Genomic DNA, 57,671 nt, shown 5'->3' on the forward strand with positions numbered 1-57,671 from the left:
GAAAAACGGATCGAACACCAGCTCCTGCGGCACCACACCCAGGTTGCGGCGCGCATTGCGGAAGTCCGTGACCACGTCGTGGCCGTGGATCTTGACGGTGCCCGCGTCGGGGCGGATCAAGCCGGCGATGATGGAAATGAGGGTCGTCTTGCCGGCGCCATTTGGGCCGAGCAGACCGAAAAATTCGCCTTCCTCGATGGCCAGCGACACGCCGCCCAGCGCCTTGAGCGATTTATAGCTCTTTTCTACATTCGTGATTTGAATTGCGGTCATGTGCTTGTTTCAAGTGTAATGCGTCTGGTGTGATGCGCCAGTTGCCGGAGACATCCAGGCCGGCAGGCCGGTGCAGGGCGCCGCCTTCAGGCGAGGACGGCGCAACAGTCAATTATAGTTGGAAAATTCGTGGAACACTTGGAGATCAATCCGGCGGCGCTGCTGGCCTGCCGGCTTGAAAGCTACTGCTGATGCGGGGAGTGGGACAGGATCAATGATGATGCAGGTCGGACGGGCTGCGTTCGGCGTGACCGCCGGCGCTGGCGCAGTCGTCGGCGCTCAAAGTGCTCGACACGAGCGAGCAGACGCCATACAGCTTGGTGAGGTTTTTCAGGTTGTTCGGCAGGTTTTTCAGCTCCAGCACGGCGCCGGCATCCTGCGCGGCGCGCTGCCACGTCAGCATGACGGAGACGGCCGCCGAATCGACGGCCTTGACGTTGCGCAAGTCAAACTTCGTCTGACCCGAGCGGATGGCGTCCAGACCCTGCTCCAATGCCGAAGTGGCATTGTGCACGGTCAGGGAAGTCAGGGACTGCAAGGTGTCGAGAGAGTCGGGCATGGCGTCGGGCTGCGCTGGTCTGGAGCTGGGTCAGGAGCTATATGATAGCCGATTATTTGGCTTTGGTAGCGGGACGGCTGGCCAGGGCCTTGTTTTTCGCGGCCAGGGTCTTGATCAGGCCATCGATGCCGCCTTTGCTGATCTCGCTGGTAAAGCTGCTTTTGTAGGTTTCCACCAGCCACGCGCCGAGCACGTTGATGTCATAGATCTTCCAGCCGGACGGGGTTTTCGCCACGCGGTAGTTCAGGGGCACGGGTTCGCCGCGCGCCACGTTCACCTGCGAGCGCACTTCCACGTCCGTATCGCCAGGGTCGGCGCGCAGCGGCTTGAATTCCACGGTTTCGTTCTTGATCTGCGACAGGGCGCCCGAATACGTGTAGATCAGCAAGGTGCGAAATTCCGCAGACAGCTGCTTTTGCTGGTCCGGCGTGGCATCGCGCCAGTGGCGCCCGGCGGCCAGGGCCGTCATGCGCTGGAAATCCACGTACGGCAGGATCTTGCTTTCCACCAGTTCGGTGACGCGCTTGATATCGCCCGCCTGGATGGCCTTGTCGGCCTTGGCCGTGTCGATCACGTCCTGGCTGATGCGTTTGACCAATACGTCCGGCGCTTCCACGGGGGGGGCGGCCTGCGCGGCGGTGGCAAAGGCGAGGGTGGCCATCGCCAGCAGTTGCTTCATCAATTTCATGGTTCTACCTTTCATGGTGTTGCTATGCACCGGCTGGCGTTGATCGCAGCCGTGGTGTTTCTGTACCGGAGTTTACTCCTGCGACCTGGTCTCGGAAGCAACGGTATTGCTACCAGATGTTACGAGGCCAGCCGGCGCCACATCGGCCGCAGCCGTCGCAGGCGGCGTTTCCGCTGGGACAGGCTGCGGTTGCGCCTCGTAGGCCGGGTCATAATCACTGGTGTCGTTTTTTGGCACTTTGCGGTCGCGGCGGTCCGTATCGCCATCGAACACCTTGCTTTCGCGCGCCTGCAGGAAGCCGTCGCGGATGAATTCATAACGGTCCAGCGCGGCCGCTTCCATCAGGTTGGTCGCGTCGAGCAGCGCGGCGCGCTTGTCGACCACGCGCGTCACCGTGCCGATATTGCGCACATAGGCCGGATCCTTGTAGCGCCATGGGTCGCCCGCGATATCGAGCGGCAGGGCCGCCGTGTCGCGCACGGTCGATGGGCCCAGCAGCGGCAGCATCACGTACGGACCAGACTGGACGCCATACCAGCCCAGGGTCTGGCCAAAGTCTTCGCTATGCTTGGGAATGCCCGCCTGCGAGGCGATATCGATCAGGCCGAAGATACCGAAAGTCGAGTTCATGCTGACACGCACGACGTCTTGCAAGCCCGCTTCGCCTTTGCCTTGCAGCAAGTTGTTCATGGCGCTCCACACATCGGACAAGTTGCCGAAGAAGTTGCCCACGCCCGTTTGCACGAACGATGGCGCGACCTTCTTGTAGGCCGTGGCGACCGGCTTCAGGGCCACCTGGTCGACGGTGTCGTTGAACTTGAACATGGCGCGGTTATACCCTTCCAGCGGGTCGCGCGGGTTGGTGCCGGTGGCGCACGCGCTCACGCTGGCGGCGATGGCCAGGGCCAGGCCGATACGCGCCAGGCTGCCTTGGGATTGTTTGGTCGACTCGCTCATTTGCTGTCCTTTCCTTCCGCTGCCTTGCTGTAGATGAACTGATTGATCAGGTCTTCCAGCACTGTGGCCGATTGAGTACGGGCGATCTTGTCGCCCTCTGCCAGGTTCGCCAGATCGCCGCCTGCTTCCAGGCCGATATATTGCTCACCCAGCAAACCGGCCGTCAAAATCTTGGCCGAGCTGTCTTTCGGAAATTTGTAGCCATCTTCGATGTCGAGTTTCACCAATGCCTGGTAAGTCTTGTCGTCAAACCGGATCTCCGCCACGCGCCCCACCACCACGCCAGCCCCCTTGACGGGGGCCTGCGGCTTGAGGCCGCCAATATTGTCGAACTTGGCACTAATGGTATACGTCTTGCTGAAAGACAGTGAACTCATATTGCCGGCCTTGAGCGCCAGAAACATCAATCCCGCCACACCCAGCAAGACGAACAAGCCGACCCAGACATCCAAAGATTTACGTTGCATAAACAATCCTAAATAATTTTTACTTGCTGCCGCCTGCGCAACCTCTTGCCCAGGCCTGCTGTTGTTCGCTGATCGGCAATTACTTGCTAAACATCAACGCCGTCATCATGAAATCGAGCCACCACACCATCAACGACGAAATGACCACCGTGCGCGTGGTGGCGCCGGACACGTCTTCCGGCGTCGGCTGTGCCTGGTACCCCTGGAACAGCGCGATGAACGTCACCGCAATGCCGAAGACCATGCTTTTGACATAAGTACCATTGCCGATATCTTTCCAGACATCCACACCGCCCTGCATCTGCGACCAGAACGAGCCTTCATCGACGCCGATCAGCACCACGCCGACCAGGTAACTGCCGATGACGCCGACGGCCGTGAAGATGCCACCCAGGATAGGCATGGCGATCACGCCAGCCCAGAAACGGGGCGCCAGCACGCGCTGGATCGGGTTCACGGCCATCATTTCCATGGCCGACAATTGCTCGCCAGCCTTCATCAGGCCGATTTCCGCCGTCAGCGAGGTGCCGGCGCGGCCGGCAAACAGCAGCGCCGTGACGACCGGACCCAATTCACGCATCAAGGACAGCGCCACCAACTGCCCCAGCGACTGCGTCGCGCCAAAGGTACTCAGTGTGTAATAGCCTTGCAGCCCCAGCACCATGCCAACAAACAGGCCGGAGACGGCGATGATCACCACCGAACGGCTGCCGAGATAAAACAGTTGCTCGATTACCAGGCCCGGACGGCGCCACAGGCCGCCCGACGAGGCGACGATGATGAAAAACGAACGCACGGCAAAGCCGAGGTCTTGGACTGAATTGCGCAACCATGCTCCGATCGCCGCCAGGAACCGCGCGATCATCGGCCCGCTCCCGTATGCAGGCCCAGGTCGTCGGCCAGCGACTTGCCCGGATAATGGAACGGCACGGGGCCATCGGCCTCGGCATTGACGAACTGCTTGACGTACGGATGCGTCGACACGGCCATCTCGGCCGGCGTGCCGTGCGCCACAATCTTGCCCGATGACAGAAAATAGACATAATCAGCGATGGCGAAACACTCCTTCACGTCGTGCGATACCAGGATAGACGTGGAACCGAGCGCATCGTTCAGATTGCGGATCAAATTGGCCGTCACGCCCATGGAAATCGGGTCCAGGCCGGCGAACGGTTCGTCGTACATGATCAGTTCAGGGTCGAGCGCAATGGCGCGCGCCAGCGCGACGCGGCGGCCCATGCCGCCCGAGATCTCGGCCGGCTTCAATTGCGCCGCATTGCGCAGCCCCACCGCGTTCAGCTTCATCAGCACCAGGGTGCGGATCAGCTCTTCATTCAAGTCCGTGTGCTCGCGCAGAGGGAACGCCACATTCTCGAATGCCGTCAAGTCCGTAAACAGCGCGCCGTGCTGGAACAGCATGCCCATCTTGCGGCGCAACTGATATAACTCGTCGGTCCCCAGCGTATGCACGATCTGGCCGTCGATATTCACGGAACCGGAATTGGGGCGCAACTGCCCGCCGATCAAGCGCAATACGGTCGTCTTGCCACTGCCGGAGCCACCCATGACGGCCACAACTTTTCCACGTGGGAAATCCATTTGAAGGCCCGATAAAATCGAACGTTCTCCATAGGCAAAGTGTAAATCACGGATCTCAACAAGATTTGGCACGACGAAGCTCACTATTTTAATGGCGTATTGTAGTGCAGAAACGCCAACCTCTGCTGAGACACCCCTCGGGACAGCCCCGTAAAGGGGAAGAATACAACACTAATGAATCTAAAGTCAGATATTGTAGTAGAAATTTGACCTGCGCATCGCGTCCTCATCCGATGGCCTTCACTGCTGTCGACTTGACAAGTAAAAATAACAAAGGCCACGTCGCGCTCCGCGCCGTGGCCCTGGCAAAAAACGAACAATTGCTCGTTTTTAGCGCGGCAGCAGGGATGCCCCCATCAGGAACTCATCGACGGCGCGCGCGCACTGGCGCCCCTCGCGGATGGCCCATACCACCAGCGACTGGCCACGGCGCATGTCGCCGGCCGCAAACACCTTGGCCACCGACGTCTGGTAGCAGCCGGCGCCATCCGTTGTTGCCTTGACATTGCCGCGCGCATCCGTATCGACGCCGAACGCTTCCAGAACTTGTTGCACTGGCGAAACAAAGCCCATGGCCAGGAAGACCAGGTCGGCCTTCATCTCGAATTCCGAGTTCGGCACTTCGCTCATCTTGCCGTCTTTCCATTCGACGCGGCAGGCGATCAGCTTTTCCACCTTGCCGCCCTTGCCTTCGAAACGCTTGGTGGCCACGGCCCAGTCGCGCTCGCAACCTTCCTCGTGCGAGGACGAAGTGCGCAGCTTGGTCGGCCAGTACGGCCAGACCAGCGGCTTGTTTTCCTGTTCCGGCGGCTGCGGCATCAGTTCGAACTGGGCCACCGAGGCGGCGCCATGACGGTTCGAGGTGCCGACGCAGTCGGAGCCCGTATCGCCGCCGCCGATCACCACCACGTGCTTGCCCGTGGCCTTGATCTGGTCCTTGAGCTTGTCGCCCGCGTTGACCTTGTTTTGCAGCGGCAGGAAATCCATGGCGAAATGCACGCCTTTCAGCTCGCGGCCCGGCACGGGCAAGTCGCGCGGCTGCTCGGCGCCGCCGGCCATGATGACGGCGTCAAATTCCTTTTCCAGGTCTTCCGGGAAGATGGTTTCCTTGGCCCAGTTGTTCACGTGGGCAGGGAAATCCTTGCCCACCAGTACGCTGGTGCGGAACACCACGCCTTCGGCTTCCATCTGTTTCACACGCAAGTCGATGTGCGATTTTTCCATCTTGAAGTCAGGGATGCCATAACGCAGCAAACCACCGACCCGGTCGCTCTTTTCAAACACGGTGACGGCATGGCCGGCGCGCGCCAGCTGCTGCGCCGCCGCCAGGCCGGCAGGGCCGGAACCGACGATGGCCACTTTCTTGCCCGTGCTGAAAGGGGCCGGCTGCGGCGTGACCCAGCCGTGTTCCCAGCCCATGTCGATGATTTTATGTTCGATCGACTTGATGCCGACCGGATCTTCGTGAATCCCCAGGGTACAGGCCGATTCGCACGGCGCCGGGCAGATGCGGCCCGTAAATTCCGGGAAGTTATTCGTCGAATGCAAGATATCGAGCGCTTCGCGGTAGGCGCCGCGGTACACCAGGTCATTCCAGTCGGGAATGATGTTGTTCACGGGACAACCCGTGGTGCAGAAGGGGATGCCGCAATCCATGCAGCGCGCGCCCTGCACGGTCGCCTGCGCATCCGACAGGTGCAGCACGAATTCCTTGTAGTTCTTCAGGCGCGCGGCAGGCTCCAGATAGTGTTCGTCCTGGCGCTTGAATTCCATGAAGCCGGTAATTTTACCCACGATAGTTCCTTTGTATTTGCTGGCTGGGAGCGGCCGGGCCGCTCCCTGTCATTCATCTATGCGATTGATCTTGGCTGGCTCAGGCGGCGACGGCTTGCACTTCCATGGCGGCGTCAGCTGCCATCTCGATCAGCGCACGCTTGTATTCGTTCGGGAAGACCTTCACGAACTTGCCGCGCGCCGCAGCCCAGTCGTCCAGCAAGACGCGGGCGCGCGTGCTGCCCGTGTGCTTGAAGTGACGCTCGATCAGGCGCTTGAGGATGACCTCGTCCGCTTCCGGCACGCCGTCGCGGTGCTGCGTATGCCAGGCGTCGCGGTCGACATGCTGTTCCGCTGCGGACACGACCTTGTCCAGGCTGACCATGGCCGTGTTGCACTTGCTGGCAAAGTCGCCGGCCGGGTCATACACGTAGGCGATGCCGCCCGACATGCCGGCCGCGAAGTTGCGTCCCGTGTTACCCAGGACCACCACCGTACCGCCCGTCATGTATTCGCAGCCATGGTCGCCCAGGCCCTCGACCACCGTGGTGGCACCGGAGTTGCGCACGGCAAAGCGTTCGCCCGCCACGCCATTGAAGAAGGCTTCGCCGGCGATGGCGCCGTACAGCACGGTGTTGCCGATGATGATGTTGTCCACGGCCCAGCCGCGGAATTCCGTATTCGGCCGCACGATGATGCGCCCGCCCGACAAGCCTTTGCCGACGTAATCGTTGCCTTCACCCACCAGGTCGATCGTGATGCCGTGCGCCAGGAAGGCGCAGGCCGACTGCCCCGCCGTGCCTTGCAACTGGATGTGGATGGTGTCGTCCGGCAAGCCGGCATGGCCATATTTCTTCGCCACTTCGCCGGACAGCATGGTGCCGACCGTGCGGTTCAGGTTGCGCACGGGCGAAATGAAGGAGACGCGCTCGCCCTTTTCCAGCGCCGCGCGCGCTTGCGCGATCAGCTTGTGGTCGAGCGCCTTTTCCAGCGCATGGTCCTGGAACTCCACGTGGCGGCAGGCCTGGCCATCCGGCGTTTCCGGCTTGTAGAAGATGGCCGAGAAGTCCAGTCCCTGCGCCTTCCAGTGCGAAATCGCCTTCGATTTATCCAGCAAGTCGACGCGGCCGATGAGTTCGTCATATGTGCGGATGCCCAGCTGCGCCATCAATTGACGGGCTTCCTCGGCGACGAAGAAGAAGTAATTGACGACATACTCGGGTTTGCCCGAGAACTTGGCGCGCAGCACCGGATCTTGCGTGGCCACGCCCACCGGGCAGGTATTCAAGTGGCATTTGCGCATCATGATGCAGCCTTCGACCACCAGCGGCGCCGTGGCGAAACCGATCTCGTCGGCGCCCAGCAGGGCGGCGATGACCACGTCGCGGCCCGTCTTCATCTGGCCGTCGGCCTGCACGCGGATACGGCTGCGCAAGCCGTTCAAGACCAGGGTTTGTTGCGTTTCGGCCAGACCCAACTCCCACGGCGTGCCCGCATGCTTCACGGACGACAATGGCGAGGCGCCCGTGCCGCCGTCGTGGCCGGCGACGACCACGTGGTCGGCTTTCGCCTTGGTGACGCCGGCGGCGACCGTGCCGATGCCCACTTCCGACACCAGTTTCACGGAAATCGAGGCGCGCGGATTGGCGTTCTTCAAGTCATGGATCAGCTGCGCCAGATCCTCGATCGAATAGATATCGTGGTGCGGCGGCGGCGAAATCAGGCCCACGCCCGGCACGGAGAAGCGCAGGCTGGCGATGTATTCCGACACTTTATGGCCCGGCAACTGGCCGCCTTCGCCCGGTTTCGCGCCCTGCGCCATCTTGATCTGGATCTGGTCGGCCGAGTTCAGGTAGGCGGCCGTGACGCCGAAACGTCCCGACGCCACCTGCTTGATGCGCGAGCGCATGGAATCGCCTTCCTGCAGCGGAATGTCGACGACGATCTGCTCGGCGCCCACGATGGAAGCCATGGTGTCGCCCTGGCGGATCGGGATGCCCTTCAATTCCTGCGTGTAGCGGTTCGGATCTTCGCCGCCCTCGCCCGTGTTCGACTTGCCGCCGATGCGGTTCATGGCGACGGCCAGCGTTGCGTGCGCTTCCGTGCTGATGGAGCCGAGCGACATGGCGCCCGTGGCGAAACGCTTGACGATTTCCTTGGCCGGTTCCACTTCGTCGAGCGGGATCGCCTTGGTCGGGTCGAGCTTGAATTCGAACAGGCCGCGCAGGGTCAGGTGGCGACGGCTCTGGTCGTTGATGATTTGCGCGTACTCCTTATAGCTGGAGAAATTGTTGCTGCGCGTGGAATGCTGCAGTTTCGCAATCGCGTCCGGCGTCCACATGTGGTCTTCGCCGCGCACGCGGAACGCATATTCGCCGCCCGCGTCGAGCTTGTCCGCCAGCACGGGATCGTTGCCGAAGGCCAGCGCGTGCAGGCGCAGCGCTTCTTCCGCCACTTCAAACACGCCGATGCCTTCCACGTTCGAGGCCGTGCCCTTGAAGTATTTGTCGACCAGCGATTTGTTCAGGCCGATGGCTTCGAAGATTTGCGCGCCGCAGTACGACATATACGTCGAAATGCCCATCTTCGACATGACCTTCATCAAGCCCTTGCCCACGGCCTTGGTGTAGTTGTAGATGGCTTTCTCGCCCGACAGGTCGCCCGGCAAGCCGTGCGCCATCTCGGCCAGGGTTTCCATGGCCAGATACGGGTGGACGGCTTCCGCGCCATAGCCAGCGAGCAGGGCGAAGTGGTGCGTTTCGCGGGCCGAGCCCGTTTCCACGACGAGGCCGGTGGAGGCGCGCAAGCCCTTGCTCACCAGGTGCTGGTGCACGGTGGAGGTGGCCAGCAGCGCGGGGATCGCCACCTGGTCGGCGCAGATGGCGCGGTCCGAGACGATCAGGATGTTGTGGCCGGATTTCACGGCGTCGACGGCTTCCGCGCACAGCGAGGCCAGGCACGCTTCCACGCCTTCCTTGCCCCAGGCCAGCGGGTAGCAGATGTCCAGTTCATACGACTTGAACTTGCCGCCCGTGTGGGCGCTGATGTTGCGCAGGCGCGCCATGTCGTCAAAGCCCAGCACGGGCTGCGCCACTTCCAGGCGCATCGGCGGATTGACGTTGTTGGTATCGAGCAAGTTCGGTTTCGGGCCGATGAACGAGACCAGCGACATCACCATCGCTTCGCGGATCGGATCGATCGGCGGGTTCGTCACTTGCGCGAACAGCTGCTTGAAGTAGTTATACAGCGGTTTCAATTTGTTCGACATGACGGCCAGCGGCGAGTCATTGCCCATCGAGCCCGTCGCCTCTTCGCCGGCCACGGCCATCGGCGCCATGAGGAATTTCAAGTCTTCCTGCGTGTAGCCGAACGCCTGCTGGCGATCGAGCAACGATGGCTGCTCTTTTTCGCCCTGGGCACGGTCCTGTTTCGCCTGGCCTTCGGCCAGCTTGATCTCGTTGAGCTTGATGCGCACCGAGTTGATCCACGCTTTATATGGCTTGGCGTTGGCGTAGGTGTTTTTCAATTCCTGGTCGTCGATGATGCGGCCCGCTTCCAGGTCGATCAGGAACATTTTGCCAGGCTGCAAGCGCCATTTCTGGATGATTTTCGACTCGGGAATCGGCAGCACGCCCGATTCCGACGCCATCACCACCAGGTCGTCGTCCGTGACGATGTAGCGGGCCGGACGCAAGCCGTTGCGGTCCAGGGTGCCGCCGATGTGGCGGCCGTCCGTAAATGCCATGGCGGCGGGGCCGTCCCACGGTTCCATCATGGCCGCGTGGTATTCATAGAAGGCGCGGCGGTTGTCATCCATCGTCGTGTGGTTTTCCCACGCTTCCGGAATCATCATCATCATCGCCTGGGCGATCGGGTAGCCGGCCATCAACAGCAGTTCCAGCGCATTGTCGAAGCACGCCGTGTCGGACTGGCCTTCATAGATCAGGGGGAACAGCTTTTGCAGGTCGTCGCCCAGCACGGCCGACTTCATCACGCCTTCGCGCGCGCGCATCCAGTTGAAGTTGCCTTTCACCGTGTTGATCTCGCCGTTATGGGCGATCAGGCGGTACGGGTGGGCCAGCGGCCATTCGGGGAAGGTATTCGTCGAGAAACGCTGGTGCACCAGGGCCAGGGCCGAGATGCAGCGCGCATCCTGCAAGTCCTTGTAATACACGCCCACCTGGTCGGCCAGCAGCAAGCCTTTATAGACGATGGTACGCGCCGACATCGACGGTACGAAGAATTCCTTGCCGTGCAGCAGTTTCAATGCCTGGATGGCGTGGCCCGACGATTTGCGGATCACATACAATTTGCGCTCGAGCGCGTCGGTGACCATGATGTCCGGGCCGCGGCCGATGAAAATCTGGCGGATGACCGGTTCCTTGGCGCGCACGGTGGGCGACATCGGCATGTCCGTATCGATGGGCACGTTGCGCCAGCCCAGCACGACCTGGCCTTCGATACGCACGGCGCGTTCGATTTCCTGTTCGCAAGCGATGCGCGACGCGTGCTCCTTCGGCAGGAAGACCATGCCCACGCCGTATTCGCCAGGCGGCGGTAATTCCACGCCCTGCTTGGCCATTTCTTCGCGGTAGTACTGGTCGGGAATCTGGATCAGGATGCCGGCGCCATCGCCCATCAGCGCATCGGCGCCCACGGCGCCCCGGTGATCGAGGTTTTTCAGAATCAGCAAACCCTGTTCGACGATCGAATGGGTCTTGTTGCCCTTGATATGGGCGACGAAACCGACGCCGCAGGCATCGTGTTCATTGGCTGGGTCGTACAGGCCTTGCGCTTTCATGGGCTTCTCCGCTGCATATGACTATCGAAAAACTAGAGTAGTGCAACGCAACAAAAAACTCAACTACAACAATTAGGGTCGGAGTCGAATTAAATTTGATTCTGTCGCCCTAAAAATTTAATAGGGACATAGTCATAGCAATTTCAATAAAACGTCAGAAAGAAACCATTTTTTGTTTTAAATGCGAATATGTTTCAACTGGCGTCCGCGTCGGCCACGATTTTGCGGGGACGGCCCCGCTTGGCCGGCAGCACTTGCCGCTGCATTTTCTGCTCCAGCGCCTGCTTGAAAGCGTCGGAGCCCAGCGGCCAGCCCTTCAATACAGCCTGTTCCACCACCTTGACCTGGCTGCTGCCCAGGCCTTGCTCGAACAGGCGCAGATACGCCGCCTCGCGGTCGAACGGCGTATTGCCCAGCGCCCAGTACAGCGCATGGTCGGTGATGACGGGATCGGGCCGCACGCCCGCATGGTGGGCATAGCTGGACCAGCTGTAGTCGAGCGCCTGGCCCGCCAGTCCCGTTTGCACGGGCACGCATTCCAGATAGCGGCAGCAAGTGAGGAAGAAATTGTCGGGATCGATGACGGCCGTTTTGTAGCGTCCTTGCCACAACGGCCCTTCACGGCCGTATTTCTGGTTGAAATACGGTACGTAATAGCGCCCCAGCCACTGCATCAGCTGCCCCAGCCCCGTCGCATCGCTGGGCGTGGCCAGTAAATGTAGCTGATCAGGCAATAAAACGTAGGCGTGAATGGCCACCTTGAACATTTTCGCCCCCGTTTTCAGCCAGGAAAGAAATTGCGCGTAGTCAAGCGCGTCCTGGAACACGGGCTGGCGGTTGCTGCCGCGCTGGATCACGTAATGGGGCACTGCAGGGATGATGAGACGGGGCAAACGGGCCATGGCAGAATCGTAAAATATAGGCTAAGGCCTTGATTTTACACACTTACCATACAAGAAGCGACTCTGACCCTGTTTTATTGAAAATGCCGAAGAAAACGGTTGACTCTGTCCCTTTTATGCTGACGCCCGCTTGCGGGTGGCGCAATCGCTACTATCAGGACAGATTAAAACTGGCCGACAGGCTGTAGCCCTCGCCATACGCGCTGCGCAGCGGCAAGTCCTGGCCCAGGCCCGTCTTGGCCTTCTTGCGCAAGCGGTACACGAGCATGTCGACCCTGCGGCCCGCATCGGGATCTTCGCCGCCCATGCCGGCCACGATGACGTCGCGCGGCACGGGGCGGGTATTGATGGTGAGCAGGTGCAGGAAGTTGAATTCCTTTTCCGTCAGGGCGATAACGGCGCCCATCAGTTCAGGTTGGCGAGCGCTTACTTTCAAGGTCCACTTGCCAGGCTCGGGCACGGGATCTTGCGGGCCGACGCGGCGGTCGAGCGCCTCGATGTGGGCGGCCAGTTCAGGGAATTTGATCGGCTTGGTCAGATAGTGGTCGGCGCCCAGGCGCAAGCCCAGGATGCGGCTGTCGAAGGCGACGCGCCCCGTCAGCACCAGCACGCCGATTTGCGGATACAACTGGCGCATGCGGGGGATGACGTTGAAGCCATCCTCATCGGGCAAGCCCAGGTCCAGTACGACCACGCCGACATTGCCATGACTTAACGCCGTCCACATGCCGCCAGCGGAGCTGGTGATATGCACTTCGTGTTCGAGCTCAACGAGGAACTCCGCCATGTCTTCGGCGTAGTCGAGATTGTCTTCGACGATCAGTATTTTCGTCATTGCTACGCCATTCTTCCGTTAGTGAGCACACCGAGGGCAAAACCATGCCATGCACTTCTGCACCATGATGGACGGCACAATAGGTTTACGTCAAGGAATTATCACGGTTGCCTTCAGCGGAAGCAAGGCTTTTCCTTGTCTAGACAGGAAGCGGCAGCCAAATGCGGAAAACTGCCCCGCCTTCGGGCAGATTGTGCCCCTGCAAACTCCCGCCATGCACGTCCACCACGGCGCGCGCCATGTACAGCCCCAGGCCCGCACCGGGATGCGTGGCATGGCTTCCACGGCTTCCTTTCTCGAACAACCGCGCCAGTTCGTCTTCCCGCAAGCCAGGTCCCGCATCGCGTACGCACAGGGCCACGCCGCCCTCGGGCACCAGCCTGGCCGACACGGTGATGGGGCTGCCCGGCGGGCTGAACTTGACGGCGTTGTCGAGCAGAATTTTCAGGCACAGTGCCATGCCAGGCACGTCGCAGCGCAGCCTGGCCGGCAAGTCTTCGTCGAGTTCCAGCTGCACCGGGTGGCTGGCGGGCACGGTGGCGGCCGCCTGCTGCAGCAAGGCCAGCGGTGCGATGCCGTCGGCGGCCCGCTCGCGGCCGATGGCCGCCATGCGCTCGGGTGACAAATAATCGTCGATCATGGACAACAAACGGTCGACGGCCGTCTGGATCTTGACGTAGCGCTTGCGCGTGGCGTCGTCGGCGTCTTGCGATGTCGAGACGAGGCGCTGGATGGCGCCGTCGATGGTGGCCAGCGGCGTGCGGAATTCATGCGACAGCATCGAGGCGAAGCGCTTCTGCTCCTTTTCCCGTTCGGCTTCCTGCGCCTGGATCTCGCTGACATCGCGCAGCGTGCCCGCCACGGTGACGCCGCGCCCTGACGCCGCAGACACGATGGTGGAATGGATTTCCAGCGCCAGCAAGTGGCCGTCGGCATGCGCCAGCTCCACTTCGCGCAACAGGGTCAAACGGCTGGCGTCGCCGTCGCGCCAGCGCTGCAGCCTGGCCGGCACGTCTTGCGCCAGGCGCGCCGCGTGTTCGCGCAAGGCGGCCAGGTCATGGCCCGTCAGGCGCTGCGCGGCGGGACTGATGTAGAGCAATTCGAGGGTCGTGGCGTCGAGCAGGAAGGCCGCGTCGCGGCCGTGTTCGGCCAGCAGGCGGAACTGCGTTTCGCCCGCCCGCGCGCGCAGCAGGGCGCGGCGCAACTGGACGAAGCGCAGCGCCATGAGGATGACGCCGGCAAGCAGCAAGAGGAGAAAGGGCAGCATGCTTTACACCTGGCGAGAAAGAATCGCCAAGTATAAGCGCGCGGCGGCGTTAATCTTCCAGCGGGGCGAAAATCTGCTGCAAGTCTTCCTGCGTGAGGGCCATCTTCTGCGACTCGCCTTCGGCCAGGATCGATTGCGCCAGCTCCGATTTCTTTTGCTGCAGCAGCTGGATTTTCTCTTCCAGCGTGCCCTTCGCAATCAATTTGTAGACGAACACGGGCTTGTCCTGGCCGATACGCCAGGCGCGGTCCGTGGCCTGGTTTTCCGCCGCCGGATTCCACCACGGATCGTAGTGGATGACCGTATCGGCCGCCGTCAGGTTCAGGCCCACGCCGCCCGCTTTCAGACTGATCAGGAAGATCGGCACGGCGCCCTGCTGGAAGGCCGCCACTTGCGCCCCCCGGTCCTTCGTTTCGCCCGTCAGCAAGGCGTACGGGATGTCGCGCGATTCCAGCTCTTCCTCGATCAACTCCAGCATGCTGGTAAATTGCGAGAAGACGAGAATCTTGCGCCCTTCGTCGAGCAAGTCTTCCACCATCTGCATCAGGTCGAGCAGCTTGGCCGAACCGGCCGACTGCTTCTTCGCCGGCAAGGATTTCACGAGGCGGGGATCGCAACACACCTGACGCAGTTTCAGCAGCGCTTCGAGGATGACGATCTGGCTGCGCGCCACGCCCTTCTTGTCGATTTCTTCGCGCACCTTTTGATCCATCGCCAGGCGCACGGTTTCATACAGGTCGCGCTGCGGCCCCGTCAATTCCACCTTGCGCACCATTTCCGTTTTCGGCGGCAGCTCCTTGGCCACATTGTCCTTCGTGCGGCGCAGCAGGAACGGCTTGATGCGGCGGTTCAGCAGCATGCGGCGCAGCGGGTCGTCCTGGCGCTCGATCGGGTGGCGGAACTGGGTGTTGAACGTCTTCTCGTCGCCCAGCAAGCCCGGCAGCAGGAAGTGGAATTGCGACCACAATTCGCCCAGATGGTTTTCCAGCGGCGTGCCGGACAGGCACAGGCGGTGGCGCGCGCGCAGCAGGCCCGCACTTTGCGCCGCCTTGCTGCGCGTATTCTTGATGTAGTGCGATTCGTCGAGGATGACCAGGTGGAAATCGTGCTCGCGTAGGGTTTCCTCGTCGCGTGGCAACAGGGCGTACGTCGTCAGCACCAGGTCGCATTGGTCGATCTGGTCGAATTGCTGGGCGCGGTCCTTGCCTTGCAGCAGCAGCACTTTCAGGCCGGGCGCAAATTTTGCCGCCTCGTCCTGCCAGTTGCCCATCAAACTCGTCGGTGCAATGACGAGGGCCGGATGCGTGAGGCGTCCCGCTTCCTTTTCCACGAGGATATGCGCCAGGGTTTGCACGGTCTTGCCGAGCCCCATGTCATCGGCCAGAATCCCCGCCAGGTCATGGTCGCGCAGGAACTGCATCCACGCCAGGCCATCGGCCTGGTAATCGCGCAGGGTCGCCTGCAGGCCGGCTGGCGCCGCCACTTTTTGCACGGAACCGAACTGGCTCAGCTTGCGGCCCATGGTGCGCAGCTGCTCGCCGCCCGTCCACTGCATCTCCAGGCCGCGCGCCAGCTCTTCCAGGCGTGCCGCATCCAGGGTCGACATGCGCACGGCATGTTTGATCTTGTCGCTGAAATACAGTTCGCCCAGGGTGTTGAGGATGGGGCGCACTCTGCCCCACGGCAGCGCGACGCGCGTGCCGTCCGGCAAGGTCGCCAGCATCTGGTCATCGTCCGCATGCGCTTCGATGACTTTCGGGTTGAAATCGTTGGGCGCGTTGCGGATCAGCTGCACCAGCACGGGCAGCAGCGGCACGCGCTCGTGGTTGACGACGATGCCCAGTTCCAGCTCGAACCAGGCGTTGCCGCTGTCCGGGTCCTGGTCGTCGATTTCCGCGTACCAGTCGCCCACGTCGCTCACGTCGTAGCGGTACTTGGCCGTCTTTTCCACGATCCAGCCCTGCTTCCGCAAGGCGTCGATGCCGGACTCGGCAAAACGCAGCCATTCCGCCTGGGACGGCAGTTGCAAGGCACCCTTCAAGCCGTTCAAGGGGGCGGAGCCCGGCTTCTTGAATTGCAGCTCGGCCAGCGTGGCCAGCGCGCGCGCCTCATCGACCGTATTTCTCTGGATAATTTCCGTCACCTCGCCCACTTGCCGCACCACGCGCTGCGACGGGTCGAACGAGACGCGTTCGCCATCGTAGTCGTAGGACAGCACGGCGAAGTCGCTCCAGCGCTGCGCGCTGCCATCGGCCAGCATGGCGCTATCTAACAGCAAGACCGGTTGCGCCGGCACGTCCTTGCGCAAGCGCTGCGGCAACGGTTGCGGCAGCGGCATCAAATGCTGCAAACCCTGCGCCAGCAGCAGTTGCGACACGCGCACCTTGTCGTTCGCGTTCAGCGGCGGCGCCTGCGCCACCAGCGCCTGCAAGTCGGCGAGGGAAATGTCGGAGCCACCCTGGTTCAGTTCCAGCACGCCGCACGACAGGTTGTCGATGTACCACGGCGGATCGGTGGGCAGCATGTAGTCGATCTGGTCGGCGCCATGGTGCTTCGCGCCTTCCGGCGGATCGACTTGCCAGCCCAGGCGCATGGTCTTGCCTTCGTCGCGCCAAAACAGGCGCGCGGGACGCACGGGACCTTCCTTCAACGGATACACGAGGCCATTGCCGACATCGGCCCAGGAATTGGCCCACAACAATTTATCCTGCTCGGCCAGCATTTTCAGCAGGGCCGCACCGACCTTGCCCTTCGGCTCCGTGGCGCTGCCCGTCTGCGAATTCTGCCCGCTGCGCATGGCCACGAAGAAACGCACGAGGTCTTCGTCGGCCGGCGTCAAGAACGTGGGGGGCGCCGACAGCAGGGAAAAGATTTCGCTGATGGGCGACGCGGCCGCCACGTCGCCATTCGGCCGCAGCCGCGCCTTGTACAGGCACAGGGCCACATGGCGGCCGCCGCTGGTAGGCGCCAGCACGTAGATCAATCGATGCTGGTTGAGTTTGGGATCCGGCTCGGCTATCGTCAGCACGGCCTTCGGATGGGCGGCAGCCTCCACCCGCTGCAGCCAGGTGGCGACGGCATACGGCAAAGGCGCTCCCGGCGCGCTGGCCGGGGCAACTGGGGTTTCACTGGTTTCGTCGCGGGTAAAATCCATGGGGCGCATTTTTGTGTAAAGGTCGTATCCAAATCGGCAACAGGCAATATTATCCGCCATACAGCCGTTGCTGGCTTGATTCACACACGCTCTTTGAGCAGTTTTAATGCGCGATGCCTAAAAAATAAGTATTTAATACGACACTTGGAACCCGCAGACGGCAAAAATGGCCCGTCACGGGCCATTTTTGCCGCCTTTGCGCCGCTTGTCAGGCCGGCACAGTTTCTTCTTCTGCCACGCTGGCAGCCTCGACTACCGGCGCAGTGCTCGTATCGGCCGGCGTAAAGTTGCGCAGAAACAAGAAGAACTGGCCCATCATCTGCGTCCACAGTTGCAGATTGATATTCAGGTACTCGCGGCTGACGCCACCGGCGACCAGCACATCCATCTCCAGCACGACGAAATCGCCATGCTGGGCCACGCGGGCGAAACGCTTGCTGCGGTGCCATTCGGCCAGCAAGCCGGCCGGCAAGTCGCCGCCCTGCACGCGCAGCGGGCAGCTCAGGGTCAGATCCGCGTACTGGCCAGGCGATGCTTCGTTGCCCCACAGCACTTGAAAGCCGATGCCGTGGCTGGCGCTGTGCAGACGCACGACGCCGTCGTGTTCGATGCTCGTCACGGCGCAGCCGGCCGCCTTGATGGCCTCGGCCGTTTGTTCCGCATTCAGGGTAGTCAGCAAGCTATTCGTGTGTTCCATCGTCATTCCATTCATCTCAAAGAAAATTATTGGGGGGCAGGTGTTTCTGTTTGACGCGCATCGAAGCGGCCCTGGTACAACTGATCGCCGTACTGCTGCGCGATTTGCTCGAGTTTCACTCTGCTTTGCGCGGCGAACGGCTGGCGCGCTTGCATCACGCCCAGCACGTCAAGCCCTTCATACGCTTGCAGGATTTCCTGCCCGGCCGCATACAGCTGGGCATTCTTGCTTTCGCAGCGCGCCAGGGCGCCCCGCTGGGCCGTCACTTCGCCGTCGAGGCGCGCACGCTGCGCTTCGATCTGCTTGCCCGTGGCGGCCAGCTGTTCGCTGGCCTGGCGGTACTGCGCCAGGTTGGCGGCCGCCTCTTGCGCGGCGGCGGCGGCGCGCTGCTGCTCGGCTGCCAGTTTTTCCCGCTGCGCGCGCTCCTGCGCCAGTTGCGACTGGCTGCGCGCCAGCTCCTTTTTCAAGCCGTCGTTGGCGGGTGCAGCGGCGGCGGGCGTGGCCTTGGCGGCAGGCACGCCCTTGGCTTTGAGCAATTCCAGCTCGCCGCGCGTCTGCTGCAATTGCGCCGTGACATTGCGCAACTCGGCGCGCAAGCGCTCTTCCATGCTCTGCCCCTTCTGTCCCTGCGCCTGGGCCGTGCTGGCGGCCAGCAAGCTCAGCAGCAGAAGCGGCAAGCGCATTTTGTTGGATATCAACATTGTGGCTCCTTAAAAACGCGCGTTCAATTCGATTTGCAGGGTGTCGATCGACAGCGCCGAACCGAACACTTCGCGGCTCGACGTCCAGCGGCCATTGAGCCAGGTATTCTTGTCGAGCGCATATGCGCCGCCCAGGTAGTAGCCGCGCGCATTCGTGCCGCCCAGGTGGAAGGTGGAATCGTTGTAAGCGTCAGGCAAGGCATCCGGTTCGATGCGCTTGTAGCCCAGTAACACGTTCCAGTCGCCGCGCGCCGCCGGGCTGGCCTTGCCCAGGGTCGCCTGCAGCATGTAGGCGTTGCCGCCGCTCTTGAAATCGGCTTGCGAGACGCCGCCCGTGCCACCGAAATTGTTCATGATGCCGCCCTTGGCGCGCGCCCACATTGCGTTCTTGTCGTAGGCCATGTTGCGCACATAATCGCCTTCGATGCGCAAGTCCGTGCCACCGGCGACCTTGCTATCCCAGCGCGCATTCAGATTGGCCAGGCGGAATTTCGACGCCAGGCCCACGAATTGCGGCTGCGGCGTATTCGCCGGGTCCAGCGGGTTCAGGGCGATATTGCGCAGCAACATCAAGCTATTGCCCTTTTGCATGCTCGACGGACGCGACCAGTCCGTGCTGCAGCCATCGGCGCCCGCGTACAGCGCGCACGGCTGCGAATACTCGCCGCTGATGTTGCGGAAGTTGTAGTAGGCCAGCGCGCCGCGCAGTTGATGGTCGCTATTGATCTTCCACGAGGCGCCCACCTGTGCGCCCAGCAGCCATTTGTTTTCGCTGGACATTTTTGCCTGGCTGCGGCTCGGCGCATTGTCGGACGAATACTCGAGCGGAATCAGGCCCAGGGTACCGAACACGGTGACATCCTTGGCCGCGCCGACGGGCTGCTGCACCTTGGCGGCGATGCCGTCGAAATTGAGTTCGCTGGAAAACAGTTCGTCGCCGGACACGAACGGGTTATCGAAGCGGCCCGCCGTCAGTTTCAGCCAGGAAGCGGGCTGGTACGACAGCCAGGCCTGGTCCAGCCAGATGTTCTTCTTGCCCAGGCCGCCGCCGAGGGTTTGCGTGGTCGATACCGGGCTGTCGTCATTACCGCTGGCCAGGCGGATGCCTGCTTGCGTGCTGTCGGAAATGTCGGCCAGGATGCCCAGGCGGGCACGGGCGCGCAGCAAGTGCTTGCGGTCTTCGCGCGTGTTCAGCAGCGCCGGCAGGGCCAGGTTGGTGTTGGAATTGACGTCATAGCCGCTGCCGCTGTTGAGCGAGCGCCAGTCGATCTCGATATTGCTGTTGGCCATATCGTAATAGCGCGATTCGTAGCGCGCGCGCACATCGCCTTCGACGCGGATGCGCTTGCTCCAGGCCGGCGTTTCATTCGGCGCCGCCCAGCCGCCCGCCTTGGCCTCGGCCATGACCTGGCCTTTGATCTCGTCGCGGATCTGCTCGCGCACGGTGTGCGAAATGTACGGCACGCGCACGTCGCCCGGCTGTACCTGCGCCAGGGCAGCCGGCGCGGCGGCCGGACGGGCTTGCGCTTGCGCCAGCGCTTCGCTCTGCGCCTGCGCCAGCAAGGCTTCGCCGGCATCCTTGTTCAGGGCGCCGCTCTGGATCAGGCCGCGGATCAGCTTGACCATGGTGCTGTCGGCCGGTGCAGCGGTTTGGGCTTGGGCTTGTACCGCGCCCGCCGCCACGCTCAGGGCCAGGGCAGCGAGCGCCAGCGGAAGGCGGCGCAGGCGCTGTGGGGAAGAAAATATGAGGTTCATCGCTTCTTTCGGTAAAAATGAATATGAATTAAGGACGCTATGGGCGGCGGCCTTTAATGGATACGCGGGCCGGGAAACGCAGCGATGCCGGTGGCCGCTCATCGGCGCGGAAGTCGCGCACCATGGCCAGCACTTGCTCATCCGTCTGCGCATTGCCCGTGCCTTGCACAAGGTGGACCTTCGACGTCCGGCCTTCCGTATCGAGCCATAGGTCGACGCGGATGTCGGCGAACGCCAGCTGGCGCGTGCGCGGGTCGCGGGCAAAGGCCAGCTGCAGCGCGTTGGCCACATAGCGGCCATACGATCCCGCGCCGAGGCCGCCGCCACCGCCGCCGCCCGTCATGCCGCCGCCACGCCCGGCCTGGATGCCGAAGGCATCGCTGCCGGCCTGCGCCGCGCCATCGATGGTGACGGGGTCGCCCTTGTCCGGCGACGGGCTTTCCGGCGCGTTATCCATGGGCTTGTCGACCGGCGTCGGTTCCGGCTCCGACACTTCCGGCACCACCTTGTCGGGCACCGGTTCCGGCAGTTTTTCCGGTTCCGGCGGCGGTGGCGGCGGGGGCGGCAGCATCAGCATCGGCGGGGCCGCCACTTCGCGCTTGGTGGCCGCCGTGTCCGACAGCAAATACCAGACCAGCGCGGCCAGCGCACCGGCCAGCAGCGCGCCGCCGGCCACGCCGCCCCAGCGGCGCCACCACTGCGCCGCGCCCGACGGTTCCGAGGCGGCCATCTTCATCATGTCGTCACGCTTCACCTTGCGCTCCTCATGCCGGCTTGCCGGTCACCAGGCCCACCTGGTTCAGGTCTATGCGGCGCAGCAAGTCCAGCACTTCGACCACTTTCGCGTATTGCACGGCAGCATCGCCACGCACGATCACGGGGAAGTCGGGCGTCAGGGCCTTTTCCGTGCGCAAGCGCTCTTCCAGCTCGGGCAGGGTGACGGGATAGGCATCGAGGAAGACCTGGCCCGCGTTGTCGATGGTGATGGCCTTGGTCTTCGGTTTTTCCAGCGCCATGGCCGAACTGGCCTTGGGCAGGTCGACCTTGATGCCGGGAATGCTGGCGTTGCTGGTCAAGATGAAGATCACCAGCACCACCAGCAGCACGTCGACGAAGGGCGTGATGTTGATGCCGCCGCTACGCTTGCGGGGGGTAAACTTGGCGGAGGTGGCCATGGTTATGCGCCCCTCACGCCTGTTGCAGCACGGGACGCATCTGGCGTCCGTCGCCCTGCTCTTCAGCCAGGCGCGTGGCGAATTCATCGACGAAGACGGCCATGTCGGCAACGATGGCGTCCGAACGCGAGGACAGCCAGTTGTAGCCGAACAGGGCGGGAATCGCCACGCCCAGGCCAGCCGCCGTACACAGCAGCGCTGCCGCCATGCCCGGCGCCACCGAGTTGATGTCCACGGCGCCGGCCATGGCCGCCACGACGAACACCAGCATGATGCCGATCACGGTGCCGAACAGGCCGACATACGGCGCGCCTTCGATGGTGGTCGAGAGCCAGATCATGCGTTTCGACATGCGCTCGCTTTCGCGCACCATCACGCCATCCATGGCGGCGCGGATGGCGCCGATCGTCGCGTTCGACACGGCGTTCAGGTCGTAGCCGCGGTCGTGGCGGCGGCGCATCTCGTCGATGGCCACGTCATACAGGCGCCACAGCGAGGAATCCGTCTTCACGGAAGCGCTCAGCTTGCCGTTGCGCGCCAGGTGGTCCAGCGGCGCGCCGGCCGCTTCGTGGAACGACTGCATGAATTGCGCATTGGCGCGCGCGATGGCGCCATAGCTGCGGCCCTTGCCGATCATGATGATCCACGACAGGACCATCATCAGGCCCAGCACGCCGACGACGATCCAGGCGTCGAGCGGCATGGCGGCGATGATGAAGCCGAAATGGCTTTTGCCGGCCTGCTGTTCATCGGCGCCAAACACGGCCAGGCGCGATTCGGCACCTTGCGAAACGGCATCGGCCAGCAACAGGGCATCGGGACGGGCCGTGCGCGACAGGCGCAGCTCGTCGATGGCGCCCGTGAAGTTGTTCAGGGTGGCGGTACCGGAGGCGACCGGCGGCGCATCGGCGCCCACCGAGGCCGCCGTCGTAAAGGCCGGCAGCGCGGTGGCCAGCGACACGGCTGGACGGCCGCCCACGTACAGGGCCACGTTGGCTTTGTCGGCTTTCACCGCCAGGTGCGACCATTGCGCGGCCTGGATCGGTTGGCCGGGCTTGCTGCGCTGGCCATTCACCTGCACGAACGGCACGCCCTGGTCGACACCGATCAGCAATTCATTGGCGCCATCGCGGCGGGCATACAGCACTTGCTGCGGGCCCAGGTTGTCGGGACGCACCCAGGCGGAAAAGGTGAATGGCGCGCCGGCGGCCAGCGCCAGCGAAGGCGAGGCAGGCAGCATCAAAGGGGCCGTGCCCAGGCGGGCGCCGGCGCCGATGACGGAACCGTCGAGCGCCGGCACGGCCGTCTGGGCATGGTTGCCGTAGGCGGTGCTGTCGCGCGAGGGCACGCCAGGCTCGGTGAAGTGGTACACCAGGCTGTAATCGGGGTCGAAGGTGCGCTGGCCATTGCCGGACGCGGGCGCCTTCGGATTGCCGTAGTACATCCACAACTGCTGCGGCGTACCCGCCGTCAGGGCCGGCACGTCGACCCAGATCAGGGCGATGCCCAGGAGCGGGTTGAACTGTTCGATCTGGTGGTTCAGCACCGTTTTATCGTCGCCCGCCACGAATCGCAGGTCGGCGCCGTTGTCGCTGACGCCTTCGAAATTGAAGTTACCCGAATGCAAGCGCAGCAGCACGGGAATGCGGCCGGGATCGCCGCCTACGGCACCTGCCTTCGGGCCGGCGTCGACGGTGACGGGTTTGCGGTAAGCCCAGTCGGGCTGCCACCAGGCATGCGCCAGGCCGGGAACGAGCGTGCCCAGGATCGTGAGCAGAAAAAGAAAACGTTGCATGACAGTGATTCTCCGAAGAAAAGTCTAAAAAAGTGCAGTGCTGGTGAGCTGGCCCGTCAGTAGCTGGCCGACAGGTTGAAATTGATGCGGCGCACGTGTTTGTGCGTGCGCGGGCCATCGCGCAGCGGGTAAGCGAAATCGATGCGGCCATTCAGGTAGCGCAGGAACTGGAAGCTGCTGCCCACGCCCACGGACGCCAGGCCGAACAGGTCTTTCTGCTCGATCATCGGATCGCGCAGGCGCAGGCGCGCGCCATCGGCAAAGGCAAACAGGCGCCAGTTTTCCAGGCGGCTGAAATACGTCAGCTGGGGCGTGCGCCATTCGACGGTGCCGGACACGCCGTAGTCGCCCGTCGCTTCGGCCGACAGGTAGCCGCGCACGGAATTGGCGCCGCCGGCGGCCATCTGTTCGCCCGACACGAGCGCCGCGTCGGCCAGCTGGCCCGACATGCGCCCGTGCAGCTGCGCGCCGCTGCCCAGGGTGTAGGTGGCGTTGGCGTCGCCCTTCAACACGAGGAAGCTGGGCGATGCCTTGTAGCGCTTGTTGTCGTAGGCGGCGCTGTCGCTGCCGTAGCCGAACGCGGCGCGCGTGCCGGCCACCAGCGACAGGCCCAGGCCATACGTCGCCGCGTCCGTCTGCGCAAAGCCGTTATACGACACGCTCAGGGGCACGTACTTGAGCGGAATATTGCTGCCCGTGCCATTGAGTTTCAAGGCTTCCTGGTTATCCTTGAAATCGATGCCGGCAGAAAAGCTGTGCCACCAGATGCCGCTGTTGGGCACGGTGTAGTTGACTTTCATGCCCAGCGCGTGGCCCTTGCCCAGCACGCTGGTGCCGCCCGTGCTGGCCACGTTGCTGTTCGACTGGTAGCCCGTCGCTTCCACGCTCCAGCCCTGCGTGCCGATCGGCGCCACGTACGAGGCGGACCACACCTTGGTCTGGTTCAGGTCGCCCGGCGTGCCGAAAAAGCTGATGGTGGCGCTATGCCCCATCTGCCACAGGTTGTCGTGACCGACCGACATACTGGTGCGCAATTTTTTGGTATCGGCGCTGTAATCGTTGTTCAAGCCGACGCTGGCGCGCCACGGGCTACTGTCCTCGACTTTCAAGTCCACGTCCATGGTGCCGGGCAGGCTGCCCTGCTTGACCAGCGGCATCACCTGGCGCTTGGGTCCGCGGTTCAGGGCCGTCAGTTCCACTTGCGCCTGCGTAAAGTCGGGCACCTTGCCTTCCGTCAGGGCCGGCACTTGCTGGCGCACGTCGAGCGGCGAGTTGTATTGCGCACCGACGACGCGCAAGCGTCCCACCTTCGTTTCGCTCACCTGCAGCACCACCACGCCCTGCTCCACCTGCTGCTCCGGCAAGTCCACATAGACGGACTGGTAGCCGCGCGCCTGATAGGCGGCAACGAGGGCGTCGCGCGCCCCTTCCACGTCCTTCAGGGTGCGGCCCGGCCCCAGGAAGGGCGTGACCGCCTCTTCGATGGCACGCGCATCGAGCACGGTATTGCCGCGCACCAGGTATTCCTCGATCGTCACTTGCCGCTCCGGCGCGGCCACGGGAGCGGCCGCCGGGACCGCGTCCTGCGCGCGCGCCATGCCGGGCAGCGCCAGCATGGCCAGGCACAGCATCGTCAAGGCGGTCGCGGGTGCCGCGGGTGCCGCCCCCTTGCCCTGTTTTGTCATTTCACGCATCTTCCATTCACCTTAAAATCAAACGGTTGCCCTGTGTTGCGGCGCTGGGCCGGCGTTTTTTTGCTGCTAATGCTGATCTACTGATGCCTAGACAGCCGCCGCGCGCGGCGACTGCCGAATGTCATCAAATGTTCATAAAACTCACGGTTGCAGTCCGCGCCGCTCGTTCGGCGTGAGCGCCTGCAGCTGCGGCGCCGTCAACGGTCCCGCACCCAGCACCTGCACCACGCCGGCCGGCTGGTAGTTCGATGCCTGCGGTTCGCCGCCCTGGTGCTTGCCAACACCGGCTTCATCCGCCTGCTCATTGCCAAAGCCCAGCACCTTCACCGTGAACAGCGACGGCTGCGCCTGGCGCGTGGCGGCCCGTTCGCGCTGCAGCACGTCCTGCGCCGCCGTGACGGCTTGCGCGGCGGCCGCGCTCGCATTGCTGAGCGCGCCCACGTTCACCGCGGCGATGGCCGGCATGCCCGTCGACTTGCCCTGCACCTGGATGTTCTCCGCATTGACCACCTGCAAGGCCGCCAGGTTGACGTTGCCCGAGACGCGGATGCCCGCCTCGCCCGCGTCGATGGCGCCCAGCGGGGCGATCAGGTCGATATCGCCAGGCGGCACCTCCGGGATCGGGTTCAGGGTGGCGATGCCGGCGCCCGTGTTCGGCGTGGTCGGCGACAGGCTGACCATGCCGATGTCGTCGTAAACCCGGCGCTGCGGCGTAAACACCACGGTGGACTTGGAACCGCGGCCGGCATTGATGTCGCCCTGCGCCGACCAGGCCAGGATATTGCCGCCGAAGGTGGTGAAGATGCGGCTCTGGCCCAGCAGGATGCTGTCCCTGGCATAGATCTGGATTTCGCCGGCGCCCTGCGTCAGCACGCCCGAGCCTTCGCCCGGCACGAAGCCGCCGTCGACGCCCACCAGAGTGCGCCCGCCCGGCGTCAGGATGTCGATGTTGCCGCCGAAGTCGGTGTGGATGCCGGCATCGGCCAGGTCGAACACCGGCAAGTGGTTGTTGCCCGACAGTGCATATTGCTGGCGCGTCAGGTAGTTGACGCCCTTGCGCGGCCGCTTGGTACTGGTGCTCTCGGCGCCGTCCGCATAGTAGGTGGCACCACTGAACATGGTCAGGTCGCCCGCATAGGTCACGGGCTTGCCCTGCGCGTCCTTGGTCGGGAACAGCGTGGCGATGGCCTCGCGTCCGCGCAGGTAGCTGCCTTCGCGCACGCCGCCGGCAGCCGTGTACTCGCGTCCGCCTGCCTTGAGTTCGGCGAAATACACGTTGCGCAGGAAGACACGCTGCTGCTCGGCCGGCAAGGCCGCGAAAAACTTGCGCGCGTCCATGCTGCCGGCATCGAAGGTGAGCCCGGCGCCATTGCGCTGGCCGGCGCCGTAGCGGGTTTCCAGCCAGTTGACCAGGTGCAATTGGCCCGACAGGCCGTATTCGCGCTGCAGATCGCGCCTGGCGCCGCCGCTGCTGGCCTGGAGAGTGTTGTCGAGCTCGCTTTGGCGCGCGGCCAGGAAGGCAGGCGCGCCCGCCGCGTCGCCGCTGTAGCCGAACTGCGTGCGCAACCAGTCGGCCAGGCCCAGGCGGCCGCCATATACGGCCACCGCCTTGCCAGGCTGGTCGGCCAGCGATTTGCCTGGGTCGATCAGGTTGGCCGCGTCGAGATAGCGCGCGGCGAAGGCGTCGTAGTTGGGGCCATGCGCCCCGACCCCGGCCGCCGCCGCGATGCTGGCGCCGCTGCTGCGGTCGCCAGACGTGAGATTCGCCACCGCGCCGATGCTCTTCAACTCGGCCTTGTCGGCCATGTCAATATCGCGCCCAGCCGTCACTTCCAGCGTGCCCGGACCGCCCACGTAGAAGGTGCCGTAGCGGATGTCGCGGCCGGCACGCACGACCGACACCTCGTCCGGATTGTTGTGCAGTATCAGATTGCCACGCGCCGAACCAACCAAGTTTTCCGTCGGCCGCAGCGGCAGCGACGGGTTGGCGTACGCGATCTCCGACGTCCAGCCCAGCAGTCCCTGTGGCGTCGCTTCGCCCAGCCCCAGCGCCGTGCCGGCGTTGACGATGTCGCGTCCGGCACGGATATCGACCGGACCGGCGCCCTCGTACCAAGTGCTGTGGCTGGCCGCGTTGCCGCCGCCGCGCGTGATGATGGAACCGGTGCGCAGCCCGACGATGTCGCCCGCCAGCGCGTAATAGCGCGCCGGCAACTGGTCCTGCACCGCGTAGCCCGATGCGGTGGGCGGCGTCAGCGTGAACAGCGGATAGCGCTGCGGTGACGCGCCCGCTTCGCGCGAGGCGAACAGCAGGCTGGGCGCCTGTGCCTCCTGGTTGACGTTATGCGTGTACATGTCGCCATAGGCGGTAGTGCCGGAAACGCCCGCGAAACCCGGATTGAACGGGCTCGGCAGCGCGCTCGGATCGGCGCCCGACGCCGTCACCGAATAGCCACCCGCGTAGATCGACTCGGCGGCCAGCAGTTCCAGCTGCCCCGGCGTGCGGCGGGTGAAATGCGCATCGACCGGCGACGGCGCCAGCAGCATGCCGGTGGCCGGCCGCGCCAGCGCATTGGTGCCGGTGTCCTCCGCACCCTGGGCGGAGTTGCCCATATACAGGTTGCCGCTGGCGGCCACCGCGCGCAACTGCGACGGCATCACGAAACGCCCGCCGCTGGAAGCCTGGTTGCCGCTGGCGCGGTCGTCGCTCCAGGCCGTGGACGGCGTCAGATTGCCGCCTGCGCTGAACAGGTCGATAGCGGTCGATGGGGTCCACAGCGAGAACCAGCTGTAGCCCTCGCCGTCTTGCGCCACGCCCTGCGCGGTGAACGGCGTGCCGTTGTTGAGCTGGGTCACGCGGCCGGCGTCGCCCACGCCGCCCAGCACCAGGTCGCCGCGCGCATCGATGCGCACGCCGGAGTCGCCCGGCACCACCACCGGGCCGCCACCCGCGATGGACGAGGTGGCAGTGTAGACCTGATAGGCGCGCGACTCCTGGGTGTCGCCCTTGTCGAAGCGCAGCTCGATGCCGCCCACCGCTCCCGCCGCCATGCGCAAGGCGCCGCGCAGGTTGACGAAGGTGCTATTGAGGTCGCCACGGTTGCCGGCGAATCGGGTATCCGGCGTGATCTCGCCGGTCGTGTCGGCAAACGAGCGCACTTCGGCCACCGGATTGAGGCCGCCGCCAATGCGCACGTCGAGGTCGCCGCCTCCGGTCAGCGTGAGCGCGGAACCGTCGGCCGATACCCGGCCGGTGCTGGCCACCGCCAGGTTCAAGCCCTGGCTGCGCATGACGAATTTGCCGCCTTGGTCGGTACGCGGCGACAGCATGCCGGCGGCCTTGCCCGCCTCGAGCACGAGGTTACCGCCGCCCAGGGTGCCGATGCCGGTAAAGCCGGTCATCACGGGCTGGGTCTCGTACAGGTAGTTCGTGCCGAGACCGCCGGCCACATAACTGCCAAAGTTGATCCACCAGGCGGTGGGCACGCCCTCGCCCAGGGCAACGGCGCTGCCGGTGCCCTGGCGCCACAGCCAGGTGCCGACGGCGCTGCTGTCCTGCTGCGGACGCAAATAGCCCAGGTCGTCGGGGCGACGCTCGGTGCCGTAGCCGGCACCCACGAGGTCGCCGGTGACGTCGCCCTGCGCGCGCACCAGCACGTTGCCACCATGCTCGGGATACCAGGCCTGGTACAGGCTTTGCGCGCCACCGTCGACATAGGGCTTGAAGGCGTCGCCATCGGGGCCGAGGATGGACCCCTTGCGATCCGCCGCGCGCGGCAGCCGGTAAGCCGCCGCCACATTCGCGGCCTGGGTACCGGCCGTATATACGCCATACGGTGAACTCTGGCTGAAGTTGCCACCGGCCAGCAGGTCGAGGTCGCCCGTGCCCGTGCGCAGCACGCTGAACAGCTGTTGCCGCGCAGGCATGGACACCATCGGGAAGCTGCCGCCTTCGGGCAGCCAGGTCACCAGGTCGCCCACGCCCCACTGGTTGTACGCCAGCAGCTCCTCCACGCTGGGAAAATCGGCGAGATTGATCAGCGTGCCGGCGGGATAGCCGGCATACAGTTCCGAGTCGCCCATCCAGTAGAAATTGCCCGCCACGCCCTCGATCGGCGGCGCCGCCACCGTCGGCAGGCTCGGCGCCAGAACCGCGCCGTAGTGGTGGTCGGTCAGCAGCAGACTGCGGTTGTCGCCCATGGGGCGCAGCGCGCGGCTATCGGCCGCCTGCATATCGGCACCGGCCACCAGGCGCATCGACCACGACTGCGAACCGCTGGCCAGCATCGGCGCCAGCGCCCAGTTGCGGCCCTGGTTGCCGTCGGCAGCGGCAGGACGCAATGCCACCGAGTCGGCGCCGCCAGGCAGCCGCACCCAGGTTTCGCTCGGCACCAGCGCGCCCTTGCGCAGCTGCAGTTCGCCGGCCAGCACCACGCCATTGGCGGGCGTATCGGGGAAGCCGTCGCCATCGTAGTCGGGGCTCGGCGTATCCCTGACGGCGCCCACCGGGTACGGCAGCGGCACGCCGCCGGGCCAGGTCATGGCCGCCACGGACATCCCCACGGGCAAGCGGGTGCCGGCGTCGAGCCGCGTGCCGCTGCCCAGCGTGACGGCCTTCGCCAGCACGGTGCCGGCCGCATACACGATATCGCCAGCGGCATTGCGCACGGCGCCGCCCAGCACCGTGCCAGCCGGCAATTCCACCTCGGCCGTCAAGGTGGCTTGCGACGGCAACGCCGTGCCGGCCCGCAAGCGCATGGCTTTCATCGGCAAGTCGTAGTTCAAGCTGCGGCCGGACTGGAAGAAGGTGTCGTCGGCCAGCGTGACGAGCTGGCCATGCGGCACGATGACGTCGGCGCCAAACGGCACCCGGCCCTTGGCCAGCATCCAGCCCTTGTCGTCCGGCGTGACCGGCAAGGCCTTGCCGTCGAAGCCGTCATTGATGCTGCCGAAGACGTTCAGGTTGCCGCCGGCGCGCAGCACCAGCGCGCCCGCTTCGCCGGAGCCGGCCACGCCCGTCTTCTGCGTGTGCGGGTTGACACTGGCGTAGCGGTGGCCCGACAGGTCGATGTCGCCATCGACGTGCAGGTCGCCGTCCGGCGTGGCGCTGAGGATGGCCACGCCCGGACGCAGGTGGAAGGCGTCCTTGTTCCTGCGCAAGCCGGACAGGCGGCCATTCATCAGCCCGTCGTTGGCCAGGGCGCCCGTCATGAAAGCCACGCTGTCGTCGTGCTTGCGGTCCAGATAGGCCTGGTCGATGACCTGGTAAGGGCGGCCGTCGGCCGTCGTTTCCGTGCCCGGGCGGGCGTCCGTGTACGACCAGAAGCCATTGACCATGATGGCGCGGGCGCCGTCGATGGCCAGCGGACCGGCCGCATCGATGGCGACGTCGTTGCCGGTGGCGCCGCCGAGGCGCCGGGCGCTCAGCTCCAGCGTGCCCAGCGAGGCGATGCGGTCAGCCTTGCCGGCGGTGCCGGCGCGCAAGTCCATGCGCGCGCCGGTATCGAGCACCAGGCGGCCGCTGCCGGCATCGATGTCGATCACGGCGCGGTTGGGCGCCTCGATCACCTGGCCGTAGCTGTCGACCCGCAGCACGCTGCCGTGGGCGTCAAGCAGCGCGCTGCCGGCCACGCTGACGCCGTCGCGCGCGGCCAGGCGGATGCTGCCCACCTGCTCGCCGCTGGCGTCGACCGTGCCGTTGACGGCCAGATGGCCGCCGTCCACCGAGACCGTGATTTCGCGCGCTTTCAATTCACTGTCCAGCACCAGGTCGCCCTGCTTGAGCTGGAAGCTGCGGCTGCCGAACACGCCGCCCTTGCTCAGGCGCTGGTTCAGTCCCTTGAAATCGGCGATATGCTGGCCGCGCACGTCGAGGCCGCCCGCCGCGAACGGCACGTCGGTGCCGCCCGCGTCGTAGTGGCCGCTGCTGCCGCCGGCGATGCTGCCCAGCAGCGCCACGCGGCCCGCCTGCGCGTCCAGCGCGCTGGCGGTGAGCTTGCCGGCGCGGTTGTTGACGGCCGAGAAATCGATGCTGGAAGCGGCCGCCTGGCGCACGTCGCCGTGGCGGCTGTCGAGCACCACGTCGCCGCCCCAGCTGTACTTGGCCACGCCGTTGAAATCGATCTTGCGGCCGGCCAGGTCGAGCCGGGCACCGTCGCCCAGCACCACGTCTTGCTCGGCGGACACGCTGAGCTTGCCGCTTGGCAGCAGCACGGCCGTGTCGAGCGTCACGCTGCGCCCTTCCAGCGCCACTTCGGCGCCCAGTGCGCCGGCCAAGGCGGCCGCGCCCGGGGCCGTTGCGGCCACGCCCGATGGCTTGGCGACATGGATGTCGCCGCCCGCCTTGATCTTGTTGACGGAGCCGGCAGCGCCGGTGAGCAGCGCCGTGTTCAGCGCCAGATTGCCGCCGCTGCGCAGATAGCCCTTGCTGGCCGTATCCCAGCCGCTTTGCGACTGGTACACCGACAACGATCCCGTGTGGTTGGCCGTGATGCGCTCGCTGGCGTTGAAAACAACGTCGCCAAAGCCGAGGATCAATCGGTCCATGCCGTGGATGGTGTCTGGCCGGCTGTTCGGGCCATAGCCGAACTCGACCTGGCGGGCGTCGACCTGCAGGCGCCCGCTGCCGCTGCCGGCGCCGCCGGCGGCGACCAGGCCCGGCGCGGTCGTGGCGCCGTTCCACACCAGCACATCGGTCTTGATGCGCGCCACGGCGTCGCTGCCCCCGGCGCCGTAGATCGCCGGGGTGCCGATCACCAGCCGCTCCAGCGACGATTTTCCCGTGCTCGCGTTGATGGTCGACAATTCGACGTTGTCGTAGAAACGGATGGCGTCGCGCGCCGTCAGCGCCAGGTTTTCCAGCGCAGGCGCGCCCACGCCGGCGTCGCCGCGCAGCAAACGGTCGAGGATGCCCTGGTTCAGGGTCAGTCCGGCCGGCAGCGCGTCGCGCGCGTCCATGGCGGCCAGCGACGCTGCGCTGCCCACATTGATGCCGCCCACGGCCAGCACCAGGTTGCGGGTGCCGTAGGTGGTGGCGTCGCGCAGGTTGAAGCTCTGGTCGGTGGCGGCGGCGATGCTGCCTTCCGAATACAGCGGCGTGCTGCCGCTGCACACGGCGCCCGCCGCGCAGGTGCCGATGTCGATGCGGCCCGGGCCCGACACCGGATCGGTACTCACGCCAGGGGCCAGCATGTCCAGCCGGCCATTCGATACGGCCAGCACGCTGGACGTACCCGGCGCATACACGTAGCCGTCGCCCGAATCCCAGGCAGCCTTGCCACGGCCCAGGGTATTGATGCCGCCACCCTGCTCGATGACGATGCCGCCAGCCTTCTTATTCGTCACCAGGAACACTTCGCCAGCCTTGAGCACGGCACCATCGCGCACCACGATGTTATCGACACCGCCCTGGAACTGCGCGATGTTCGCTTGCTGGTTGCCGTTGCTGCTGCTGTAGTTGACGGTGGGCAAGCCGCCGATGCCCAGGCGCGGGGCGCCGATGGCGTTCAGGGCGTCGACGCGCACGGCGATACCCTCGAAGCCGACGGTGGGCGCGGCGCCGCTGCCGATGATTTCGTAATTTTTGCCGGAGCCGCCCAGCAGCAGCGCGCTGCCGCCGAAACCATCCTTGCCGGGCGCGTAGTTGGCCGTGCCGGCAAAGCGCAGCGCGTCGTCCGTGCTGGCCTTGGGCAGCACCAGTTCGATGTGCAGCGCCTTGGCGTCGCGTTCGAGCAGCGGCCGCGGCACGCCGTCGCGCACCGCCTGCGCCAACGCGAAGGCGGCGTAGCTCGTTTCATTGTATTGCGAATAGCTGCGCAGCACGTCGGCCGGCGTCAGCACCGCCTGCGATGGCAGCGCCGCGCGGCGGTCGGTATGGCTGGTGCCCAGCTGGACTGCGGCGGCAAACGAACCGTTGCGCATGGCCGTGGCCGACCCGACAGGCAAGCCGCCGGCGGCCAGGCCGTTCAATTCCACCCGGAACGCGCCGGGCAGCAGCGCAAAGCTCGACGGCAGCAAGGTATACGTGCCGGCAGCCAGGCCGGGCACGCCGGCGCCGATGGTGATCTGGCGCCCCAGCGCCGGATCGCCGGCGCCATTTTCGGCCACGATGGGCGCATAGCCCGCCTGCGCGCCCGGCACGATGGCGTAGACGGGATTGGTGGCCAGGCCCGGCAGCACGAAGCCGCCTTTGCCGGACGTCTGCACCAGCGGGTTGAGCCGGGCGTCGGTCGAGCCGCCGCGGCCGGCCAGGAAGGCCGCGCCGGTCAGGGTGCCGCCGCCTGACAGGTCGAGCACGGCGCCGGCGCGCACATCGACGTGCTCGCCGGTGAGCACGACGGCCGGGTCATTGCCCACGCCCTTGTACGCGACATCGACGCCGTCCATCATGTAGCTCAGGCCATCGAGCGAGCCGCCGTACGGCATCATCAGGCCGTTGGCGCTGACCGACGTCACGCTGCCAGGCAGCAGATTGGTGTGGCCCGTCACGGCGCCATTCGTATTCTGGCCCAGCGTGATTTTGCCCAGCGGCGCGCGCAGCACGCCACCCTGGTTCACCGTGCCGGCACTCAGCTCCAGCGAGCCGAACACCGAGTAGGGCAGGGCCGGCAACGGCGCGCCAGGGTCGCCGCTGCGCTCGATGGTCAGCTTGCGGGCCGGGTCGAACTCGGTCGCCATTTGCCCGAATTCGTTGATCACGTTGCGTTTGCCCACCTCCACCTTGCCCGTGGCGCCGCTCACCGGATAGATTTGCGCGCCCGCCAGTGTCAGATTGCCGGGCGTGTACAGCGCGGCCGCCGTGCGCATGCGGATATCGCCGCTCGAGCGCAGCGCCAGCTCGCCAAAGGCGTCGCGCTTGACCACCAGGTCGTCGGCCACGTTTTGCGCGATCACGCCATTGCTGCCGACATTGACGGCGTTGGCGAGGTCGATCAGCGCGGCATGCAGCGTCAGACTGGCGTGGTCGTCCACGTTGGGTACGCCCAGTTTGCCGGCACCGACGCCGCCGTTGCCGGAGCCGCGCACCGGGTTCGGCATCAGATGGTCGTCGCTCTGGGTACGGCTGGTGCCGGCCAGACGGATGTAGGGCGCCGCCAGTTTGACTTGCGCCGTGGTGGCGGCATCGGCATGCTCGGCCAGGGCCAATGCGCTGGCCGTCAGGCGCAGGCTCTGCCCCAGCGACAGGTCGAGGTTGCCATCAAAACTGATCAAGCCGTTCGACAGCAACGCCAGGTGGTCGAAGCCGCCGGCGGCCACGCGGTCCGCACCCAGCCGGGCCACGCCGTAGCGCAGCGCTGGATCGCTGTCGCCCGCCTGCAGGTCGGTGGCCAGGCCACTCTCGCCCTGCAGGCGCGACAGCACCAGCTCGCGCGGCACGCGCACCGCGTCTTCCACGCCCAGGCCCTTCAAGTCGAGCTTGCCGACGATGCCGTAGTTCGGCGCCTCGAGGCTGAGCGCCAGCGTGCCGCCGGCCGCGCCAGTACCACCGGCTGCCGCATGCAGGCTGCCGTCGAGCAACAAGCCGCGGAAGGAGCTCAAAGCAATGGTGCCGCCGTCACCGGCCACCTGCACGCTGCCCTGGCCGGGCAGGTCGAGCCGGGCGGTGGCGCCGGACGCTTCCAGGCGCGCGCCGGGGCGCACGATGACGAAGGCGTCGGCCGCCTCGACCTGGGTGGCGTCGAGATGGTGCTTTGCACCGATCTCGATGGTGCCGCCAGCGCCCACATGGCCATACACGCCGCCCTGGGCGTCGGTGGCGGTGGCCGCGCGTCCGGCCACGTCGAGCACCGCGCGCTCGCCGATCCAGATGGACTGGGCATTGGCGCTGCCGTCCGGACGGTTGATCTCGCCACCGGTGACGAGCATGCCCGGCAACACGGAAATGCGGCCGCCGGCCGCGCTCAGCGTGCCTTCCACGGTGATCTGGCCGTTGCCGGTCAGGCTGATGCTCTTGCCGTCGTCCACGCGCAGCGTGGCGCCCTGGCCCACCACCAGCGGCGCCTTGGCGTTGCGGGTGCCGGCCGACAGCGCGATATCGGCGCCGGCACGTTGCTTGAGCACGCCTTTCACGGCATTTTCCTGCCACAGCGGCGCCAGCCACGGTTGCAGGACGGCGGCTGGATCGACGCCGGTGGGCAATTGGCCCGCCAGCGCCAGGTCGGCGCGCAGCAAGGGCATGCTGACGTCGATGGTGGCGCCCTGCGCCACCTGCACACCTTGCTGGCCGTTGATGTTGTAGTGCGCAAAGCCGCGCTGGAACAGGTCATTGTCCAGCACCAGCAGCGGCTTGACCACCAGGTCCTTCGGCGCACGGTTGCCAGCCAGCAAGCGATCACCCGCCTGCAAGGTCACATCAAACGCGAACGCAGTACCGGCCGCGACCCTGGCGTTGAAAGCGGGCACCGGCATGCCGTTCGGGAAAGCATCGGCCGGCACCAGGTAGCCCGAGCCGAGCTTGCCGCGCACGCCCGTGAGCGTGACGCCGGACGGCACGGTCATGCCGCTGCTGTAGACGATGCCTTTGCTGTCGGTGACGAAGATGAATTCATAGCTGATCGAGGCGGGCGGCACCACCCAGGCGGCCGGCAGGGTGTAGGCGCGCGCCGCGCTGAAGTCCGGCAAGTCCAGCAGCGGCTGGCCGGGCTGGACCTTCGTGCTGATATAGCTGAAGTCGGCATCGAGCACGGTGCCGGCCTGGATGGTGAAGGCTTCGGCCAAGGTCAGGTGCACGGGCACGGACTGGCCTGCTGGCAACACGCCATTGCCGGCCAGCACGCCGCCGCCCAGCGCCACGCCGGTACCGCTGTCGATGGTCAAGGTGCCGCCGCCGTTGACGCCGTAGCCACGCAGTTCGCCATCGAGCACCAGCGTCTCCGACTTGACGCCGTTGGGATCGTTCTGATTCGCGCGCAAGCTGATGTCGCCGCCGCGCCCGCCCTTCAGCTTGCCGTCGGCCAGCACGGCCGCGCCCGAGGACGTGTCGATCGCGCTGCCGGCCGCCAGGTTGACGCTACCGCTGCTGACCAGCGCCACCGCGCCGCCGTTGACATACGGCAGGCCGGACGTGTTGCCCGGATCCAGCTTGAGCTGGCTCCACAGGCCGCGCGTGTCGAGCGTCACGCCGGCCGTCACATCGATGCCCACCTTGGTTCCAGCCGCTGGCGTGGCGACCGTTGTATCGAGCCACCCGCTGGCGCCGGTGGACAGCTTGCTGACGATGTCGCCCAGCGCAATGCGGCCGCCACGCGCCGTCAGCCCGGCATTGACCTTGACCTGGGGCGCATGCAGCGCAATGTCGCCGCCAGGCATGACCTGCACCGCGGCGTCGACCTCGATGGCGCTGCCGGCGTAGGCCTTGATGCCGCCCAGGTGTTGCGCGTTGAGCCAGCCGGCGTCCAGATAGGTCTTGCCGACCAGGTTTTCGGGCAGCGCGTCTTCGCGCAGCAGATTGCCGGCACTGGCGCCGCCGGTGCCGATATGGATGGCCTGCAGCAGCGCCGCCGGATTGTCGCGCAGCTGCGCGCTGGCGGCGTCGTACACGGGCGCCAGCTGGCCCAGCACCAGCTGGCCGTTGCGGGCGGCAGCCAGTTGCGACTGGCGATAACTGTCGAGGGTGGCGTCGCGCGCGTCCTGCTGGCGCTCGCCCTGAAACACGCTCGATGCGATCGCGCCTTCGAGCACGGCGGATGTGGTTCCCACCAGCACGCGGCCCGCATCGCGGCCCACGGTATAGCCGTTTTCCAGCCGTTGCTGGGCGCCGACCAGGGGACTGGCGAAATTTTCCGTCGTTTCTGCGCCCCAGCGCTGGTGGTGCGCGGCGTAGCCTTGGTAGACGCCCGTATACAGCATGTCGCCCGGCGCCGTCGACAGCCTGTAGAGCTGACCATCCTTGCCGCTGAGCCAGCTCTGCCGAATCATGCCCGTCTGGACGTCAAAAGTACCGCCGGACACGTTGAGCAGAGAGCCGGCCTGGGTCACCAGTTCACCGCCCTGGAAGGCTACCGTGCCGCCCTGCGCCGCCCATTCGCCGATGCCATGGCCACTGGTGTTCAGATAGCCGCTCACTTCGAGCAAGCCGCCGCCCGTGTACCAGCGGTCGGTCGGATAGCCATTCGTGCCGGCCACCACCCGCACCAGATCGCGCCGGTCGACCCACAGGTCGGTGCTGTTGAGGGCCTTGCTGTCGCGGTTGCCGGGCGCGTCGCGCTGCTCGTTGCCCTGGGCATTGATCAGCACATTGTTCGAAGCCATCGCCACGTTCACGCCGACGGCGCCGGAGACGTCGATGCTGGCGCCGCGTGCCACTTGCGTGCGGCGCGTGGCTAGCGCATTGACCTGGCCGCCGGTGGCCAGGGTCAGCGAGCCGCTGTCGAAGACGATATCACGGCCGGAGGCAATCTGGATCAGCGACAGATCGCGCCGGTTGTAGGCGCCGTCGCTGGGCAGCGCCGAATCCTTGATGAGCGCGTCGCGCAGCACGTCCAGCGCGGTGGCGCCGCTGTCGTCGAGCAGCACCGTGGTGAGGCTGTCCGGCGCCAGGGTGACCAGGCCTTCGCTGCCGTCCGCCTTCAGGTGCACGGTGCCGCGCGTCGTCACGCTGGTGCTGCTCAGCAGCACGCCGGCCTGCTTCACGTCGCGGCCCGTCAGGGTGACGTCGCCGGTCAGCGCCTGCACCAGGCCGGCATTCGTCACCTTGCCGGCGCCGCTTTGCGCGTTGAACTTGGCGTCGACCTCGTTGCCGCGCGTGCTCGATGTCTGGTTGGCGTCCGTGCCCAATCCCTTGCGGATGACGAAGCTGTCGCCAGCGGCCAGCGTCACTTGACCGTCCGGCGCCGACAGGCTGCCGCCGTTATGTACTTCGCGCCCGGCCAGCAGCACGTAGCCGCCGCCTTCCGTCACCGTCTGCGGCTTGCGCGTGCTGATCTGCGCACCGGCCTGCACCACCACGTCGGCCGTGGCGCTGGCGTGCGTGGCCACGCCGCCGTTGAGCACCAGGTCGTTGGCCAGCGTGGGCTTGAAGCCCGAGCCCAGGGTTTCGCTGTAGATGCCCTTCTTGAATTGACTGTCGCTCATGCCCACGGCGGCGGCCACCAGGCTGCGCGTGTCGACCTGGCTGCTGCCGGAGAACACGATGCCGTTGCGGTTGACCAGCATCACCGTGCCGTCGGCCTTGATCTGGCCACGCACCTGGCTGGGACGGGCCAGCGGATCGTTGACGCGGTTGAGTACGGACCAGTTCGCCAACTGGTCAAATTGCAGGGTGGTATTCTGGCCGATATTCAACGTTTCCCAGTTCAGGATCGCCTTGTCGGCCGTCTGCTTGACGGTCACCACGGTCTTGCCGTCGGCCTGCGCCTGCGTGGGGCCGTTCGCGTTGATCCAGCCGGCCGTCAGGCTGTTGCTGTCGACTTTCAAGCCGCCTTCGGCCAGGCCTTCCGGCACCTTCGAGCCGGCGGCAATGGCCGCCTGGCGTGCCGCCTGCTGGGCCGCCTGCTGCACGGCGATGGCGCGCGCCGCCAGTTGCAGATTGTTCAGCGAACTTTGCAGCTGTGCATTGGCTTTTTGCTGCTGCGCCTGCTTATTGTCCGTCCCGATGATGGCCTGGCCATTCGGCAAGCGTCCCGTGGCGGCGGCCGTGCCCTGCTGCGCGCCCTTGCCGGCAAACCAGGCGACGCTGAACGGCTGCTGCGCCTGCGCGCCGCCTGCCTGCAGCAGCACGGCGATGGCCAGCGCCAGCGGTTTCAATCGCACCGGGCGACCGGTCCGGTTGCCCGCCATGGCGGAGGAGGATGCGTGTTTCGTGACCGACTTGCTTCGCTGCATGGCGACATTCCCTTTTCATGTTCCGTTGCTGACCGATATCGCGAGGCGGCGCGCGGCACGCACGGGGCGGGCGGCAGGCACTGATTCGCGGCTTCCAGCAGCATTGACAGGGAACAAGGTCCGGGACTGCAAAAGGTCATGAAAATGTCATAATTGGCGAGATGCCATCGACGTGCATCGCTAGCCAAACAGCACGATGCCGCCCGGCAGCCGCGTCACGCGCGCGCCATACGCATCCTGGATCAGGGCGATCACGTCATCGAGGCGGTCGAGCGAAAAACTGGCTTGCACGCGCGTCTGTTTCAAGGCCTCGCCATTGAGGATCAGCTTGCCGGGACGGTAGCGGTTCACCTCGTCCACCACCTCGGCCAGGGTGCTTTGTTTAAATACCAGCAGGCGCTGGCGCCACGCGCTGACCTCGCCCCTGGCCACCGCATGCGCGATGCCAAAATGCTCGGGCCGGTAGCGCAACTGCTGGCCGGCCGCCAGCTCCGCATCGTTGCCGGCCTGCACCACGCGCAGGCGGCCCGCCAGACACGTCACGCACACTTCCTGGCCGAGTAGCCGGATATTGAAGCGCGCGCTGCCAGCCGACACCATGCCGTCGCCCGCCTGCACGCGCACGCGCGCCGCGCCGCGCAGGCCGGCCTGGAATTCCGCTTCGCCCGCCAGCAGCACCAGCGCCGTGGTGCCGTCCTGCGGGGGCGCCGCGTCGAGGCGCGTCTGCGTATTCATCTGCACCAGCACGCCGCCGTCGAGCGCCACTGCACGCTGCTCGCCCGTGCCCGTGGCGTAGTCGGCGCCCAGGCCCGCCACGGCCGGCCACAGGTCCGTGGGCGGGCGCAGCACCAGCAAGCCCAGCGAGGCCGCCACGGCGCCACCGAGCCAGGCGCGCCGCGCCATGCTGGCAGGCGCCTGCGCCCGCTTGATGGCGCGCGCGGCCGGCGCCATGGCGCCCCACACGGCGCGCGCCTCGGCAAACGCGTTGGCATGCTTGCGGCTGCGCGCGCACCAGTGGCGAAACACTTGCGCGTCGCGCTCGCTGACCTGGCCTGAGGCCAGCCGCACGACCCACGCCTGCGCTTCCTGTTGGATGACACCCATGTCGTCTTCCGCTTGTTCAGTCATGATGTTTAGACGTTTTTCCCGCGCCGGGACCGAAGCGCTGAATAAAATCGCGTCCCATGCGCTCGCAGCAATGTTCGAGGCCGGCGCGCAATTCCTTCTCCACCGTGCGGGCGGAAATGCCGAAGCGTTCGGCGATGTCGCGGTGCGGCAATTGATCGACGCGGGCGGCGATGACGATGGCGCGCCGGCGTTTCGGCAACTCCTGCAAGGCCCGTTCCAGTTCCTCCAGCTCGGCGCGCGCGCTGAAGGTGCGGGCCGGGTCGGCCAATTCATCGGCCATCTCGTACAGGTCATCGATGTCCGGCAGGCTGAGCAGGCGCGCATTGTCGCGGCGTTGATCTTCCGCAATGTTGATGGCGATGCGCATCAGGTAGGCGGACGGGTAGCTGATCGCCTCGGGCGCGTTCATCCGTTCGACCCGCAAATACGTTTCATGCAGCGCATCATTGGCCAGGTCTTCCGAGCCCAGGCGGCGCTGCAGATGGCGGCGAAACTGTCCGTAGCGTTCCAGGAACAGCTTGCGCAAGGTGGCTTTCAGCAAATCCGACATGCTCAAGGCGCCCCGGCAAGCAGATACGGCGCGCAATCGGCGTCCGGGTCGGGCCGCGGCGTCAACAGGATCGTCAGCGGCTGCGGCAAGCCCGCCGGCGGCGCGCCATCGATCAGCAGGTTGCGCAGACGGTGCAGCACGGCGCGGTCGCGCGGTTCCACGCCGCTCGGTTCGAGCACATGCACATCTCGCACCTTGCCCCGCTCGTCGAGCCACAGCTGAAAAGCCAGGCGGTAGCGGCCGAACGCGTCCGGATGCAAGCGGCACAGGGCGCGCGTGAGCGAGCGCTGCAGGATGGCCGCATAGCCTTGCAACGGTGCTGTAGCAGGGGCAGCCTCGGCCGGCAGGGGCGCAGGCGCCACCGGGGTGTCGGCCAGCGCCAGCAAGGTGAACGCATTGCTGCCGCTGAAGCGCGCGCCCAGCTGCGTGCCTGCCAGCAAGCGCTGCAACGCCTCGGCCGGCGTATAGTCGCCGCGCACGGGCGAGGCCACTCTTCCGGCCGCCAGCTGGCTGCTGACCAGCACGGAATACCCGGTCACTTCGCCAAACGCCACCAGGGCCGCATCGAGCGGCTGGGCGGGCAAGTCGAAGCGCAGGGTCGTGTGCGCGGCGGTATCAGCACCGTCCGCACTGGCAGCCGGCCGCACGAATGTCATGAATGTCATCAATGTCATCAGCAAGCAGGCGGACAGGGCATTACCCCTTGCGGCGCGGTGGTGGATTCGTGTCATTTTTCAGGGAAATCAACGAGAGCCTGCTCATGAGGAAGTGTCTTGACTGCGCTAGTGCAAGCAGAATGGCAGGATGGTAGCTTCATAAAATGACAACTGTATGACATTGCTCATTAGCGACCGGGCTTGCGTGTCATCAGCGCGACATATGACTTTGCTATGCTGAGCGCTTCCCCACCGCTCCGGGAGCCGCCATGGCGCGCCTGTTATCACTGTTGCTGCTGGCCTGCGCCGCCCTGCCCGCGCAGGCGGACGAGCACACCGTCGTCGTGAAAGCCGCCGCGCCGCAGAAAGCCTGCGTGGAAGTGGAGGTGCATGGCCAGCGCGCCCCATCGATGTCTTGCTTGAGTGAAAAATTATTACCTAGCAGCAACACATTGACCCGCCAGCCGCCAGCCCTGTCCGGCGCGGAAGCGATCGTGCAGCGCCCGTCGAACCAGCTGGGCCTGTACAACCGCGCCGCCCTCGAACACCGCATGGGCAATGCCTTTGGCAAATCCGTCACGCCGCAGCGGCCGCCGCCACCGCCACCCGCCAGTCCGCTGCTGCCGTCCCGTTGAAGCCGTTGTCAACGCACAGTCCATTTGCGCTGTCAAGATTGCGCAATCGCGCCGATTGCGTATCATTCCAGGCTTGATCGCTCTGGAAACAACCATGCTGCCCACTATCGAACAACGCCTTGCCCTTGAACTTGCCGCCAAACCGGTGCAGGTTGCCGCCGCCATCGAACTGCTCGACGAAGGCGCCACCGTGCCCTTCATCGCCCGTTACCGCAAGGAAGCGACCGGCGGCCTCGACGATATCCAGTTGCGCCTGCTCGAAGAGCGTTTGCGCTACCTGCGCGAACTGGAAGAGCGGCGCGCCGCCATCGTGGCGTCGATCACGGAACAGAACAAGATGACGCCCGAGCTGCTCGACGCCGTCATGCACGCGGAAGACAAGACGCGCCTGGAAGATTTGTATCTGCCGTACAAGCAAAAGCGCCGCACGAAGGCGCAGATCGCCATCGAAGCGGGCCTGATGCCGCTGGCCGACGGTTTGCTGGACAATCCCGAACTGACGCCGGAAATGGAAGCGGGCAAGTTCCTGCGCGACGCGTTTACGAGTGCCGACGGCAACAACCCGGGCGTGCTTGACACCAAGGCGGCCCTCGACGGCGCGCGCCAGATTCTGATGGAACGTTTCGCCGAAGACGCAACGTTGCTGCAAACCTTGCGCGAGTACGTGCAGGAACACGGCATTGTCGAATCGAAAGTGGTGGAAGGCAAGCAGGACGAAGGCGAAAAATTCGCCGATTATTTCGACTACTCGGAAACCATTTCCACCGTCCCCTCGCACCGCGCGCTGGCCCTGCTGCGCGGCCGCCGCGAAGGCATCCTCGACGTCACCCTGCGCCTGGACACGGAAGCGGAAAAACCGAAATGGGATGCGCCGCACAATCCGTGCGAAGGCCGCATCGCCGCCCGCTTCGGCATCAAGGGCCTCGGCCGTCCAGCCGACAAATGGTTGCTTGATACGGCGCGCTGGACCTGGCGCGTAAAAAGCTTCATGCACCTGGAAACGGAACTGATGGGTGCGCTGCGCGAACGCTCGGAACTCGACGCCATCAATGTCTTCGCCACCAATCTGAAAGCGCTGCTGCTGGCCGCGCCGGCCGGCCAGCGCGCCACCATGGGTCTCGATCCTGGCTTGCGCACGGGCGTGAAAGTGGCCGTCGTCGATGCCACCGGTAAAGTGGTCGACACGGCCGTGATCTACCCGCACCAGCCGAAGAACGACTGGGATGGCTCGCTGCACACCCTGGGCCGCCTGGCCGCCAAGCACAATGTGTCGCTCATTTCCATCGGCAACGGCACGGCGTCGCGCGAGACCGATAAACTGGCGCAGGATTTGATCAAGCAGCATCCGGAAGCGAAGATGACGAAGATCGTCGTCTCGGAAGCGGGCGCATCGGTGTATTCGGCGTCCGAATTCGCCTCGAAAGAGTTGCCGGACATGGATGTATCCCTGCGCGGCGCCGTGTCGATCGCGCGCCGCCTGCAAGACCCGCTGGCCGAACTGGTCAAGATCGATCCGAAATCGATCGGCGTGGGCCAGTACCAGCATGACGTGAGCCAAAGCCAGCTGGCCCGCTCGCTCGATGCCGTGGTGGAGGATTGCGTGAACGCCGTCGGCGTGGACGTGAACACGGCCTCGGCGCCGCTGCTGGCGCGCGTGTCCGGCCTGTCGGCCAGCGTGGCGCAAAGCATCGTCACCTACCGCGACATGAAGGGCGCGTTCACCTCGCGCGCAGCCTTGAAAGCCGTGCCGCGCCTGGGCGATAAAACGTTCGAACAGGCGGCCGGCTTCTTGCGCGTGATGGGCGGCGAGAACCCGCTGGACGCCTCGGCCGTCCACCCGGAATCGTACCCGCTGGTGGAAAAGATCCTGGCCGACATCAAGAAGGACATCAAGGCCGTCATCGGCGAAACGGCCCTGCTGAAAACCTTGAGCCCGGCAAAGTACGCGGATGAGACGTTTGGCGTGCCGACCATTTCCGACATCCTGAAGGAACTGGAAAAGCCGGGCCGCGACCCGCGTCCTGAATTTACCACCGCCACCTTCAAGGAAGGCGTGGAAGAAATCCGCGACTTGCGCCCGGACATGATCCTTGAGGGCGTGGTCACCAACGTGGCCGCCTTTGGCGCTTTTGTCGACATCGGCGTGCATCAGGATGGCCTCGTGCACATTTCCGCCCTGTCGAACACGTTCGTGAAAGACCCGCACACGGTGGTCAAAGCTGGGCAAGTGGTGCGCGTGAAAGTGCTGGAAGTCGATGAAAAGCGCAAGCGCATCGCGCTGACCATGCGTTTGACGGACAGCGCGCCGCAGGCGGGCAGCAAACCGGAGCAAAAAGGCGACCGCAACGACCGCCGCAGCATGGCGCAGCACCAGTCGCAGTCGCGCAATGCGCCTGAACCGGCCGGCAGCATGGCCGCCGCGTTCGCCAAGCTGCGCGGTTAAGTCCGTGGCCGCCAGGCAGGACCTTGTCATCCTGGCGGTGGACGCCGCCAGCGCCGATGCGCAGTTATTGCTCGACGAATTGTCGGACGTGCTGTTGCGCCTGAATGGCGACAGTGGCCGTTCTTCCTTCGATGTCGAGGCGGCAACGCCGCGCGGCGGCTTTTATATTGCCCGCGACGGCACCGGTGAACTGCTGGGCTGCGCCGCCTTGCGGCCGCTGGGCGAGCCGGACAGCGCCACGGCAGAACTCAAGCGCATGTATGCGCGCCCGGGTTCTGTCGGCGTGGGCGCGGCTCTGCTGGCCCATGTGGAGGCGCAGGCGCGCCGGCATGGCTACCGGGCCGTGCACCTGTCCACCCGCGTGGCAAATAGCCGCGCCGTGGCGTTCTATGCCAAGCACGGCTATGCGCCCGTCATTGCCTGGGGCAAATACGTGGGCACGGCACAATCGGTGTGCATGGGCAAACAGTTATAAGCGACAACGTGGCTGACTTGCCCGATTTATGACTTGAGCGCATACCCGTGCCGTCGTTTTCTTATAAAATGACGGCATCTATTTATTTACCCATCAGAGGCAGCTATGAGCGACGTACAAACCTGGATCAAAGAAACCGTGACGAGCACGCCAGTCGTGCTGTTCATGAAGGGCACGGCCCAGTTCCCGCAGTGCGGCTTTTCCGGCCGCGCCATCCAGATCCTGAAAGCATGCGGCGTGGAAAACATCGCCACCGTCAACGTGCTGGATGACCCGGAAGTGCGCCAGGGCATCAAGGATTACTCGAACTGGCCGACCATTCCGCAGTTGTATGTCAAAGGCGAGTTCATCGGTGGTTCCGATATCATGAATGAAATGTTTGAATCGGGCGAACTGAAGTCCCTGCTGGATGCCTGATAGCCAGCTTGTGCGGCCGCGCCGTATCGTCGTGGCCATCACGGGCGCCACGGGCGCCGTGTATGGCTTGCGGCTGCTGCAATTGCTGGTCGCCACTCCCGGCGTCGAGACGCATCTGGTCTTGTCGGATGCGGCCGTACTGACCCTGCACCAGGAAACGGGTGTGGGGCGCAAGGACATCGAAGCGCAGGCGCACGTGGTGCACAAGCTGCGCGACATCGGCGCGAGCATCGCCAGCGGCTCGTTTCAATCGGATGGCATGGTCGTCGCACCGTGCTCGATGAAGACCCTGGCGGCCGTGGCGCATGGCTTGTCGGATAATTTGATTACGCGGGCCGCCGATGTGGTGCTCAAGGAGCGCCGCCGCCTGATCCTGATGGTGCGCGAAACGCCGTTCAACCTGGCGCACCTGCGCAATATGACCGCCGTGACCGAAATGGGCGGCATCATCTTCCCGCCATTACCGAGCTTCTATCACCACCCGCAAAGCATTGCGGAGATGGTCGACCATACGGTGGCGCGCGTCATCGACCTGCTCGGCATCGAGCACGCCCTGGCGCCGCGCTGGAATGGTTTGAAAACCCCAGATCCATCAACAACAAACTGAAAAACTACTGAAAACTACGCACGTCACGATGCCTGACAAAAGCGTAGCGAGCGGAAGGAAGAGGTGGTCGAGAAGCGCAACCGTGCTCTAGCACGGTGAGCATCGCAGACCGCCTATGCCGACGCGCAGTAGCTTAGCTCAGGCATCCATCACCGTTTTTCGAACTGAACGGCACTGGCCTGCTTCAAATCCCTGGCTTCTTCAACCATCCTGCGGTGGGCGATCCGTTTGCGCATCACTTCCGCATGTTGCGCGGCAGTCATGGGGGGCACGGTCATCAAGTCCTTCAGCTGCGCGGTATTGCTGTAGTTACTTTTCATAAGACGGCTCAAATGCTCGGCTCCGTAGTGGATGAACTGGCTGCTTCTGATGTGATTATGCGCTGGTATTGGCCGCTGCGCCGCTGCGTGCGGGATTATTGTCAAATAATTCCGCTGCAGCGCAACATGCGAGGTCTTATTGTGCGGCAAAATCATGTCTCCAGTATGACGCTGCGCAAATAAAAGGACAGGGGAAGCGCCGTCGGCGAAAGGCGGACGGCGCCGGCCGGGGATGGCCTGAATGCTTACTTTTGGTAGTTGACTCTGACCAGCATGCGAATAAATTCTCGCGCGATTTGACGATGATGTTCATCCAATCTTTGCAAATCGGCAATTAATTTCACATCAGCGGACTCAAAACGCGACAAAGCGCTACCCGCTTCGCCATTCGGCGTGGCGCTTTCCGGACCGCCAAAACGCAACCATTCCGCCGGGACGCCCAACCATTGGGCAATCATGCGCAATTTCTCTTGCGTAGGAATTGCTTCACCTACTAACCATTTCCTAGCTGCATGCACGGTAATCGGGCGCCCGTCGAAACGGATATTGAATTCCCGGGCCAGTCTGGTCGGGCTGTCTGGAGAATAATGGGCGTTTTTGAGAGCCAACTGAAGTCGCTGGCTGAAGCTTTCGCGTTCGTTAGAAGAATTCATAGGTGTACTATTTCATGTTGTAACATGAAAGTCAGTTTCTTGAATGACCATACAGATTGTTACATTTGAAAAAAGTATCAATTAACAATTAACACTCCTGCCGACCTTTTCAGGTGAAAATGTAGGCCGAATTTTCTCTTGTGATTCTGTGTGGCTTCGGGTCAGATTCGCGGCTAGCCTTGATTTTCGCACTGCAGCACGATTCAAAGCCTCGGTTTGGCATTACAACGTACGGTATCGGATAATGCCCTCCTCTACCGAGACGCGCAATGCCCATGTCATACAATTTCTTGTAGACAAAGTTTTCAGAAGGGCCATTTTGTTTCCAACATGGAAACGATATGAACAACATACTCACAGTGCAACGTTGTTCTTTGATCGTGTCGGCTGGAAAGAATCTGTGCCCAAAAATTTTACTGCCATTGCAGCGAAAAGAATGTCGCTGTTATGCCAGGAAAGCTCTTTTTGGTGTCATCTTGGCCACCAACTCTCGATCTTAAGCGCGTTTGCGCAAGAAGAATCAATTTATTTTCAGCAATTGTTGCCTTATTCGCCAAATTCCCCCATTCACGCCTTTCTTTGTTGCAGCACGGGCAGGGCACGCTACAATAGTATTGACGTTGACGTAAACGGCACTTTGCCATCATTGCCTCGCAGCACCCACCCAGCTACCGACCACCCATGCAACCGACACCGCCCGCAGCAATGACGACCTATACCATTACCGAACTGGCGCGGGAATTCGACATCACGGCGCGCGCCATCCGTTTCTATGAAGACCAGGGCTTGCTCAGCCCGAAACGCGAAGGCGCCGGGGGGCGCAGCCGCGTCTACACGCCGCGCGATCGCACCCGCTTGAAACTGACCCTGCGCGGCAAGCGCCTGGGCCTGGCGCTGTCGGAGATCAAGAGCCTGGTTGACATGTACGAGTCGCCGAAGGACACGCGTGCGCAGATGGACCGCTTCCTGGGCGTGCTGGCGCAGCACCGGCAGACGCTGGAGCAGCAGCGCATCGATATCGAAATGGCGCTGGCGGAAATCAGCGCGCATGAAGACGCGTGCGCGCGCATGCTGGCGGACTTGAACCTTGATCAGGCGCACACAAACTAGGCAGGCACGCGGCGCACGGCTGCCGCGCGCGTCACTTGACGTTTACGTAAACGTCACAACTGAGTATCATAGCTTCACTGACCCGGCATCCATGACCGCCACACTTATAACGACGAGGACGACATGCTCCATCTTCCAGGCTTGACCTTTGACCACGGCGACGACATCGCCTCCTTGCGCGAAGCGATCCAACAATTTGCCGCCGCCGAAATCGCGCCGCGCGCGGCCGAAATCGACCGCACCGACCAGTTCCCCATGGACCTGTGGCGCAAGATGGGCGACATGGGCTTGCTCGGCATCACCGTCAGCGAAGAATACGGCGGCGCCGGCATGGGTTACCTGGCGCATATCATCGCCATGGAAGAGATCTCGCGCGCCTCGGCCTCCGTCGGCCTGTCCTACGGCGCCCACTCGAACCTGTGCGTGAACCAGATCAAGCGCAACGGCACGGCCGAGCAAAAAGCCAAATACCTGCAGAAACTGATCACAGGCGAGCACATCGGCGCGCTGGCCATGTCGGAACCGAACGCGGGCTCGGACGTCGTCAGCATGAAGCTGCGCGCCGACTTCAAGGGCGACCGCTGGGTCTTGAACGGCACCAAGATGTGGATCACCAACGGCCCCGACGCGGACGTGCTGGTGGTGTACGCGAAAAACGACCTGGAAGCGGGCGCGCGCGGGATGACGGCGTTCCTGATCGAAAAGAATTTCAAGGGCTTTTCCATCGCGCAAAAGCTCGACAAGCTGGGCATGCGCGGCTCGCACACGGGGGAACTGGTGTTCCAGGATTGCGAAGTACCGGCCGAAAACGTACTGGGCGGCCTGGGCAAGGGCGTCAACGTGCTGATGTCGGGCCTCGATTTCGAGCGCACCGTGCTGTCCGGCGGCCCGCTGGGCATCATGCAGGCCTGCATGGACCTGGTCGTGCCTTATGTGCATGACCGCAAGCAGTTCGGCCAGGCCATCGGCGAATTCCAGTTGATGCAGGGCAAACTGGCCGATATGTATTCGACCATGATGGCGTGCAAGGCCTATGTGTATGCCGTGGGCCAGGCCTGCGACCGCGCCACCACGCCGGAAGCCGTGCGCCAGTTGCGCAAGGACGCGGCCGGGGCGATTCTGTATAGTGCGGAGAAGGCGACCTGGATGGCGGGCGAAGCGATCCAGGCCCTGGGCGGCAACGGCTACATCAATGAGTATCCGGCCGGCCGCCTGTGGCGCGATGCCAAGCTGTACGAAATCGGCGCCGGGACCAGCGAAATCCGCCGCATGCTGATAGGCCGCGAACTGTTTGCGGAAACCAAGTAAGCACGGGCGCGCGACGATCGACTGGGTGATGAGCCATTCATGCGAGCACAGATATGACGCACATTGCCTTCCCCAAATTGCTCTCTTCGCAGATTGCATTCGATATCGCGCGCACCATCCGCGACGGCTTCGACAAGCATTACCGCCTGTTCCGCGCCACCAGCCAGCAAGCCAAGCAGTATTTCGAGCAAGGCGCCTGGGCTGCGGCGCAAACGGCGGCCCGCGAGCGCATCGACTTTTACGACAAGCGCGTGCAGGAATGCGTGCAGATGCTCGAAGATGAGTACGAAGAGTCGGAGTTAAGCGACGAAGTGTGGCGCGAACTCAAGCTGCACTACATCGGCATGCTGACGGAACACAAGCAGCCGGAACTGGCGGAAACCTTCTTCAATTCCGTCTGCTGCAACATCCTGCACCGCACGTATTTCAATAACGACTATATTTTCGTGCGTCCCGTCGTTTCCACGGAATACATCGAGACGCAAGACCCGGTGCCCACCTACCGCGTGTATTACCCGGGCCAGGACGGCTTGCGCCGCACCCTGACGCGCATGGTGAACAACTTCCAGCTGGACTGCGCATTTGCCAGCCTGGAACGCGACGTGGCCCAGGTGGAAGCGCGCCTGCAGCAACTGTTCGGCGCCGACCGGCTGGAACCGAACCACCAGCTCCAGGTCTTGACCAGTTTGTTCTACCGCAACAAGGGCGCCTATCTTGTCGGCAAGGGCATCAACGGCAACCGCGAATACCCGTTCGTCGTGCCCATCCTGCACAACCGGCACGGCAAGCTGGTACTCGACACGGTGCTGTTCGAGCAGCAACAGATTGCCGTGCTGTTTTCGTTTACGCGCGCGTATTTCCTGGTGGATATGGAAGTGCCGTCGGCCTATGTGCAATTCCTGCGCAGCTTGCTGCCACGCAAACCGCGCAGCGAAATCTATACGATACTGGGCCTGCAAAAACAGGGCAAGACGCTGTTTTACCGCGACTACCTGCAGCACCTGAAACACTCGTCGGACCACTTCGAAAGCGCGCCCGGCATCCGCGGCCTGGTGATGCTGGTGTTTGCCCTGCCGTCGTTTCCATATGTCTTCAAGGTCATCAAGGATTTTTTCCCGCCGCCCAAGGAAACCACGCGCGCGCAAGTCCAGCAAAAGTATTTGCTGGTGAAACACCACGACAGGGTGGGCCGCATGGCCGATACGCTCGAATATTCCAATGTGGCCTTTCCCCGCGCCCGTTTTGCCGCGGAACTGCTGGCCGAGCTGAAACAGTTCGCCCCCTCGCTGATCGAAGAAGACCAGGAGCAGATCATCATCCGCCACCTGTACATCGAGCGGCGCATGGTGCCGCTGAACATGTGGCTGAGCAATGCCGAAAAGGAAGGCCGCGATGACCTGGTCGAACACGCCATCATCGAGTACGGCAACGCCATCAAGGAACTGGTGGCGGCGAATATCTTTCCGGGCGACATGCTGTATAAAAACTTTGGCGTGACCCGTCATCAGCGTGTCGTATTTTACGATTACGATGAAATCGAGTACATCACCGATTGCCAGTTCCGCGTCATTCCCCAGGCGCGCACGGAGGAGGAGGAAATGTCGGCCGAACCGTGGTATCCCATCGGCAAGCACGATGTGTTTCCCGAACAATTCGGCACCTTCCTGCTGGGCAATCCCCGCATCCGCCGCTATTTCATGCAGCACCATGCCGACCTGCTGACGGCGCAATATTGGCAGGCGCGCAAGCAGCGCATCCTCGACGGCCATATCGAGGACGTCTTCCCGTACCCGCAGCACCTGCGTTTTTGTATGCAGTCACCTTCCCACCCCCAACCGGAGATCCAACATGAATGATCCAGTCGTAATCGTCGGTGCCGCGCGCACCCCCATGGGCGCCTTCCAGGGCGATTTTTCCAACGTCACCGCCAGCGACCTGGGCGCCGTGGCCATTCGCGCCGCCGTGGAACGGGCCGGCGTGGCGCCGGATGCCGTTGAACACGTGTTTTTCGGCAATTGCCTGATGGCCGGCCAGGGCCAGGCGCCCGCCCGCCAAGCCTTGCGCAAGGCTGGCTTGCCCGATTCCACGGGCGCCGTGACCTTGTCGAAAATGTGCGGCTCGGCCATGCAGACGACCATGTTCGCGCATGACACCTTGCTCGCCGGCAGCGCCGACGTGGTGGTGGCGGGCGGCATGGAATCGATGACCAACGCCCCCTACCTGGTGCCGAAGGCGCGCGGCGGCTACCGCATCGGCCACGGCATGATCTATGACCACATGATGATGGATGGCCTGGAAGACGCCTACAGCCGCGATGAAAAGGGCAATGCACGCTCGATGGGCACGTTTGCCGAAGAGTGCGCCAGCCAGTACGGCTTCACGCGCGAAGCGCAGGATGCGTTCGCCATCGAGTCCGTCAAACGCGCGCAAGCGGCCACCAAGGATGGCAGTTTCGCATGGGAAATCGTGCCCGTGACCGTTTCCGGCCGCGGCGGCGACACCATCGTCAGCATCGATGAAGGCCCGCAAAAGGCCCGCCTGGAAAAAATCCCGACCTTGAAAGCCGCCTTCAAGAAGGACGGCACCATCACGGCCGCCTCGTCTTCCTCGATCAACGATGGCGCGGCAGCCCTGGTGCTGATGCGCGAGTCGATGGCGAAAAAACTCGGCTGCACCGTCATCGCGAAAATCCACGGCCACGCCACGCATGCGCAGGCACCGAACGAATTCACCACGGCCCCCATCGGCGCGGTGAAAAAGCTGTACGCCAAGACGGGCTGGAGCAGCAGCAATGTGGACTTGTTCGAGATCAATGAAGCGTTCGCGGCCGTGCCCATGGCCGCCATGCACGACCTCGACATTCCGCACAGCAAGATCAACATCCACGGCGGCGCGTGCGCGCTGGGCCACCCGATCGGCGCCTCGGGCGCGCGCATCATCGTCACCCTGCTGGGTGCCTTGAAAAAAACCGGCGGCAAGCGCGGCGTGGCAGCCCTGTGCATCGGCGGCGGCGAAGCGACGGCGATGGCGATCGAACTGGTATAAGCTGCACTGAAGCACGGGCGCGCGCGGCGTGGACACGTTCGCTGCGCGCCTTTTCATTGGATGAACCCGGGAGAAAACTCATGCCAACCGCATTGATCATCGGCGCCTCGCGCGGCATCGGCCACGCCATCGTCCGTCAATACCGCCACGATGGCTGGCGCGTGATCGCCACGGCGCGCACACAAGACGCTTGCGACGCCCTCAGGCAGCTGGGCGCCGAAGCGCACCAGCTCGACGTGACGGACGTGGGCGGCTGTGCCGGCCTGGGCTGGAAGCTCGACGATGAAAAGCTCGACGTGGCCATCCTCAACGCGGGCGTGTATGGCCCCCGTCACGACGGTTCCCCCACGCAAGAAGATTTCGACGCCGTCATGCACACGAACGTGCTGGCGGCCATGCGGCTGCTGCCGCTCCTCGCGCCGCTGGTGGCCCATGCCAAAGGGAAACTGGCCGTGCTGTCCTCGCACATGGGCTCCCTGAGCGAACGGGGCAACCCCAGCGGTTCGCTGTACCGCGCCAGCAAGGCCGCCCTGAATTCCGTGCTGATCGACACTAGCCTCGTGCATGGCCCGCGAGGCGTCAGCTGCGTCGCGTTCCACCCGGGCTGGGTACGCACGGACATGGGCGGCGCCGGCGCCGATATTTCGCCCGAGGAAAGCGCTGCCGGCATCCGCGCCACCCTGGCCAGCCTGCCGGCCACGGACAAGGCCGTGTTCCGCAACTACGATGGCAAGCCCATCGGCTGGTAATTCCCGCATCCACCATAAAAACAAACGAGACGACGTCCCATGATACTCAATGAAGAACAGACCATGATCCAGGAAGCGCTGCGCAGTTTTTCGCGCGAGCGCCTGGCGCCCAACGCGGCCCGCTGGGACAAGGAACACCATTTTCCGAAGGAAGAATTGCAGGAACTGGCCGCGCTGGGCGCCTTTGGCGTGGCCGTGCCGGAAGCACTCGGTGGCGCCGGCCTCGACTATGTATCGCTGGCCCTGGTGCTGGAAGAAATCGCCGCCGGCGATGGCGGCACCTCGACCATCATTTCCGTCAACAATTGCCCCGTGTGCAGCATCGCCATGATGTACGCGAATGACGCGCAACAGGAACAGTGGCTGCGCCCGCTGGCGCAAGGCGCCATGCTGGGGGCGTTTTGCCTGACGGAACCGCACACGGGCAGCGACGCGTCGGCCCTGCGCACCACGGCCACGCGCGACGGCAATGACTACGTCATCAATGGCACGAAGCAATTCATTACCAGCGGCAAGTATGCGGACGTGGCCATCGTCATGGCCGTCACCGACAAGGCGGCCGGCAAGCGCGGCATCAGCGCCTTCTGGGTACCGACGAACACGCCAGGCTACATCGTGGCGGGACTGGAACAGAAGATGGGCCAGCATTCGTCGGACACGGCGCAAATCCTGTTCGACAACTGCCGCATCCCGGCGGAAAATTTAATAGGCGAAGAAGGACAAGGCTACAAGATCGCCCTGTCCGGCCTGGAAGGCGGACGCATCGGCATCGCTTCGCAAGCCGTGGGCATGGCGCGCGCCGCGTACGAAGCAGCCCTGCAGTACGCACGCGAGCGCGAAAGTTTCGGTAAACCCATCTACGAACACCAGGCCGTGCAATTCCGCCTGGCCGACATGGCCACGCAGATCGAAGCAGCGCGCCAGCTGATCCGCCACGCGGCGGCCATGAAGGATGCGGGCCTGCCGTGCCTGAAGGAAGCGGCCATGGCCAAGCTGTTTGCGTCGGAAATGGCGGAAAAAGTGTGCTCGGACGCCATCCAGGTGCACGGCGGCTACGGTTACGTGTCCGATTTCCCCGTCGAGCGCATCTACCGCGACGTGCGCGTGTGCCAGATTTATGAGGGGACCAGCGATATCCAGAAGATTTTGATTGCGCGGGCGTTGTAAATGCTGGGGTCAGACCCCCACATGCGCTGGCGCGGAGCTTTGCGTTAGCGGTGTTGTGGGTCTGACCCCATACGCCAACTATGGACGAAAAAAAGCCCGCTAAAACGCGGGCTTGTTCCAATGTATTACCAATGCTTTAATCGTGTCATGGACGCCAGTGCTATCTGCAAAGTGCCTCCTGATTTTCGGACTCCCATGCTATCTGCATGGTGACTCCAAGGTGTAAATCGACCATCGTATCCGGAATTACAAAATCCACTCTTCGCGCTGTCACGCCATCGACATTACACCTGTCGGTCGCCGCGCTGAAACTGGATGGTGAGATAATTTGCTGCCAAATCTCAATCACTGAACGAAGTATAACACAGCATTTTGTGCGATGCAACAACCTTTTTAAATCAAGTCCTTAGCGCCAACGGCTTGTCCTCTTCACCGCCACGGGCCACTCTTTCGTATTCGGAAATCACTTGCGCGCCCAGCAGCAGCAGGGTCGCGCCGATTTCCAGACTGAACATGACGACGATGGCCGTCGTCATCGAGCCATACACGACGTTGACCTGCGACAAGGTGGAAAAATACCAGACCAGCACATGGCGGGCGATTTCCCACAGCAGGGCCGCCGTCACGCCGCCGATCAGCGCATGCGTAATCGACAATCTTCCGACCGGCATGACCAGGTAGATCGAACTGAGCACGAGGATTTCGCCCCCCAGCCCCAGCAAATACAGCAGCACGCCGGACACGCCTTCCAGGCCCCAGTCGTGGCGCAAGAAGCGCACGCTTTCCTCGCCCATCACCTGCAAGCCACCCGCCACCAGGGTGATCAGCAAAATACCGATGCCCAGGCACAGGATGTAGCAGTACGGCAGCACGGCGGAAATGAGGAAATGGCGGCGGCGGATGGCCACGCGGTGGATGAAAATCACGCTCATGGCGTTTTCCAGCACGGTAAACGCCAGCGAACTGAAAAACAGCATGGTCAGCAGCAGCAGCCAGCCGATCACGCCCCGGTTGTCGAGAAAATGCGCAATCTCGCCCACGATGGCTTTCGATTGCCCCGGCACCAGCCATTCCAGGTAATGGCCTATGGTTTGCAGCAATTCGTCCTGCGCGATCACGTGCGACAGGGCCACCACCACCAGCATCAGCAGGGGCACGATGGAGAGCAGCGAGTAATATGCGACGGCGCCCGCCAGCAGCAAGCCCTGGTTGGCGCGGAAACCCTTCAGCACCTGCAGCACGAAGGCCAGCGGATGGCTGAGGATGTAGGTACTGGCGTGGCGGTTGATCATGTCGGAAACGGTGAAGAAGGCGGCGCGGCCTCGTGCCACGCCTGCAATCACACTAGCATACTGACAATCGCCCCGCTGCACCGTGCGCTAGCAGACGGCCGGCTCCAACAAGGTCAAGGTTTGCCGGTCCGCATCCAGGGTCGCCAATATGCCCATCGGTAGCGTGAACTGGTGGCGGATGTGGCCGAATGAGTAGCCGCTGACGGCCGGCACGCGCAAAGGCTGCAAATGCTGGTCCAGGGTGGCATCGAGGGTCAGCGCAGTATCGCCCTCGGCCGCCTCGCAATGCTCGAAGATGCCCAGCATCAAGGCCGCCGCCTGCTTGAAGCCCACGGACAGGTCGAGCTGGCACAGCATGCGGTCGATGCGGTACGGCACTTCGTTGATTTCTTCGAGGAAAAGGATGCTTTCGCGGAAATCGGCCGCATACGGTGTGCCAGCCAGCGCGCTGACCATGCACAGGTTGCCACCCGTCAAGCGTCCCGTCGCCTGGCCGCCGTGCACGGTGCGGATGGCGAAGTTCGGCTGCGTCTGCGCGCGGCGGTGATTCTCCAGCGCCATCGGGATCGTGTAATTGTCTTGCGGCGTCATCAGCACGTTGTGCAGCTGCGTCACCGTGTAGTCGGAAAACGTGGACGAGGCCACTGGCCCGTGGAACGTCACCAGGCCCGTCTGGCGGCCGATGGCCAGGTGCAGGGCCGTGATGTCGGAATAGCCGATCAGCACTTTCGGGTTGGCGCGGATCAAGGCATAGTCGAGCAGCGCCAGCAGGGAAATGCAGCCGGAGCCGCCGCGGATGGCCCAAATCGCCTTGACTTCCGGGTCGGCGAAGGCCGCATGCAGATCGTCGAGGCGCTGCTGCACCGTGCCCGCATAGTTGCCGTGCACGGCGCGGATATTCGCGCCCAGGCTGGCGCGCAGTCCCAGCGATGCGATATTGCGCTGGGCCTTGGCGATGGCGTCCTCATCCGTAAAACCGCCCGGTGCGATGATGGCGACCAGGTCGCCTTCGCGCAGACGCGCCGGTTTGATCAATGCGTGTTGCTGCTGTTGCATGCGTTTGCCCTTCCCTTGCGCGGCCGCCGCCCACGCCGGTGTGCCTGCCGCCCCCAAAGTGGCGGCCAGCAAGCCGCCGAAGCGACGCCGGCTGAGATTGGTCTGACTGGACATGCGGCCCTTTCCTGAAATAAAAACGGCGACGCCAGGCGCCGCCGCACGAGGTTAGCACGCCAGCGGGATCGCCGCCGGCAGCGCTGCCTTACATGAACTTGTACTTCAGCTGGAACGACAGCGAACGGCCGCGTGGATCGGCCACGCGCGGGTCCCAGCCGGCGCCCACCACTTCATCCACGTTGTGCGCGGTGAACGGTGGATCGCGGTCGAACAGGTTCTGGATGCCCACGGTAATCGTCGTATTTTTGAAGCCCGTGTACGTGCCCGACAAGTTATACGTGGTGTAGCTGGACACATCCGGCTTGAAGCCCGGTGGCGGCGCGCCTTTGCCATTATTCGGTACCTGGTCTTTGTAGCCTGACGAAAAACTCTGGATCAGCAAGCCGCTCCAGTCGCCGCGCGACACGCCGAAGCTGGCATTGTGTTTCCAGCGCAGGTACAGATCGCGCGTATAAAACTTGCCGACCAGTTCCTGGTATTCCTGGCCTTGATATTCGGCAAACTTGAAGCTGTCCATATACGTGCCGTCCAGGGTCGCCGTCCATTTCGCGTCCTGGATCTTGCCTTCGCCGCGCAAGCCCACGTCGAGGCCGCGCACGCGGCTGCCTGCCGCATTGATCCAGCCCGCCTGCACGTACTCGATGGTGCCGTCCGGATTGCGGTGGATGTACTGGTTCAGCGCCTGGTAATTGGACAGCACGATTTGCGGCGTGCGGTTCAGGATGCGGTCCTTGGTGTTGATGGCCCAGTAGTCGAACGAGGCGGAATAGCCCTTGACCGGCTCGATGACAAAACCGACGCTGCCCTGCTTCGACGTTTCCGGCTTCAGATTCGTGTTGCCGCCCGTCCTGTAGTCGAGGCGGTCGATGGCGCAGTACTCGGGCACGCCAGGATGCTTGGCGCAGCCTTCCTGGTCGACCACGCCGTTTGGCAGTTCCTGGCTCAGCGAACCGGAATACAGCTGCTGGAAGCTCGGCGCGAGGAAACCCTTGCTGGCCGAACCACGGAACAGCAGGAAGTCGGTCGGCTG

At 64.1% G+C, this 57,671-nt stretch carries 40 protein-coding genes (2 of these 40 cut by a window edge); 11 read left to right on the forward strand and 29 right to left on the reverse strand.

What is annotated here, in order from left to right:
- From AC54AF_RS11590 to AC54AF_RS11705, 24 genes are all read right to left on the reverse strand, one after another.
- A protein-coding gene (locus AC54AF_RS11590) for an ABC transporter ATP-binding protein (protein ID WP_077398228.1) crosses the window boundary here: on the reverse strand, window positions 1-273 show its 5' portion. Its footprint begins 645 nt before the window's first position; only the first 273 of its 918 coding nucleotides appear in the window; the start codon lies at window positions 271-273; its stop codon lies beyond the left edge, outside the window.
- A 211-nt stretch (window positions 274-484) separates the two neighbouring features.
- On the reverse strand, window positions 485-832 hold the full coding sequence (locus AC54AF_RS11595; RefSeq protein WP_035823111.1) for an STAS domain-containing protein: 348 nt from the start codon (window positions 830-832) through the stop codon (window positions 485-487).
- 52 nt (window positions 833-884) lie between these two features.
- Window positions 885-1,520 (reverse strand): ABC transporter substrate-binding protein, encoded by a 636-nt coding sequence (locus tag AC54AF_RS11600; protein WP_131688109.1) that lies wholly within the window; start codon window positions 1,518-1,520, stop codon window positions 885-887.
- A 72-nt stretch (window positions 1,521-1,592) separates the two neighbouring features.
- Complete coding sequence (locus AC54AF_RS11605; protein ID WP_496636661.1) at window positions 1,593-2,477, reverse strand: MlaA family lipoprotein; 885 nt, start codon at window positions 2,475-2,477, stop codon at window positions 1,593-1,595.
- The gene (mlaD, locus tag AC54AF_RS11610) at window positions 2,474-2,944 is read right to left on the reverse strand and encodes an outer membrane lipid asymmetry maintenance protein MlaD (protein WP_131688107.1); all 471 of its coding nucleotides are present in this window, start codon (window positions 2,942-2,944) and stop codon (window positions 2,474-2,476) included. The genes AC54AF_RS11605 and mlaD overlap by 4 nt, the downstream gene beginning before the upstream one ends.
- Window positions 2,945-3,023: 79 nt before the next feature.
- Window positions 3,024-3,809 (reverse strand): lipid asymmetry maintenance ABC transporter permease subunit MlaE, encoded by a 786-nt coding sequence (mlaE, locus tag AC54AF_RS11615; RefSeq protein ID WP_496636662.1) that lies wholly within the window; start codon window positions 3,807-3,809, stop codon window positions 3,024-3,026.
- Window positions 3,806-4,615, reverse strand: coding sequence for an ABC transporter ATP-binding protein (locus tag AC54AF_RS11620; protein WP_496636663.1), 810 nt, complete (start codon window positions 4,613-4,615; stop codon window positions 3,806-3,808). The genes mlaE and AC54AF_RS11620 overlap by 4 nt, the downstream gene beginning before the upstream one ends.
- A gap of 258 nt (window positions 4,616-4,873) precedes the next feature.
- On the reverse strand, window positions 4,874-6,337 hold the full coding sequence (locus AC54AF_RS11625) for a glutamate synthase subunit beta (protein ID WP_131688104.1): 1,464 nt from the start codon (window positions 6,335-6,337) through the stop codon (window positions 4,874-4,876).
- Window positions 6,338-6,416: 79 nt separating this feature from the next.
- On the reverse strand, window positions 6,417-11,117 hold the full coding sequence (locus AC54AF_RS11630; protein ID WP_496636664.1) for a glutamate synthase-related protein: 4,701 nt from the start codon (window positions 11,115-11,117) through the stop codon (window positions 6,417-6,419).
- 194 nt (window positions 11,118-11,311) lie between these two features.
- On the reverse strand, window positions 11,312-12,019 hold the full coding sequence (locus AC54AF_RS11635) for a transposase (protein WP_496636665.1): 708 nt from the start codon (window positions 12,017-12,019) through the stop codon (window positions 11,312-11,314).
- Window positions 12,020-12,173: 154 nt separating this feature from the next.
- Window positions 12,174-12,854 (reverse strand): response regulator transcription factor, encoded by a 681-nt coding sequence (locus tag AC54AF_RS11640; protein ID WP_496636666.1) that lies wholly within the window; start codon window positions 12,852-12,854, stop codon window positions 12,174-12,176.
- A 139-nt stretch (window positions 12,855-12,993) separates the two neighbouring features.
- Window positions 12,994-14,121: a PAS domain-containing sensor histidine kinase gene (locus tag AC54AF_RS11645; RefSeq protein ID WP_496636667.1), complete on the reverse strand. Its 1,128-nt coding sequence runs from the start codon at window positions 14,119-14,121 to the stop codon at window positions 12,994-12,996.
- A 49-nt stretch (window positions 14,122-14,170) separates the two neighbouring features.
- Window positions 14,171-17,275, reverse strand: coding sequence for a DEAD/DEAH box helicase (locus AC54AF_RS11650; protein ID WP_496636668.1), 3,105 nt, complete (start codon window positions 17,273-17,275; stop codon window positions 14,171-14,173).
- A gap of 208 nt (window positions 17,276-17,483) precedes the next feature.
- Complete coding sequence (locus AC54AF_RS11655) at window positions 17,484-17,972, reverse strand: YbjN domain-containing protein (RefSeq protein ID WP_496636669.1); 489 nt, start codon at window positions 17,970-17,972, stop codon at window positions 17,484-17,486.
- Window positions 17,973-17,998: 26 nt separating this feature from the next.
- On the reverse strand, window positions 17,999-18,673 hold the full coding sequence (locus AC54AF_RS11660) for a hypothetical protein (RefSeq protein ID WP_496636670.1): 675 nt from the start codon (window positions 18,671-18,673) through the stop codon (window positions 17,999-18,001).
- A gap of 9 nt (window positions 18,674-18,682) precedes the next feature.
- Complete coding sequence (locus tag AC54AF_RS11665; protein WP_496636671.1) at window positions 18,683-20,428, reverse strand: putative porin; 1,746 nt, start codon at window positions 20,426-20,428, stop codon at window positions 18,683-18,685.
- 37 nt (window positions 20,429-20,465) lie between these two features.
- Window positions 20,466-21,182 carry an energy transducer TonB family protein gene (locus AC54AF_RS11670; protein WP_496636672.1) on the reverse strand — a complete coding sequence of 239 codons (717 nt, stop codon included), beginning with the start codon at window positions 21,180-21,182 and terminating at the stop codon, window positions 20,466-20,468.
- A 10-nt stretch (window positions 21,183-21,192) separates the two neighbouring features.
- The gene (locus AC54AF_RS11675; RefSeq protein WP_034753784.1) at window positions 21,193-21,603 is read right to left on the reverse strand and encodes an ExbD/TolR family protein; all 411 of its coding nucleotides are present in this window, start codon (window positions 21,601-21,603) and stop codon (window positions 21,193-21,195) included.
- A gap of 13 nt (window positions 21,604-21,616) precedes the next feature.
- A complete protein-coding gene (locus AC54AF_RS11680) occupies window positions 21,617-23,398 on the reverse strand; it encodes a DUF2341 domain-containing protein (protein ID WP_496636673.1) in 1,782 nt (593 codons plus the stop codon).
- Between the two features lie 56 nt (window positions 23,399-23,454).
- A complete protein-coding gene (locus AC54AF_RS11685) occupies window positions 23,455-25,092 on the reverse strand; it encodes a ShlB/FhaC/HecB family hemolysin secretion/activation protein (RefSeq protein ID WP_496636674.1) in 1,638 nt (545 codons plus the stop codon).
- Between the two features lie 141 nt (window positions 25,093-25,233).
- Window positions 25,234-38,913 carry a filamentous hemagglutinin family protein gene (locus AC54AF_RS11690; RefSeq protein WP_496636675.1) on the reverse strand — a complete coding sequence of 4,560 codons (13,680 nt, stop codon included), beginning with the start codon at window positions 38,911-38,913 and terminating at the stop codon, window positions 25,234-25,236.
- A gap of 180 nt (window positions 38,914-39,093) precedes the next feature.
- The gene (locus tag AC54AF_RS11695) at window positions 39,094-40,017 is read right to left on the reverse strand and encodes a FecR family protein (RefSeq protein ID WP_496636676.1); all 924 of its coding nucleotides are present in this window, start codon (window positions 40,015-40,017) and stop codon (window positions 39,094-39,096) included.
- Window positions 40,018-40,033: 16 nt separating this feature from the next.
- Window positions 40,034-40,591, reverse strand: a complete 558-nt coding sequence (locus AC54AF_RS11700) for an RNA polymerase sigma factor (protein WP_131689786.1) — start codon at window positions 40,589-40,591, stop codon at window positions 40,034-40,036.
- 2 nt (window positions 40,592-40,593) lie between these two features.
- Window positions 40,594-41,256: a secretin and TonB N-terminal domain-containing protein gene (locus tag AC54AF_RS11705; RefSeq protein ID WP_496636677.1), complete on the reverse strand. Its 663-nt coding sequence runs from the start codon at window positions 41,254-41,256 to the stop codon at window positions 40,594-40,596.
- Between the two features lie 260 nt (window positions 41,257-41,516).
- On the opposite strand from AC54AF_RS11705, the gene AC54AF_RS11710 reads away from it, so the two are divergent.
- The 5 genes from AC54AF_RS11710 to AC54AF_RS11730 all read left to right on the forward strand — a co-directional run bounded on the left by AC54AF_RS11710 (window position 41,517) and on the right by AC54AF_RS11730 (window position 45,824).
- Complete coding sequence (locus tag AC54AF_RS11710; RefSeq protein WP_496636678.1) at window positions 41,517-41,882, forward strand: hypothetical protein; 366 nt, start codon at window positions 41,517-41,519, stop codon at window positions 41,880-41,882.
- 94 nt (window positions 41,883-41,976) lie between these two features.
- On the forward strand, window positions 41,977-44,325 hold the full coding sequence (locus AC54AF_RS11715; protein WP_496636679.1) for a Tex family protein: 2,349 nt from the start codon (window positions 41,977-41,979) through the stop codon (window positions 44,323-44,325).
- Between the two features lie 4 nt (window positions 44,326-44,329).
- Window positions 44,330-44,800 carry a GNAT family N-acetyltransferase gene (locus tag AC54AF_RS11720; protein ID WP_496636680.1) on the forward strand — a complete coding sequence of 157 codons (471 nt, stop codon included), beginning with the start codon at window positions 44,330-44,332 and terminating at the stop codon, window positions 44,798-44,800.
- Between the two features lie 105 nt (window positions 44,801-44,905).
- Window positions 44,906-45,217 carry a Grx4 family monothiol glutaredoxin gene (gene grxD, locus AC54AF_RS11725; RefSeq protein ID WP_010402157.1) on the forward strand — a complete coding sequence of 104 codons (312 nt, stop codon included), beginning with the start codon at window positions 44,906-44,908 and terminating at the stop codon, window positions 45,215-45,217.
- On the forward strand, window positions 45,210-45,824 hold the full coding sequence (locus tag AC54AF_RS11730) for a UbiX family flavin prenyltransferase (RefSeq protein ID WP_496636681.1): 615 nt from the start codon (window positions 45,210-45,212) through the stop codon (window positions 45,822-45,824). Before grxD ends, AC54AF_RS11730 begins: the two co-directional genes overlap by 8 nt.
- A gap of 149 nt (window positions 45,825-45,973) precedes the next feature.
- Here AC54AF_RS11730 and AC54AF_RS11735 read toward each other — a convergent pair whose 3' ends face one another.
- Window positions 45,974-46,300, reverse strand: coding sequence for a hypothetical protein (locus tag AC54AF_RS11735; RefSeq protein ID WP_131689791.1), 327 nt, complete (start codon window positions 46,298-46,300; stop codon window positions 45,974-45,976).
- Between the two features lie 89 nt (window positions 46,301-46,389).
- Entirely contained in the window at window positions 46,390-46,797 is a 408-nt protein-coding gene (locus AC54AF_RS11740) for a hypothetical protein (protein WP_034753756.1), read from the reverse strand.
- Between the two features lie 705 nt (window positions 46,798-47,502).
- Here AC54AF_RS11740 and AC54AF_RS11745 point away from each other — a divergent pair.
- From AC54AF_RS11745 to AC54AF_RS11770, 6 genes are all read left to right on the forward strand, one after another.
- Window positions 47,503-47,907, forward strand: a complete 405-nt coding sequence (locus AC54AF_RS11745; protein WP_496636693.1) for a MerR family transcriptional regulator — start codon at window positions 47,503-47,505, stop codon at window positions 47,905-47,907.
- 123 nt (window positions 47,908-48,030) lie between these two features.
- Window positions 48,031-49,215: an isovaleryl-CoA dehydrogenase gene (locus tag AC54AF_RS11750; protein ID WP_496636682.1), complete on the forward strand. Its 1,185-nt coding sequence runs from the start codon at window positions 48,031-48,033 to the stop codon at window positions 49,213-49,215.
- A 53-nt stretch (window positions 49,216-49,268) separates the two neighbouring features.
- The gene (gene aceK, locus AC54AF_RS11755) at window positions 49,269-51,071 is read left to right on the forward strand and encodes a bifunctional isocitrate dehydrogenase kinase/phosphatase (RefSeq protein ID WP_496636683.1); all 1,803 of its coding nucleotides are present in this window, start codon (window positions 49,269-49,271) and stop codon (window positions 51,069-51,071) included.
- Window positions 51,064-52,260, forward strand: a complete 1,197-nt coding sequence (locus AC54AF_RS11760) for an acetyl-CoA C-acyltransferase (protein WP_131689795.1) — start codon at window positions 51,064-51,066, stop codon at window positions 52,258-52,260. The genes aceK and AC54AF_RS11760 overlap by 8 nt, the downstream gene beginning before the upstream one ends.
- Window positions 52,261-52,340: 80 nt before the next feature.
- Entirely contained in the window at window positions 52,341-53,009 is a 669-nt protein-coding gene (locus tag AC54AF_RS11765; protein ID WP_496636684.1) for an SDR family oxidoreductase, read from the forward strand.
- A gap of 39 nt (window positions 53,010-53,048) precedes the next feature.
- Window positions 53,049-54,176 carry an acyl-CoA dehydrogenase family protein gene (locus tag AC54AF_RS11770; RefSeq protein WP_496636685.1) on the forward strand — a complete coding sequence of 376 codons (1,128 nt, stop codon included), beginning with the start codon at window positions 53,049-53,051 and terminating at the stop codon, window positions 54,174-54,176.
- A 398-nt stretch (window positions 54,177-54,574) separates the two neighbouring features.
- Here the strand turns inward: AC54AF_RS11770 and AC54AF_RS11775 are convergent, their stop codons facing one another.
- The 3 genes from AC54AF_RS11775 to AC54AF_RS11785 form a co-directional block, all read right to left on the reverse strand.
- On the reverse strand, window positions 54,575-55,468 hold the full coding sequence (locus tag AC54AF_RS11775) for a YihY/virulence factor BrkB family protein (protein WP_071074951.1): 894 nt from the start codon (window positions 55,466-55,468) through the stop codon (window positions 54,575-54,577).
- Window positions 55,469-55,555: 87 nt separating this feature from the next.
- On the reverse strand, window positions 55,556-56,638 hold the full coding sequence (locus AC54AF_RS11780) for a S66 peptidase family protein (protein ID WP_496636686.1): 1,083 nt from the start codon (window positions 56,636-56,638) through the stop codon (window positions 55,556-55,558).
- An 88-nt stretch (window positions 56,639-56,726) separates the two neighbouring features.
- Window positions 56,727-57,671, reverse strand: partial view of a TonB-dependent receptor gene (locus tag AC54AF_RS11785; protein WP_496636687.1) — the end only. 1,809 nt of this gene lie beyond the right edge of the window; 945 of the gene's 2,754 nt are visible here — the last part of the coding sequence; its start codon lies beyond the right edge, outside the window; the stop codon is at window positions 56,727-56,729.

The sequence above is a fragment of the Janthinobacterium sp. JF4 genome (assembly GCF_059617925.1).

What these genes read in the sequence shown, in the direction of transcription:
- AC54AF_RS11595 (WP_035823111.1), bottom strand. Translation starts at nt 832, where the DNA reads ATGCCCGACTCTCTCGACACCTTGCAGTCCCTGACTTCCCTGACCGTG.
- AC54AF_RS11600 (WP_131688109.1), bottom strand. Translation starts at nt 1,520, where the DNA reads ATGAAATTGATGAAGCAACTGCTGGCGATGGCCACCCTCGCCTTTGCC.
- AC54AF_RS11605 (WP_496636661.1), bottom strand. Translation starts at nt 2,477, where the DNA reads ATGAGCGAGTCGACCAAACAATCCCAAGGCAGCCTGGCGCGTATCGGC.
- mlaD (WP_131688107.1), bottom strand. Translation starts at nt 2,944, where the DNA reads ATGCAACGTAAATCTTTGGATGTCTGGGTCGGCTTGTTCGTCTTGCTG.
- mlaE (WP_496636662.1), bottom strand. Translation starts at nt 3,809, where the DNA reads ATGATCGCGCGGTTCCTGGCGGCGATCGGAGCATGGTTGCGCAATTCA.
- AC54AF_RS11630 (WP_496636664.1), bottom strand. Translation starts at nt 11,117, where the DNA reads ATGAAAGCGCAAGGCCTGTACGACCCAGCCAATGAACACGATGCCTGC.
- AC54AF_RS11635 (WP_496636665.1), bottom strand. Translation starts at nt 12,019, where the DNA reads ATGGCCCGTTTGCCCCGTCTCATCATCCCTGCAGTGCCCCATTACGTG.
- AC54AF_RS11640 (WP_496636666.1), bottom strand. Translation starts at nt 12,854, where the DNA reads ATGACGAAAATACTGATCGTCGAAGACAATCTCGACTACGCCGAAGAC.
- AC54AF_RS11645 (WP_496636667.1), bottom strand. Translation starts at nt 14,121, where the DNA reads ATGCTGCCCTTTCTCCTCTTGCTGCTTGCCGGCGTCATCCTCATGGCG.
- AC54AF_RS11650 (WP_496636668.1), bottom strand. Translation starts at nt 17,275, where the DNA reads ATGGATTTTACCCGCGACGAAACCAGTGAAACCCCAGTTGCCCCGGCC.
- AC54AF_RS11655 (WP_496636669.1), bottom strand. Translation starts at nt 17,972, where the DNA reads ATGGAACACACGAATAGCTTGCTGACTACCCTGAATGCGGAACAAACG.
- AC54AF_RS11660 (WP_496636670.1), bottom strand. Translation starts at nt 18,673, where the DNA reads ATGTTGATATCCAACAAAATGCGCTTGCCGCTTCTGCTGCTGAGCTTG.
- AC54AF_RS11665 (WP_496636671.1), bottom strand. Translation starts at nt 20,428, where the DNA reads ATGAACCTCATATTTTCTTCCCCACAGCGCCTGCGCCGCCTTCCGCTG.
- AC54AF_RS11675 (WP_034753784.1), bottom strand. Translation starts at nt 21,603, where the DNA reads ATGGCCACCTCCGCCAAGTTTACCCCCCGCAAGCGTAGCGGCGGCATC.
- AC54AF_RS11680 (WP_496636673.1), bottom strand. Translation starts at nt 23,398, where the DNA reads ATGCAACGTTTTCTTTTTCTGCTCACGATCCTGGGCACGCTCGTTCCC.
- AC54AF_RS11685 (WP_496636674.1), bottom strand. Translation starts at nt 25,092, where the DNA reads ATGCGTGAAATGACAAAACAGGGCAAGGGGGCGGCACCCGCGGCACCC.
- AC54AF_RS11690 (WP_496636675.1), bottom strand. Translation starts at nt 38,913, where the DNA reads ATGCAGCGAAGCAAGTCGGTCACGAAACACGCATCCTCCTCCGCCATG.
- AC54AF_RS11695 (WP_496636676.1), bottom strand. Translation starts at nt 40,017, where the DNA reads ATGGGTGTCATCCAACAGGAAGCGCAGGCGTGGGTCGTGCGGCTGGCC.
- AC54AF_RS11700 (WP_131689786.1), bottom strand. Translation starts at nt 40,591, where the DNA reads ATGTCGGATTTGCTGAAAGCCACCTTGCGCAAGCTGTTCCTGGAACGC.
- AC54AF_RS11705 (WP_496636677.1), bottom strand. Translation starts at nt 41,256, where the DNA reads ATGACATTCATGACATTCGTGCGGCCGGCTGCCAGTGCGGACGGTGCT.
- AC54AF_RS11710 (WP_496636678.1), top strand. Translation starts at nt 41,517, where the DNA reads ATGGCGCGCCTGTTATCACTGTTGCTGCTGGCCTGCGCCGCCCTGCCC.
- AC54AF_RS11715 (WP_496636679.1), top strand. Translation starts at nt 41,977, where the DNA reads ATGCTGCCCACTATCGAACAACGCCTTGCCCTTGAACTTGCCGCCAAA.
- grxD (WP_010402157.1), top strand. Translation starts at nt 44,906, where the DNA reads ATGAGCGACGTACAAACCTGGATCAAAGAAACCGTGACGAGCACGCCA.
- AC54AF_RS11730 (WP_496636681.1), top strand. Translation starts at nt 45,210, where the DNA reads ATGCCTGATAGCCAGCTTGTGCGGCCGCGCCGTATCGTCGTGGCCATC.
- AC54AF_RS11735 (WP_131689791.1), bottom strand. Translation starts at nt 46,300, where the DNA reads ATGATTTTGCCGCACAATAAGACCTCGCATGTTGCGCTGCAGCGGAAT.
- AC54AF_RS11740 (WP_034753756.1), bottom strand. Translation starts at nt 46,797, where the DNA reads ATGAATTCTTCTAACGAACGCGAAAGCTTCAGCCAGCGACTTCAGTTG.
- AC54AF_RS11745 (WP_496636693.1), top strand. Translation starts at nt 47,503, where the DNA reads ATGACGACCTATACCATTACCGAACTGGCGCGGGAATTCGACATCACG.
- AC54AF_RS11750 (WP_496636682.1), top strand. Translation starts at nt 48,031, where the DNA reads ATGCTCCATCTTCCAGGCTTGACCTTTGACCACGGCGACGACATCGCC.
- aceK (WP_496636683.1), top strand. Translation starts at nt 49,269, where the DNA reads ATGACGCACATTGCCTTCCCCAAATTGCTCTCTTCGCAGATTGCATTC.
- AC54AF_RS11760 (WP_131689795.1), top strand. Translation starts at nt 51,064, where the DNA reads ATGAATGATCCAGTCGTAATCGTCGGTGCCGCGCGCACCCCCATGGGC.
- AC54AF_RS11765 (WP_496636684.1), top strand. Translation starts at nt 52,341, where the DNA reads ATGCCAACCGCATTGATCATCGGCGCCTCGCGCGGCATCGGCCACGCC.
- AC54AF_RS11770 (WP_496636685.1), top strand. Translation starts at nt 53,049, where the DNA reads ATGATACTCAATGAAGAACAGACCATGATCCAGGAAGCGCTGCGCAGT.
- AC54AF_RS11775 (WP_071074951.1), bottom strand. Translation starts at nt 55,468, where the DNA reads ATGATCAACCGCCACGCCAGTACCTACATCCTCAGCCATCCGCTGGCC.
- AC54AF_RS11780 (WP_496636686.1), bottom strand. Translation starts at nt 56,638, where the DNA reads ATGTCCAGTCAGACCAATCTCAGCCGGCGTCGCTTCGGCGGCTTGCTG.